Source organism: Enterobacter vonholyi (assembly GCF_008364555.1).
In the GTDB taxonomy this organism is placed as follows: Bacteria; Pseudomonadota; Gammaproteobacteria; order Enterobacterales; family Enterobacteriaceae; genus Enterobacter; species Enterobacter vonholyi.
In genome coordinates, this window is the sequence record NZ_VTUC01000015.1 from 1 (window position 1) to 56462 (window position 56462).

The window sequence follows — 56462 nt, forward strand, 5'->3', positions numbered from 1 at the left end:
GCGGGGTGGAGCAGCCTGGTAGCTCGTCGGGCTCATAACCCGAAGGTCGTCGGTTCAAATCCGGCCCCCGCAACCAACACTTCTAAAACAATAAACACCCTGAAGGGTGTTTTTTTGTATCTGTCGTTTGTGAATTTGCCGGGCGTCTACCCGGCTGAGAGCGTTATCCGCGCCGCGCCAGCGTCGCCCCGTCAGAGAAATACGCACGAATCCCTGCCAGAATCGACTCCGCAACCTCCTGCTGGAATTTTGCGGTCTTGAGCTTACGCTCCTCTTCCACGTTACTGATAAACGCGGTTTCAACCAGGATGGACGGAATATCCGGCGCCTTGAGTACCGCAAATCCGGCCTGTTCAACGCTGTTCTTATGCAGCTTATTGATGTTCCCCAGCTTGCCCAGCACCGCTTTACCAAACTTCAGGCTGTCGTTAATGGTCAGCGACTGCACCATATCGAACATGGTGTGGTCGACGTAGCGATCGCCGCTTTTGCTTACGCCACCAATCAGGTCCGAGGCGTTCTGGGTGTCCGCAAGGTATCTCGCGGCGGTACTGGTCGCGCCTTTGGTTGAGAGCGCAAACACCGACGAGCCGCTTGGCTGACGGCTGGTAAACGCATCCGCATGAATTGAGACGAACAAATCTGCGCGCTGCTTCTGCGCTTTCGCCACCCGGACCTTAAGCGGAATAAAGATATCTTCATTGCGCGTCATATAGGCGCGCATATTGCCTTCTTTATCAATCAACGCCTTCAGGCGACGGGCAATTTGCAGCACCACGTCTTTTTCACGCGTACGGTATTTTCCCACCGCGCCGGAGTCTTCGCCGCCATGGCCAGGATCGAGCATGATCACAATCGGACGATCGCGCCCTGCTTTCCCCGGCTGCGGACCACTTTGCGCGGGCGGCACCTGACGCTGAAGATCGCCTTTGTTGTAATCCTCCAGCAGGGCGAGAAGCGGATCCTGAATATCCGTCGCATTCGCCGGGTAAAGATCCATCACCAAACGCTCTTTAAACGTCGCGACGGGCGCCAGGGCGAACAGCTGCGGCTTCACGTTCTGCTTAAGCTCAAACACCATGCGCACGGTTTGCGGGTCGAACTGCCCGACGCGCGCCGATTTAATAAACGGATCGTCGCCGCGGATCTGCGCCGCCATCCCTTTTAGCACGGAGTTGAGGTTAACGCCTTCGAGATCCACCACCACGCGTTCCGGGTTGCTGAGGGCAAATTGCTTATATTTCAGCACGCGATTGGATTCGACCGTCACGCGCGTATAGGTCGACGATGGCCAGACGCGCACCGCTACCACCTGACTGGTTGCGGCAAGACCGACCTGACTGACGCTAAGCAACCACATTGCCCCGGCCCCTTTTAACAAACGGCGGCGGCTTATTGCTGAATTGGATCCCGACATGCTTCTCCCGAGCAAGAACACTGACTGATATACAAAATGTCCAGATTGACCGAAAACTTTAACGAATGACGCATAAACTGTCATCTATAAAAGGGTAAACAATCATACGCTAACGCACGGATTACTTACCAAATTCTGTGGGTCGTGGAAAATTTGCGCTTGCACACGCGGTCACAATCGAATAAAAATACATAAATTACGAATAAACATTCATTAAGGGTTGTGCCATGGTGAAGGAACGTAGAACCGAACTGGTCCAGGGATTCCGCCATTCTGTTCCCTATATCAACGCCCATCGGGGAAAAACGTTTGTCATCATGCTTGGCGGCGAAGCCATTGAGCATGAAAATTTTTCCAGCATCGTCAATGACATTGGCCTGCTGCACAGCCTCGGGATCCGCCTGGTGGTGGTTTATGGCGCCCGTCCGCAGATCGACGCCAACCTGGCCGCTCATCACCACGAGCCGATTTACCACAAACATACCCGCGTCACGGATGCTAAAACCCTTGAGCTGGTGAAACAGGCGGCAGGTCTGCTGCAGCTGGATATTACCGCTCGCCTGTCCATGAGCCTGAACAACACGCCGCTGCAGGGCGCGCATATCAACGTCGTGAGCGGCAACTTTATCATTGCCCAGCCGCTCGGCGTGGACGATGGCGTGGATTACTGCCACAGCGGTCGCATTCGTCGTATTGATGAAGAAGCTATTCACCGCCAGCTGGACAGCGGTGCCATCGTGCTGATGGGCCCGGTCGCCGTTTCCGTGACTGGCGAAAGCTTTAACCTGACGTCCGAGGAGATTGCCACGCAGCTGGCAATCAAGCTGAAGGCTGAAAAAATGATTGGGTTCTGCTCCTCCCAGGGCGTCGTGAACGATGAGGGAACGATCGTACCGGAACTCTTCCCGAATGAAGCCCAGGCCCGCGTGGAGGCGCTGGAAGCCGAAGGCGATTACTACTCCGGCACCGTCCGCTTCCTGCGTGGCGCCGTGAAGGCCTGCCGCAGCGGCGTGCGCCGCAGCCACCTGATCAGCTATCAGGAAGATGGCGCCCTGCTGCAGGAGTTGTTCTCCCGCGACGGTATTGGTACGCAGATTGTCATGGAGAGCGCGGAGCAGATCCGCCGCGCCACCATCAACGATATCGGCGGTATTCTGGAACTGATCCGCCCGCTGGAACAGCAGGGTATCCTGGTGCGTCGTTCACGCGAGCAGCTGGAGATGGAGATCGACAAATTCACCATTATTCAGCGCGATAACCTGACCATCGCCTGCGCCGCGCTCTATCCGTTCCCGGAAGAGAAGATCGGTGAAATGGCCTGCGTGGCGGTGCATCCTGATTACCGTAGCTCTTCACGCGGTGAAATGCTGCTTGAGCGCGTGGCGGCGCAGGCGCGCCAGATGGGGCTGAGCAAGCTGTTCGTCCTGACGACGCGCAGCATTCACTGGTTCCAGGAGCGCGGGTTCACGCCGGTGGATATCGATTCTCTGCCGGAAACAAAGAAAGAGATGTACAACTATCAGCGTCGTTCAAAGGTGCTGATGGCCGATCTGGGATAATACGACGCCCTCACCGTCCAGCGAGGGCTTTCGTTCAGAGGGACTCAAATATCGCGCTCAGCCCGCTTCGGCGTTCCGTACGGGTGGCGATCGCCTGCACCAGCACCCGTTCATCGGCATAAAGCGACAGGCGCTGACGCGCGCGCGTAATGGCGGTATAGATCAGCTCGCGGGTAATAACGGGTGAAAGCTGCGTAGGCAGGATCAGCGCAGCATGGTTAAATTCGGAGCCCTGGGATTTATGCACCGTCATCGCCCAGGCGGTTTCATGCTCGGGCAAACGGCTCGGCTGGAAGGACTTCACGCTCCCGTCCGGCATCTGGAACCAGACGCGCAGGCCCTGACCGCAGTCTAGCGCAATCCCGATATCACCGTTAAACAACCCCAGCGCGCTGTCGTTGCGGGAAATCATCACCGGTCGCCCTTCATACCAGCGCGAATGCGGGGTACGGTTAATTTTGCGTTTTTGCGCCAGCAGCTGTTCCAGCCTGTCGTTGAGACCCCTGACGCCAAAGGGGCCTTCCCTCAGCGCACAGAGCAGCTGGTATTCGCCAAACGCGGCAATGACCTGCTCCGGCGCACTTTGCTGTTGTACGCTTGTCAGAAAGTGCTGGTACCCCTGCAGGGCGTCGTCCAGCATCGCCTGATACTCTTCCCCGTTTTGCAGCGATTTTTTCTCAATATCCGTAAAGGTTCCGGCAAACACCGCTGAGGTAGCGTGTCTGTCTCCCCGGTTTACGGCCGCCGCAAGCTGGCCGATTCCGGAATCGCTGCCGAAACGGTAGCTTTTCTGCAGCAGACACAGGCTGTCGCGCAGCGCCCCTGCAAGAGAGTGGCTTTCAGAGGTGAGCGTACATCCGGTAAGACGGGCTAACTCCTGAGCGCGTTCAGCGGTATATCCCAGGCTGGCATAGGTGCAAATATCGCCCAGCACTGCCCCCGCCTCTACGGAGGCAAGCTGGTCACGATCGCCGAGGAAAATGACGCGCGCGTGCGGCGGTAGCGCATCAATCAAACGCGACATCATCGTCAGATCAATCATTGAGGCTTCATCCACCACCAGCACATCCAGGTGCAGCGGGTTACCGGCATGGTAGCGCAGACGCTGGCTGCCAGGCTGTGCGCCAAGCAAACGGTGCAGCGTGCTGGCTTCATTGGGAAAAAGCGCAAGCTGCTCCCCGGTAAGCGGCAGCTTTTGCAGCGCGCCGCCTAACGACTCCGTCAGACGCGCAGCGGCTTTACCGGTGGGGGCCGCCAGGCGAATACGGCACTTTTGCTCCCCCGATAATTGAATCAGCGCGGCGAGCAGTTTTGCCACGGTGGTCGTTTTCCCGGTGCCCGGACCGCCAGAAATGACCGAGATCCGACGCGTTAACGCCACGGCAGCTGCCACTTTCTGCCAGTCTGTCGCATCGTCAGATATAAACAGCGCATCCAGCGTTTGCCGGAGCTGCGTTTCATCGCAGGGAAGCGGCGCGTTGCTCTCGCTGAAGAAGCGCGCCACCGTCAGTTCGTTACGCCACAGCCGGTTAAGATACAAACGTTCGCCGACAAGGATCATCGGCGTCCCGGTATCGGCTCCGCTTACGGCAGGCGAGCCGAGTAATATCTCCTGCCAGTCCACGGCGTCACCAAGCTGCGCGAAACACGCCTGTAAAGCCGGAGGCATTTTCTCATCCACCGCCAGACGCGACAGCGGCAGGCACACGTGCCCCTCTCCCGCGTCTTTGCTAAGAATGGCTGCGGCAAGCATGACGGCAGGCTCCTCACCTGCCACCATCATGGCAAACTGCACGTCCAGGTGGCGCAGTAATCGTTGTTCAACCGCGTCCAGCAGTAGCGCCTGCATCGTCATGCCACCTCCTCCGTGCCTGCGGCAAACAGGTTATCCATTTTTTCAATCAGTTCCTCAGCCGGACGCGTGCTAAAGATGCCGGAACGCGGGTCGTTAGCATCCACGCCGCGCAGGAACAGGTAAATCACGCCGCCAAAATGCGCTTCGTAACGATAATTGGCCATGCGATGGCGCAGGTAACGGTGCAGCGCCAGAGTGTAAAGCTGGTACTGCAGATCGTAGCGATGCAGTTGCATTGCCGACGCCATCGCCTGTTGGGTATAGGCTTCGCTGCTGTCACCGAGCCAGTTCGATTTGTAATCCAGCAGGTAGTAGCGTCCTTCGTGGCGGAAAACCAGATCGATAAAGCCTTTGAGCATCCCCTGCACCTGGCGGAAATTCAGCGGCGGGCATCCGGCAGATAGCGGATCGTACTCGCGGATCAGCGCATCAAGCGCCTCAGCCCTGAGCGGGCTGGCGATGGGGAGATAAAACTCCATCTCCACCTGCTTATCTTTGGCGGTCAACTGATTCAGCGAAATCCCCTGCGTCGTGAGCGGCGCGTGCAGAACCGCGCGGATCCAGTCGGTGAGAACCGGCTGCCACTGTGCGTCGTAACCACCGCTCTGTAACATCTTCAGCACCCACTCTTCGGAAACCGGCTGGGTGAAATCCAGCTCTTCAAACAGGCTGTGCAAAAACGTGCCCGGCGAAGCGCCGCGCGGGAACTGGTGTGGCGTCAGCACAGGCTCAACGGGTATGCTACCGGCTCCTGCGGCATCCACGTCCAGTTTTGGCATCAGATCCTGCGCAATACTCTGCCCGTGCTGCTGTAAGCCGGAGTAGCTGGTAACGCGCCAGTCATCGGCAATGGTACGTACCACCTGACGGGCATGGAGATCTGACTCGTGCAGATCCGGCATGTGCCAGCGGCTGTTATCGGGCAGCGATGGAATATGCAGGGCAACATTCTCAGTGCAAAGCGATTCGATGCACTGGCGCAGGCCCGCCGCGTCTTTGGGCTCCCCCTGTTGAATAAGCCGCCCCAGCGCGCTCAGATGAAAATCGCTCTCCCCGGTCTTTTCGCCACGGCGACGGAACAGCGGCGCAACGCCCAGGCTGCAGTGCCATACCGAACGGGTCAGCGCCACGTAAAGCAGGCGCAGGTCTTCCGCCAGACGCTCGGCTTCGGCCAGCTCAACGCTGGACTCCGCGTTGCTGAGATCGAGCACCGCCTCAAAAGATTCGCGATCGTGGTAAAAAGCCTGATCCTGCACGCGGTAATTGGCGATAAACGGCAGCCAGACCAGCGGATATTCCAGGCCTTTCGACTTGTGAATGGTGACGATCTGCACCAGATGTTTATCACTCTCGAGGCGCATCTGCTGGCTGGATGAATTGCTGTTCGGATCGGCAATCTGCTGCGCCAGCCATCGCACCAGGGCGTGCTCGCTCTCCAGCTGCGTACCGGCTTCCTGCAAGAGTTCGCTGATGTGCAAAATATCGGTCAAACGACGCTCGCCGCCTGCGGTAGCCAGCATATTCTCGGCAATGTGGCGCTGTGCCATGAGCTCGCGCACCATCGCCATAACTCCACGCTTCTGCCATTTTTCGCGGTAGCGCACAAACTCCTCTACCACAGCATCCCACGCGGCTTCGTCATTGTTGAGCGCATCTATATCGCGCGCGTTCAGTCCGAGCATCGCGCTGGCTAATGCGCTACGCAATGTACTTTCCCGCTCCGGGGCCAGCACGGCCTGGAGCAGCCATAACATCTCCTGCGCCTCAAGCGTTTCAAAGACGCTGTCACGGTTCGAGAGATAGACGGAGGGGATATTCAGCAACGTCAGGGCGTCTCGGATTAATGCGGCCTCCTGACGGCTGCGCACCAGCACCGTAATATCAGACGCCTTTACCGGGGTAGGGTTATCCCCCTTCCACAGCAGCGCCTCGCCCCGCGCCCCGGCACTGAGCCAGTCACGGATTTGCGCAGCACAGTGCTGGGCCATGGCATTTTGATAGTCGGCAACGCCGCAGCCTTCCCCATCCAGCAGCCAGAAGTTCATGGCAGGCTGCGTCACGCCGTTAAACTCGAAGCGCAGCGAGGCATTTTTCGGGGCAAATTTTACCGGCTGAAACGGGATCTCCCGGAACATAAACGCCGTATCCATGCGGCTAAACAGCGCGTTGACGCTTTCCACCATGCCAGGAGAGGAGCGCCAGTTAGTATCGAGCGTGTAATGCGCATCAACCTCGCTGCGGGCTTTCATATAGGTGAAAATATCCGCGCCGCGGAAGGCGTAAATGGCCTGTTTCGGATCGCCGATTAACAGAAGCGCAGTGTCGGGCTGCTGGCGCCAGATACGGCGGAAAATGCGGTACTGCTGAGGGTCGGTGTCCTGAAATTCGTCTATCATCGCAACCGGGAAGCGGGTGCGAATCGCGGCGGCAAGCGCTTCGCCATTTTCACTGCACAGCGCCGCATCCAGGCGGCTCAGCATATCGTCGAAACCCAGTTCACCCCGGCAGCGTTTCTCGCGCGCCACGGCTTCGCGAATTTCGGTCATGGCGCGAGCGATCATCAGATCGTTGAGCGTAAGGTTATCCGCCAGCAGGGTTTCTATTGCCACAAACAGGGGATGCTCAGGCACAATGCCGTCGGCTTTGGTCCGCTCAGCCAGGAAACGCTGGGAGAATTTCTCCAGCGCGTCCGGGAGCTGATAGCCCCGCGTCTCTTCCTGCGCCCAGGCGCTGATCTTGTCGATCCATTTCCCCTGATTGCCGCGGTTGAACTTGCGACGATCGATGCCGGAATTTTCGATGATGGCGTCAATCTCGCCGACTGACTCCATCCATTTTTGCTTGATGTCCGCAATTTTCGCGATGATTTTTTCATGCCGCGAGGCCAGGGTTTCATCTGCCGGCGGCGGGGATTTGATTATCGGCGCTTCCCCCTGGAGATAACGATCGATCGCGCGCAGCAGCGCCTCCGGGCCTTTCCAGAGCGCGTGTACCGCTTCGGCAATATCACGCTGTAAGGGATAGCAGTGGCGACGCCAGAAATCCGCGCAGGCCTGATAGCGAAGCACGGATTCATCTTCAATGAGCTGCTGTTCGAACAGCATTCCGGACTCGAACGCATTCAGGCTCAGCATGCGCTGGCAAAAACCGTGAATGGTAAAGACGGACGCTTCATCCATCTGCCGTTCAGCGAGCAGCAGCCACTGGGCTGCCTGCTGCTTATCGGCAATCTCTTCCAGAAGGCTCGCGTAGAGAGGGTTATCCGTGCTCTGACGCAGACAGGCAATGCGTAGTTCGTGAATATTAGTACGAATACGGCCCCGCAGCTCCGCGGTAGCGGCCTCGGTGAAGGTGACCACCAGCAGCTCTTCCACGCTTAAAGGGCGTGGAAAAGCAGCGTTGCCGCCAAGCCCTAACAGCAGGCGCAGATAGAGGGCGGCAATGGTGAAGGTTTTTCCCGTTCCCGCTGAGGCTTCAATCAATCGTTCACCCTGCAGAGGTAAACGTAAGGGATCAAGGGACTCAGCGGTATCGGTCATTCTTTCTTACTCCAGGGCATAGATTGCTGCAGCGCGCTGACGCTCTTCCAGACTTTCCAGCCTTTAGGGTTCACGTACTCCGTTTTCCCGTTCTGGCTACCGGAAACCTGAGACAGGATGGTGATTCCCTGCGGCTTAATGACCGCCTGATGGAAGAAGTCGGCAACCTTCTGCGGCGTCAGCTGTTTTATCTCGGCCACTACTTTATCACGCGAATCAAATTTCAGATTACCGCGATCGAAATCTTTGCTCAGCTGAGAGGCTTCTTCACCCAGCGTCTGCGGCGGCTGCATCACCTGCGCGATGACGCCCTGCTGGATCTGAGCAAATTCCTCCGGCTTCATGGCACGCAGTTTTGCTTCCACCTGCGGGAAGAAGGCCTGATAACGCTTCCAGAGATACGCCGGTTGTTTGTCGCTGCTTTGCAGCAGGAAGCCCAGCCCCCACTGACGCCCGACATTCATGGAGAAGGCAAATACCGCGTAGCCAAGCTGCTCCTCGGTGCGTAACTGGTTATAGAACCAAGGCTGAATAATCTGCCCCAGCACGGCGCTCTGCGCCGAGCTGGCGAATTCATCATAGCCCGTTGGCACAAATACCGCGGCCAGCGCGGAATCCGTGCTGTTACCCGCCTTTTCAAAAATCACATTTTGCTTTTTCTCAACCAGCACGTCCTGGTTGCGGCACCACTCGTCGCCTTTAGAGCCGAGCTGAGTGCGAACATTCTGCGCCAGGGTTTTAGCCTGCTCCTCACTCATGTTGCCGACAATCAGGAACTCCGGACGCGTATTGGTTTTCAGCGCGTCGCGGTACGCCAGCACGTCTTTTAAGGAGATTGAAGGCAGCAGCGCGCGGCGCTCCTCTCGCTGGAAATAAGGAACCTGCGACAGCATTTGCGCCGGCATAAGCGCAAGATCGTAGGCCTTGCCCTTCTCGGCAGAATCCATCATCTGGGCATACCAGGATTTAGCCTGCTCAAGCTGCTCTTCCGTCGGCGTGTAGCTGAAGTAGCCCTCCAGCAAGGCCTGGAACAGCTGAGGCAAGCGCTGGGTATAGCCGTTTGCATTAAGCATCAAACCGTTATTGGCGTTGGTGGAGAAGCTGATCCCGCCCACGGCGGCCTGGTTGCTGAGCTGATCGAGAGCGATACCGGCGAGATAGTCATTGAGTGCGAACATCACCTGATTTTTGGCGCTGTTCATTGCTTTCGGGTTACGCAGCACCACGCTGACATCGGCTTTTGGCTCACTGGCAAAATAGCGGCTTGGAGTATACACAACGCGCAGCGTTGGCTCATCAATGATGAGTTCTGGATGCGGGTAATCTTTAGTCGTTTTGATCAGCGAGAAATCATCCGGAATATAGGGGTTCAGCTCCGGCAGCTTCAACGCAATCTCCCCGGCCTTCTTCTGCCAGTCGGCGAAGGTCTGGGCGCTGATTTTATCCACCTGATAAGGGGCATCGACAAAGTACGCCGTCTTGTTATGCGGTTCGTTCGGGCTGATGTACCAGATGCGGGCATTCTCCGGCGTCATCATCGCCAGGCGGGCTTTTACCGCCCCGGCATCATACTGGTCGGCAATATTTACCGCGTCGAGGGTATGTTCCACCGGCACGCGGATCATGGTATCCGCCAGCCACTCCACATAGTCCATGTCGCGGGTTATGGATGGGTAGCGGAAGTCGAGATCCAGCACGTGCGCGAGTTCATCAAAATAGCGCTTATCGACGCCTCTCTCGCGCAGCAAAGCGAGGTAGCTAAATATAGCCGCCACGACTTCATCGCGGTTGGCCAGCCCTTTGTCGGTCAGGGTGGCGGAGATCGCCAGTACGCCGCTATTACCGTTCACTACCGGATCGGAATCGGCGCGAATACCTTCCGCCAGCCCCTGCTTTTGCAGCCAGTCAGACAGCGTACCCGGGCTACGGTTACCTATCAGGTAGGTCACCAGCTCATCGGTTTTACTGCGAAACTGCGCCGTGTTGTTATCAATGCGGAATTCGACGCGCAGCACTTTGCGCGGCATGGCAGGAACGTAGTGGATCACAATACCTTTTTGCGCGTCCGTGACCACCGGAACGGTTATTTGCGGCAGGTCGATATTTTTATTCGGCACCCGGCCAAACGTTTTGGCCGCCATGTCTGCCAGCTCAGGCAACGGTTTATTGCTGTAGATGACCGCTTTCATCAGGTTGGCGGAGTAGTATTTATCGCGAAACGCGTGCAGGGCATCCAGCACCGGGCTATTCGGTTTGTCGCTCAAGGTTTCGAGGTTACCGCCGGAGAAGCGCGAACCCGGGTGTGCAGGGTTGATGGTTTCGGCGCTGACCTGCGCCATGCGCATACCGTCTCGCGTGCGGGCCATGGTCAGCTCGGCATTCACCGCATTGCGTTCACGATCGGCGTATTTTTTATCCAGCAACGGCGCGGCGATGGAATCAGCAAGACGATCGACTGCCCCTTCCAGCGCATCATTTTCGACTTCGAGATAAAAGGCCGTGCGGTACGGTGCCGTACTGGCATTGTGGCTACCGCCATGCATCTTGAGAAATTCGGACAGGCTATCTGGCTGTGGATATTTTTTTGACCCCATCAGCGTCATATGTTCCAGATAGTGTGCAAGTCCAGGATGAGCGTCAGGATCTTCCAGCGACCCAACCGGCACCACTAATGCCGACAGGGATTTCACCGCCTGCGGGTCGGAAACCAGCAGCACGGTCATGCCGTTATCAAGACGAATAGCCTGATATTGACGGGTATCTTTTTCGCTCTTACGGATAGTTTCCTGAACGGGTTGCCAACCGGAGTCTGCGTGAGTGACGGGCGCCCAAAGGGCAATAAACAAAACAAACGCTTTAATCAAGGTGCTGCCTGGCATTACGACCTCTTTATCACGGCTACATCATTAACAAACTGCGTGCTGGACACGCCAACATCTCTTTCTTTGGGTACATCAGTCCGTGATAAGAAGTGCATCATAAATGAACACCCTTAGCTGCGCAATTTTTATACAGCGCTCAGGACTGATTAAATTTAAACAACGGCAGCAGGTAGCGCTGCGCCTCTTCCGTGATAGCCTCCAGGTACTCTGGCTCAAGCGTTCGCCATAAGCGCTGATACCAGACATCTTCACCTTCGCCACGCACCATCATGTTACCTTCGTAGGCCTGCATAAACTTACTGCGGGCTTTCTGCAGCGAAGCCTCATCCGTTAACATCGCATCATTCGGCGCGTCATAACAGGCTTTTATCCAGGCGCCGCCACTTTCCGGCAGTAGCAGGAGGGGTTTGTTCATTCCCTGGCGGTAGCCATCAATGTACAAAGACAGATACCGTAACGCCTGATCAGACTCCATTGGCGGGAAGCGCCATTCGCCCTCTTTGCGCACGAAAATGCGGCTTTCGCCTTTATGCCCACCCGCACTGTAGACAAGATGTTCCAGCCAGAGTTGCAAACCCTGTGAAACGCTAAGCATTGAAGGCCGCCAGCGAAGCAGCCCATCCTGCTGAACCTGGGTTAACCAGCCTGTGAGCTGTACCCCGTTGCAGTTGAGATCGATTTCAATACTACTCCCTGGCTGTCGGCACGCTCTTACGCGCTCTGCCAGGGCGGTCATCTCCTGACACTGCGCCTCCCAGACGATCTCCCCGAACGCCCCATAAGGCAACTGTCCCGCAGCGCGGTAGCGGCGGTAAAGTTTTTCAGCATCTTCCTCTTCAACCAGCGCATTCAACAGCTGCAGGTTTAACTGGTAGCGCTCCAGACCTTCCAGCGTAAACGGCTCTGCATCAGGAATTTCACTCTCTTCAGAACGGAAATTGACCTGTAGTCGCTGCTGGAAGAAAGCGCGCACCGGATGCGCCCAAAACCGCTGAAGCTGCTCGAAGGTCAGGGTGTCGACAGGGCGAGGGTCGAGTTCCTGAATAAAATCGGTATGCGCATTCCCCTCTTTTTTCGCAGCTGGCAGCCACTCCTGCGCATAGCTCTGGCGCTCGCTGGCCGTATAGTTCACCGGGTCAAACGGCATGCGGCTGTGGAAACAGGTGATATGGTCTTTCACCCTCTTCTCGCTTTCATCGCAGTTGCGCTCTTCATCCCCCGGCAGGTAGTGGCTCTGACCGATATAATCCACCAGTTCCTGCACCAGAACGGAGGGGAAACGCTCGCTGTTGTCCTGAATCGAACGGCCGATATAGCTGATATAGAGCTTACTCTGGGCGGAAATAAGCGCCTCAAGGAAGAGATATCGGTCATCATCACGGCGGCTACGGTCGCCCCGTTTTGGATTTGCGCTCATCAAATCGAACCCCAACGGCGCGAGCGCGCGAGGATAAACGCCGTCGTTCATGCCAAGTAAACAGACCACTTTAAACGGGATAGAACGCATTGGCATCAGGGTGCAAATATTGATGGGGCCTGCCAGGAAACGCTGGCTGATTCGCTCCTGGTCAAGCCGCTGCGTCAACTCATCCCTCAACAGCGACAGCGGAATGGCCTCCTGATAGTGGGAATTGACGCCTTCGTCGATGATAGCCTGCCACTGCGTTTCAATGAGCGCCATCGCCGCTTCGGTGTCATTGTCCGGCAGGAAGAAATCATTAAGCAACGCTCTGCAAACCGGGAGCCATTCTTCAAGTGGACGCGGCTGTAGCAGCTCGTGTCGCCAGCGGTTAAGCTGCATCAGGAGCGATGCTAAATGCCCCACCAGTTCAGCAATTAACCCGCTGGACTCATCGTAAGGCAGCACCTCATTCCACTCGCCCTGACTGCTCTCCATGGCATAGCCCAGCAGCATACGCGTCAGGCCAAATCGCCAGGTGTGCTGCCCGGTTGGAGGAAGTTCGAACTCCTGAACGTTATCGTCATCGATCCCCCAGCGAACGCCAGACTCATTCACCCACTGGCGAAGGTAGCGAAGCCCCTCTTCATTGATGTTGAAGCGTGCAGACAGAACGGGAACATCCAGTAACGCCAGGACATCTTCGGAGATAAAGCGGCTATCCGGCAGTGAGAGTAAAGTGATAAACGCCTGCAATGCCGGATGCGACTGACGGGCACGACGGTCAGAAATAGCATAAGGAAGATATCGCTCGCCCGTCGCGCTGCCAAAGACGGCCTGAATAAAGGGACTGTAGCTGTCGATATCCGCCACCATTACCACGATATCACGTGGCGTCAGTTCGGGATCGTCCTGCAGCATCGCCAGCAGCTGGTCGTGAAGCACTTCGACCTCACGCTGAGGGCTATGGCAAACATGGATCGTGATGCTGCGATCGTCAGCGTCCAGCTTACGCTTGCTGTCGCTGCGTTCGAACTCGTTCGCCGTCACGCCCATGACGGCACGGTTTTCCAGATCCAGAATATCTAACTGAATATTATGCAGCAGGCTGTCCGGAGCGATCTCGACAAAGGCATCCACGTCACCTTCGCCTGAGGAAGTGATGTCTGAAAGCATGTGAATGTAGTCACGCCCCAGCTTCCCCCATGAGGCAAGCAGCGGATTGGGCAGGTTCTGGATACCATCTTCGTCAAAAAGCTGCCCGGCAGTCGAGCCGTCCTTAAACAGCGGGACGGACCGTTCTTCAAAAAGGCGCTTTCGTTGGCGAGTTACCAGACGCGCAAGCCAGCGTTCATCGAGGATATCCCCCCAATACTGTCGGCAAGGGTTGGTGAACAAAATATGAATATCAATATGTCTACCCAGCGCATTCAACGCCTTTAGATAGACAGGCGGTAAAGCGGAGATCCCGCAGATAAAAACGCGTGACGGTAGTCTTGCTGGACGCTCTGTCGCATTTTCGAGTATTGAAATAAACCGATCGTACAGGTTGGCACGGTGCCACTTAGGCTGCCCAAGTTTCTCCGTATGTTCTACCAGTGCTTTCCACAGCGGTGCCTGCCATATTTGCGCCTCCGGCAGACCTTCAACCAGCTCGCCCGCTTCCCAACGAATTAACCAGTCAGAACGGTAAACAAGGTATTGGTCGTAGAGATCGGCAGTACGCGACGCCAGCTGGAACAGCTTGCGCTTGTCGGTATCGTCATTGAGGTAGTGGCGCAGCATGGCGAATTCATCATGCTGCAGCATTTCCGGCAGCAGCGCCATGAGCTTCCAGCTCATGGCCTGCTTGTTGAAGGCGCTCTGCTCCGGGATGTCCGGCAACACGCGCACAAACATCTCCCAGATAAAGCTCGCGGGCAGCGGGAAATCAATATTTGCGGCTATGCCAAATTTACGGGAAAGCGACATTTGCAGCCACTGTGCCATACCGGTGCTCTGCACCAGCACCATTTCAGGCTCAAAAGGATCGTCAAGCCGCTCGCGCTCAACGATAAACTCCATCAGCGCTTCCAGCACATCCAGACGATTTGAGTGGTAGACCCTTAACATAGACGCTCCCGACTACTGGCTAACCGGGCAATGCAGACGCGTTAACTCACCGCGCCGTCCCAGAGGAGAAATAAGTGTAACCGTGATGCTGACACATCCTGCGTGCGTTGTCTGCCCCCGACTGGCCTGCCAGCCTGCAGGGAGAACATTTGTTGAGAGCTGAGACTGATTCCAGGCATGGTGCCAGAGCTGGCGATACTGGTTAAACAGGGTGAACCGCCCCGCCAGCGCCCGGTGATAACCCGACAAAGCCGTCACGACGATCACCAGCAGCAGCATCGCCAGCAGGACTTCCACCATGCTAAACCCTTTTTCTCTGCTCACGGCAGCTGGCATAACGCGCTCTCCTTAAGGGGACAAAAATCACTCCAGCCGTGAGGCGAAAAACGAACTTTCCCGTCGACAATCTCTGCTGCGCGCCAGAGCAACAGGCCACTATCTCCGGCAATCAGTAACGCGCGCCCCTCACTCAGCTGGCGCAGACACACTCGCCACGCAGGTGTCTTTTTGCACTGAACCTGGGGATCTGACGACCAGCTCTGAACACGTCCCCACTCAAGCGCTGACTGTACCGTCGCCTGCTGCTGAAGCGAGCGGCTCTCGCCGCCAACGAGCGCGCTAAACGTTATGATCTGCTGATTGAGACCCGTGAGGATCAGTGTCCCGAGCACCAGTAAAAGCAGAACCAGCGCCAGCGAAGATATGCCGCGTTGACGATTCACAGGTTGTATCCCGTGACCGTATACAACGCCTGCCAGGGCTCCCCCTTCTCGCCTTTGCGAATCGCCGCCATTTCGATATTCACCTCAGGCGCAAAACCGGCATGCTCCACTGTTCTTACCACAAAATGCGCGATCGTAAGCCTGCTCGGGTCAGTAAGCTTTTCCCATCCTTTTCCTTCACATGAGGTCGCTCCACGCAGGGTTTCCAGCGCCCCCGACTCCAGACGAAAACCGGTGCTGTCATTTTCTGATGCGCTGTTATCCCAGTTGCCGTTACTGTTGGCGTCCGACCGCACAATGACGCAACTTCCAAGCCTCGCGGTCACCAGCGCCTGCCCCTGACAGTTTCCCGCGCAGTACCCCGCACGCTGAAGCTGTTTGCCCACGGAAAACAGATGATGCCAGACCTCTTCCTCTAGTTCTCTCTGGCCGGATTGCACTAAGACCGCTCGCTGCAAGCCGGGTAAAAATCGCGATGCGCTTATCAGCAAAAGGCTGCTAATCGCCGTAGCAATCAGAACTTCAGTCAGCGAGAAACCACGCTGCCTCATCGACATGAACCTCCCCCAATAACCTTACACATCCTGATGCGTCCTCCATTTGAGACAATAATCAGCCACTCTCCTGCACGGCTTTGAACGCGTATCCGCCCTGCCCACGCCGTATCCCTTAATCCATAGAACGCGAGCGACGGCGTTACCTCGCCGATCGCGACTTCAGGCCAGAGTGGTATCAGCACAAAGGGACTGCCCTTCTCACAGCCTTGGGCGGCAGAGCTCACCAGACAGTCCCGGCCTCCCACCCGCTGATGGGTAATTTGATGGTCGCGGTTGTAGCGGTTGGCATGATTGCGTAGAAAAAGCAGGTAATCTCGCACCTGACTGGCGGTTTGCCACAGCCGCTGCTGCCGCTGCCAGCTGTCCCATCCGTACAGCCCTGAGGCGCTAAGAATAACGACAAGCGATATGGCGACCAGCGTTTCGATAAGCGTAAAACCGTTCTCTTTTTTCATACCGGGAGTGTGGCGAAGCGCCGTGAACATGACGAGCATCGAAATATCGTTTTACGAGGCGTTATCCGCAGAATTGGGAGGGTTGCAGCGTGTTGCACGCTTTCTGGATAGCGCTTCGGGAAACGGGATATAGGCGAAAAAAAACCGGCGCTAAACAGCACCGGTTGTGTCACGCTTTATCGCATCAGATAGCGACGGGCGCTTTGATGCCCGGATGTGGGTCGTAGCCCTCAATTTCGAAATCATCAAAGCGGTAATCGAAGATTGATGCCGGTTTGCGCTTGATAACCAGCTTCGGCAGCGCACGCGGTTCGCGCGTCAGCTGGAGATGCGTCTGTTCCATATGGTTGCTGTAGAGATGGGTATCCCCTCCGGTCCAGACAAAATCACCCACTTCCAGATCGCACTGCTGCGCCATCATGTGGACCAACAGCGCATAGCTGGCAATGTTAAACGGCAGGCCGAGGAACACGTCACAGGAGCGCTGGTAGAGCTGGCAGGAGAGCTTCCCATCCGCCACATAGAACTGGAAGAACGCATGGCACGGTGCCAGCGCCATTTTATCCAGCTCGCCGACGTTCCAGGCGGAAACGATGATGCGGCGCGAGTCCGGATCGTTTTTCAGCTGGTTCATCACGGTGGTGATCTGGTCAATATGGCGGCCATCAGGCGTTGGCCATGCGCGCCACTGCTTGCCGTAAACCGGGCCCAGGTTGCCATTTTCATCTGCCCATTCGTCCCAGATTGAGACGTTATTTTCGTGCAGATACGCTATGTTGGTATCGCCTTGCAGGAACCAGAGCAGTTCATGAATGATCGAGCGCAGGTGGCAGCGCTTTGTCGTCACCAGAGGGAAGCCTTCCTGCAGGTTGAAGCGCATCTGGTGGCCAAAAATGGAGAGCGTACCGGTGCCGGTTCGGTCGTTTTTCGGCGTGCCCTCGTCGAGCACTTTTTTCATCAATTCAAGATACTGTTTCATGGTTCCTCAGGAAATTTGTTGCTGTGGACGACGACGATACGCCCAAATCATCATAATGGCACCCGCGACAATCATCGGTATGGAGAGGATCTGCCCCATGCTGATGTACTGTACCCATTCGCCGGTAAACTGTGCGTCTGGCTGACGGAAGAACTCGACGATAATACGGAATGCGCCGTAGCCAATAAGGAACAGGCCGGAGACAGCGCCCATCGGACGCGGTTTGCGGATAAACAGGTTGAGAATGATAAACAGCACCACGCCTTCCAGCGCCAGCTCGTACAGCTGAGACATATGGCGCGGCAGAACGCCGTAGGTATCGAAAATGGACTGCCACTCCGGATGTGATGGCAGCAGCGCGATATCTTCCGCGCGGGAGCCCGGGAAGAGCATCGTGTAAGGCACGCTCGGGTCGACGCGGCCCCACAGCTCACCGTTGATAAAGTTACCCAGACGACCGGCGCCCAGACCAAACGGGATCAGCGGCGCGATAAAATCTGAAACCTGGAAGAAGTTGCGTTTGGTGCGTTTGGCAAAAATCACCATCACCAGGATCACCCCAATCAGGCCGCCGTGGAAGGACATGCCGCCGTCCCAGACACGGAACAGATAGAGGGGATCGTTCAGGAATACAGGGAAGTTATAGAACAGCACGTACCCAATACGGCCACCGAGGAACACGCCGAGGAAGCCCGCATAGAGCAGGTTTTCGACTTCGTTTTTCGTCCAGCCGCTGCCGGGACGACTGGCGCGACGGCCAGCGAGCCACATGGCAAAAATGAAGCCCACCAGGTACATCAGACCGTACCAGTGAAGCGAAACAGGTCCTACTGAGAAAATGACCGGATCAAATTCCGGAAAATGCAGATAACCACTGTTCATCTGTCACCACAAGATGTTGTTATTCCGCTGAAAGTGGACAGCGGTAGAAATGCGATTCTGCCGTAAGCAGAGGCTCCAAAGTTGCGAATCATAGCATAAGGCGGGCGCGGAGGATGCGCCCGAGATGTAAAAGATGTGTATAGGTTGTTATGCCCGCTGGTGCCCTCTCCCACCGGGAGAGGGAGAAAGACGATTAGCGGCCGCCGCGGATTAGGCCGCCCATACCGCGTCGTTCCATAAACGCCGCGACCTGGTGACGGACCTCAGCAGCCAGCTGCGCCTCAAGGCTGCGTTCTGCGAGTTCGCGAGCATCATTGATGTCGATATGTCGCAGCAGGTATTTCACGCGGGCGACAGCGCGACCGTTCATCGACAGATGGCGGTATCCCAGACCAATCAGGATCGCAACGCACATGGAATCCCCGGCCATTTCACCGCACAGGCGTAAATCAATGCCGTACTGCTCCGCTTCACGGGCAATCATCGCTAACGCGCGAATGATCGCCGGATGCAGGCTGTCGTAGATACTGGCGACGCGGGTATTGTTGCGGTCGACGGCCAGAATATATTGCGTCAGGTCGTTCGTGCCGACAGAGATAAAATCAACACGGCTTGCCAGCTGCGGCAGCATAAAGACCATAGACGGCACTTCAAGCATCACGCCGATCCGCGGTTTCGGGATCGCATAGCCGATCATCTCTTCCACTTCACGCCCGGCACGTTCGATCAGCCGCCGCGACTCGTCTATCTCATCAATGCTGGTGACCATCGGCAGCAGGATGCTGAGATTGCCCGTCGCCGCGTTGGCGCGCAGCATCGCGCGCACCTGGATCAGGAAGATCTCCGGCTGATCGAGCGTAATGCGGATCCCACGCCAGCCCAGGCACGGGTTTTCTTCGCTGATCGGCATATAGGGCAGCTGTTTATCCGCCCCGACATCCAGGGTTCGCAGGGTGACAGGTTTGTCGTTAAACATCTGCAGCATCCCCTGATACTGCGCCACCTGCTCCTCTTCGGAGGGGAAACCGCTCTGCAGCATGAACGGGATTTCAGTACGGTATAAGCCAATGCCGTCGATGCGGCTGCCAAGCTTTTCTTCATGCTCAGGGCTTAAACCGGCGTTGAGCATGACTTTGATACGCTCGCCGCTCTTAAGCTGTGCGGGCAGGTTAACGTCATCTTCCGCCAGCTTGCTTAATTCATTCTCTTCGCTGATAAGTCGCTGGTATTCCTGGAGAAGAACCGGCTCAGGATCGACCAGCAGCTCACCGCGATAGCCGTCGACCACCAGCGTACGTCGGTGCAGTACCGACGGCTGAATGTCCGCCCCCATAACGGTAGGGATACCCAGCGCGCGCACCATAATGGCGGCGTGTGAGTTGGCGGCACCATCGCGCACCACGACACCGGCCAGCCTGTCCTGCGGCAGTTCAGCCAGCGTGGTTGCCGACAGTTCATCGGCGACCAGAACAAACCGTTGAGGCCAGGCATTCGGCCCCTGAATGGTGTCATCAAGATGGAACAGCAGACGTTGCCCCAGGGCCCGGAGATCTCCAGCCCGCTCTTTCAGGTAACCGTCGGTCAATGCCGCAAATTGGTCGGCAAATTTCTCGATAACCTTCTTAACGGCCCACTCCGCGACCGAGCCTTTATCCACTTCAGCAAAAAGCTCACGACGCAGACGCGCATCGGAAAGCAGGTGCGAATAGAGGTCGAAAATGGCCGCCGTCTCTTTTTGCGCACCTGCGGCAAAACGTTTGCTGTAACGACGGAATTCATTCGCCGCCTCTTCCAGCGCGGCGGTAAGACGCTCGCGCTCAAGCGCTTCATCAAGCGTTGAGGCTTCGTAAACCTGCTCCATCAGCGGCAGCGTGGCATCCATCCAGCCTTCAGCAATCGCTACGCCTGGCGATGCCGGAAGGGCACGAATGCGCGTATGGCGATACTGGCCAAAGAGCGCGGCAAGCTGAGACTGGGAGAGGATCGCCGCCATCTGCGTGGCCAGCGTGACGAGGAAAGACTCCTCGCTTTCGTCATACTGACGTAGCTCACGCTGCTGGACGACCAGCACGCCGAGCAGCTGGCGACGCTGGATAATCGGTACGCCAAGGAAAGCGCGGAAGCGCTCTTCTTTTACGGAAGGGATGTATTTAAAGCTGGGGTGTTTTTGCGCGTCAGCAAGGTTGATGGGTTCAGCCAGCCGCCCAACAAGACCGACGATACCCTCATCAAATGCGAGCGTTACGGTGCGTCCACGTGGCTTCTTCAAACCACGGGTCGCCATCAGGTAATAGCAGCGCCGATCGTGGTCGGCCAGATACACCGAACAGACCTCGGTCTCCATCGCAAGACAGATGTCGGTGACCAGAATATTCAGCGCCTCGTTCAGACGCGGAGCGCTGGCCACCTTCTCGACTATTTCTCGCAAGCGGGTGAGCATGATTTGCGTAGCTTAACCTCTTTTACGTCGCCAGGCAGGTGCGCTCTGCGGCTTAGGCGGGATCTCCTGAAGCTGCATTACCACACTTGCAAACTCTTTCATCACCCTACGGTAAACATCGCGTTTAAATGACACGACCTGACGAACAGGATACCAATAGCTCACCCAGCGCCAGCCATCGAACTCCGGCGTACTGCTGGTTTGCATATTGATGTCTGAATCGTTGCCCACCAACTGCAACAGAAACCACTTCTGTTTCTGGCCGATACAAACCGGCTTTGTGTCCCAACGCACCAAACGTTTCGGTAACTTGTAACGCAACCAGTTGCGGGTCGAAGCCAGGATGCGAACATCTTTCCGGCTCAAACCGACCTCTTCAAAAAGCTCCCGGTACATCGCTTGTTCTGGGGACTCTCCCGGATTGATCCCGCCTTGCGGGAACTGCCAGGAGTGCTGACCATATCGCCGGGCCCACATTACCTGGCCCTGACGATTACAAATTACTATTCCTACGTTCGGGCGGTAGCCATCGTCATCAATCACCGGACTACCCCAAACTAAACCTTATATATGAATGATTGTTTCACACTACAGGGAGGCGGTAAACCACTCTCTTACAGGGCTGCAACCTAATAACATTTGAATAACTCACAAATAAGTGCTGAGTTATAAACAGATGAGAGCCATTAAAAGGAATTTTATTCACCTTTTCTGTGGATATAGTTGTGAAGAAGTGTCTAATTACCGATGAACAACCTCAAACAACGCCGTCCCCCCCTTTTTAGCGCAATTCAATAATGCAATTATTTTCATATAGTTAAATGTATTTTCATGAACACAAAACAGAATAGCGTGACGTTCGTCACATCAGAGATCGTCGTGCTGATGAAAGATCGAACAGCGTCGGTTTTATCCACAGATTGTGCCAATAAGTTAGTCACAATTTGTTTGAAATTTCGATTTTCCTCGCACGTCAAGGCTGTAAATTGAAACAGTAGTCAGGGTTATGCCCAGTTATCCCATTTTTCTGTGGATAACATGGTGTAAGATCCTGTTCATTGTCAGTGACCAGATTTGAACAACCCGTTTTCCGACTCTGGTGAAACGATTTCAAACCAGTAAAAAAACATATAAATCATGTACATGGAATATTCGTACAGAAATAGTTAAACTCTATCCACAGGGGACAATTTCTTCGTTTATTTTTTAATCAAAAGGTTACCATCATGCATCCGCTTACACCCTTGCTCTCACCGCCGTCCAGCGAGGGCCAGTTGCTACAGCAGGCACAGCGTCTTGCAGGCTTTTCGCTTGGCGAGCTGGCGGCAATGGCAGGGCTTCAGATCCCGAAGGATCTTAAGCGGGATAAAGGCTGGATCGGCATGCTGCTTGAACTATGGCTGGGTGCCAGCGCAGGGAGCAAACCTGAGCAGGATTTTGCTGCACTTGGCGTGGAGTTAAAAACTATCCCTGTAGACAGCCAGGGCAAGCCGCTTGAGACCACTTTTGTCTGCGTTGCGCCATTAACCGGCAATACCGGCGTGACGTGGGAAACCAGTCACGTTCGCCACAAGCTGAAGCGCGTATTATGGGTACCGGTTGAAGGTGAGCGTCAGATCCCCCTGGCTGACCGTCGCGTTGGCGCACCGCTGCTCTGGAGCCCGGACGAGGATGAAGAGCATCAGCTGCGCCTGGACTGGGAAGAGCTGATGGACATGATTGTGCTTGGGCAGGTAGAGCGCATCACCGCCCGACACGGAGAAGTGTTACAGCTGCGTCCGAAAGCGGCCAACAGTAAAGCACTTACCGAGGCAATCGGCGCGCAGGGTGAACCGATACTGACGTTGCCGCGCGGTTTTTATCTCAAAAAGAATTTCACCGGCGCGCTCCTGGCACGTCATTTCCTGTTAAAAACATAGTTTTTTACTTATTTTGCGAGCTCTCAAACATAATCGACTGCTTTTTAAGATTTTACCGCTTCCTCAAGTCGCCATATCGGGTTAATACTAGATTATGATTTGATACAAGCCAGATGAGGACGATAACGATGAAAAAATGGGCAGTATTAGTGTCAGCAGTCGGTTTAGCGTTTGCCGTATCGGGCTGTAGCAGCGATTACGTCATGGCGACAAAAGATGGTCGAATGATCCTGACCGATGGCAAACCCGAAGTCGACGATGATACCGGTCTGGTCAGCTACCGCGACCAGGAAGGCAATAAAATGCAGATCAATCGCGACGAAGTATCGCAAATTATCGAGCGATAATCAGAGAGAGGTCAGTCGCTTGCTGGCCTTTTTGATTTTTTTCTTCCCCTTTTGCTTCCCCTCTGCCATGTTTATATTCCTTTGTCGGGCACGCCCTGACGCGGTCTATAAGTCTACTGAGGAAGCCGGCTATGCATTATCACCGTATCCCCCACAGCGCTCTGGAAATAAGCCAACTGGGGTTGGGCACGATGACATTTGGTGAACAAAACAGCGAAGCCGATGCCCATGCACAACTCGATTACGCCGTCAGCCAGGGCATTAACCTGATTGATGTTGCAGAAATGTACCCAGTTCCGCCACGCCCTGAAACGCAGGGACTTACCGAAACTTACGTCGGTAACTGGCTGGCAAAGCGCGGCAACCGTGAAAAGCTGGTGATTGCCTCAAAAGTCAGTGGCCCCGCGCGCAATAACGATACCGGGATCCGTCCGAACCAGATCCTCGATCGCAAGAATATCCGCGCCGCTCTGGATGCCAGCCTGAAGCGCCTGCAAACCGACTATCTCGACCTCTACCAGGTGCACTGGCCGCAGCGACCAACCAACTGCTTTGGCAAGCTCGGATACAGCTGGAATGAGAGCGCCCCCACCGTGACGCTGCTGGAAACGCTGGAAGCGCTGACCGAGTGCCAGCGCGCGGGAAAAATCCGCTACATTGGCGTATCTAACGAAACGGCCTTTGGGGTCATGCGCTATCTGCACCTGGCGGATAAGCACGATCTGCCGCGTATTGTGACTATCCAGAACCCGTACAGCTTGCTTAACCGCAGCTATGAGGTGGGTCTGGCTGAAGTGACACAGTATGAAGAGGTAGAGCTGCTCGCCTATTCCTGTCTCGGCTTCGGCACGCTGACGGGGAAATACCTGAACGGCGCGAAGCCGGCGGGGGCGCGAAATACCCTCTTTAGCCGCTTCACCCGCTACAGCGGAGAGCAGACGCAGAAAGCCGTTGCTGCCTATGTGGATATCGCAAAGCGTCACGGTCTTGACCCTGCACAGATGGCGCTGGCCTTCGTGCGTCGTCAGCCGTTTGTTGCCAGCACCCTGCTGGGCGCGACCACGATGGAACAGCTGAAAACCAATATTGAGAGTTTCCACCTGAACCTGAGTGAAGACGTGTTAGCAGAGATTGAAGCGGTGCATCAGGTATACACTTACCCGGCACCTTAATAAAAGCAAAACGGCAACGCAGGTTGCCGTTTTAGAGGTTGCCCCCTCTCCCTGCGGGAGAGGTCGGGGTGAGGACATCAGGCCTCACTTATCAACGGCGACGCTGCCAAATCCACAAGCCCGCGATCGCAATCGCAAACAGCCCGCCAAACCCGACGCCGATCCCCACCACCGGCACACCCACTTTTACCGCCAGCGAGTAGAGCCCCAGCATTAACAGCATTGCCAGGTTTTCACCCAGGTTTTGTACCGCGATAGCATTTCCCGCCCCGACGGTCTGCTTACCCCGTTCCTGCAGCAACGCGTTCAGCGGCACCACGAAGAAGCCCCCCAGAATACCAATCAGGATGAGGAGGACATACGCGGGCAATAACGCATGCTGCAGCGAGAAGATAAGCACCACGACGCCAATCAGGATCCCTGCGGGCATGCAGCGCGCTACCGTCTCGAGCGTCACCAGCTTCGCCGCCGCACCCGCCCCAACCACAATGCCGATGGCCACCATCGCATTAAGATAGGTCGGCGTCGCATTGTCCGTAATGCCCAGCGCCACCGGCACCCACAGGACCAGCAGGAAGCGCAGCGTGACGCCCGCCCCCCAGAACATACTGGTCCCCATCAGGGAGAAACGCGTTTCCCCGTTACGCCACAGCACGCGGCACGCGTTGAAGAAACTGCCGGTCATCGGTTTGAAGCGCCAGGATTGTCCCGGGCGAGCCACTGGCAGCTTCGGAATAAAGAGGTTTGCCACAACTGCCCCGCCATACACCACCGCGCAGATGCCCAGTGCCGCCAGGACATGCCAGTCGGCCAGTACGCCGCCCGCGACGGATCCGAGCAGAATAGCGGCAATGGTTGACGACTCCATCAGGCCGTTGGCTTTCACCAGCTTATCGCCCGTGGTCAGCTCGCCGAGGATTCCATACTTTGCCGGGGAGTAGGCGGCAGCGCCAATGCCCACCAGCGTGTAGCCAATAAACGGATTGAAGCCAAAGCAAATGCTGGCGGCACCCAGCAGCTTGAGACCGTTGGCAAACATCATCACCCGGCCTTTCGGGAAGCTGTCCGCTACCTGCCCGACGAACGGAGCAAAGATAATGTAAGCGCCCACAAACACCATCTGCAGGATCGGCTGGCTCCAGTCGGGGTAAAACTCGGCTTTCAGCAGCGCCAGCGTGGCGAACAACAGCGCATTATCACCGAACGCAGAGAGGAACTGCGCGGCAATGACCGCCATCATGCCTTTTGAACGCAGTGAGGTGTTAGTGTGTACTGACTCACGCATTTTGCTGTTCCGCCTCTTCAACCATGCCTTTCAGGGTCACGAAATCGGGCTTCCCGCTACCCAGCACCGGGAGCTGCTTCAGGTAGCGAATGTCGCGCGGCACGGCCAGTTCAGGGATACCGTGTTCACGCGCATAGCTTAGTAACCTGTCGCGCTTAAGTTCAGCGTCGGTCGTAAACAGCACCAGCGCCTCGCCTTTGCTGACATCACTCTTCACCACCGTAGCATGCATCTTATCCGCAGACACGGCCGTTGCCAGCTGTTCGACCATTTCCAGAGAGACCATTTCACCGGCGATTTTGGCGAAGCGTTTCGCGCGTCCCTGAATCTGTACAAAGCCCTGCTCATCGAAACGGACGATATCCCCGGTGTCGTACCAGCCGGTTTCAACCTCGCCGTTGACGTTTTCCGCTGTCGGCGCTTCCAGCACGCCCGGATTTTCCACGCGCAGATAACCGTTCATCACGTTTGGCCCTTTCAGCTGCAGACGGCCACCGTCCTCAATGCCCGGCACCGCCAGCAGACGCGCATCCATTCCCGGCAGGATTCGGCCAACCGTACCTGGTTTCGCCGCCATGGGCACGTTAATCGAGACCACGGGCGCACACTCGGTAACGCCATAGCCTTCAAGAATGCGCAGGCCAAACTTGTCCTGCCAGATCTGACGCGTGCTCTCCTGCAGTTTTTCCGCACCGGCCACCACATACCGCACGCGATAGAAGTCATACGGATTGGCGAAACGCGCATAGTTGCCCAGGAAGGTTGAGGTTCCGAACAGGACGGTGCAGTTACGGTCATAGACCAGCTCCGGCACAATGCGGTAATGCAGCGGGCTCGGGTAGAGGAACACTTCTGCGCCGGTCAGGAGCGGCGTGAATAGCCCCACCGTCAGGCCAAAGGAATGGAAAAGCGGCAGCGCCGACATAAAGCGGTCATTCGCGGTAAAGTCGGCAATGCTTTTGATCTGCTCAACGTTCGCCAGAATGCTCTTGTGGCTGTGGACGACGCCTTTCGGGTTGCCCTCCGATCCCGACGTGAAGAGGATAATCGCGTCATCTTCCGGCTGCTGTTTGACCTGGGCCAGACGCGGCATCAGCAGATGCGCAAAAATCCACAGCTTGTCGCCGCTGGTCACGTCCGCTTTCAGATCCTCCAGGAAGACCCAGCGCACCTGGGTGAGCTGCTCGGGAAGGTGCCAGAGCTTGCCTTTGTCCAGGAACTGTCGGGAGGTAAAGACGGTATTAATCTGGGCTGCGGTGATGGCGCTGGTCAACCCCTTCACGCCCGCCGTGTAGTTCATCATTGCCGGGATACGGCCCCGGGAAACCGCACCGAAAATCACCGCCGCGCTGATGCCCGCGTTAGGCAGCATCAGGCCAATCTTTTCGCCTTTTCTGCTGTACTTCTCCAGAATACGGCCCACAAACAGGGTTTTGGTCAGCAGTTTGCGATAGGTGTCCGGGGTAAAGTTGATGTCTTCGATACAGTTTTTCTTCGCGCCATAGCGGTACTGCGCGGATAGCAGAGATTCATACAGCGTTTCGCGCGGGCGCACGGCCATGCGCGCTTCCATCATAATCTGGTGCAGCATTTCCCCGGCGATTTTACGGCGATCGCGGGCACGCGGCGCTTCTGGTATCGGTAACGACGTTGGCGGCAGAATATGCAGGGTTATTTTAGGGAACAGACGCTGCTTCACCAGCCCCTTCAGGCGGCTGAAATGGGTTAGCTCTGCGCCTTCAATGCGCAGCGGTACCACGGTCGCTTTTGACTTCGCCGCGACAAACCCCGCGCCGTCGTAGATTTTCATCAGCGAACCGGTCACTGAAATACGCCCTTCAGGGAAAATAACCACCGGACGCCCTTGCTCAACCAGACGCACCAGATGCTTAATCATCATCGGTTTGGTCGGGTCGAGCGGCACAAAATCAATCAGCGGCGTCAGCCAGCGCATGTACCACTGCTGGCTGATAGAGGTATAGACCGCAAACACCGGGCGCACGGGTAAAAACAGCGCCAGCAGGATGCCATCTATAAAGGAAACATGATTTGGTGTGATAAGAACGCGTTCGCCGCGAAGCGCCAGGGCATCGCCAGTGACGTGGATGCGAAAAAGAATACGGAACAGTGTACGGAAGAACCCAAATAGCATCTCAACTCCCTTTGCCAGCCAGTGTGGAGGGTTGATAGTAAATGGTGGCAGATTACACGAGAAGTGATACGGGAGCGACAGCAAAAGTGGAGGCGAAAAAAAACCTGCGCATCCGCGCAGGTTGGTGCAAGAGATGAGTACGAAACCGTACTAAGAATTCTCACCAATCAATACCTCTGGGATCTCAACTGTATCAATCTCATTAACATCCTCGCCATCGGACAATCGCAACAGCCTGAGGCAAAGTGTAACCAAAGGTTCAGATTGACATTCTTCAGACATGACTGTGCGTGTAACGATTACACTACCAGGGTTGTCCTGCGTCACGTTTGTGGAGAGCGGAAATCCGCTCCCCTTGAATGCGCGCCGCTTTTCCGCAACACTATTTGGTGTGTAAACGCTTACCCCCAATAAGAAGGTAATGAATGGCGACAATAAAGGATGTGGCCCGTCTGGCAGGCGTGTCTGTGGCAACCGTCTCCCGCGTGATTAACGACTCCCCAAAAGCCAGTGACGCATCGCGCCAGGCGGTACAAAACGCCATGGAATCCCTGAACTATCATCCCAATGCCAATGCCCGCGCGCTCGCCCAGCAGTCCACCGAAACCATTGGGCTGGTGGTGGGTGATGTTTCCGATCCCTTTTTCGGCGCCATGGTTAAAGCGGTTGAACAGGTTTCTTATCAGACAGGTAATTTTTTGCTGATCGGCAATGGCTATCATAATGAACAAAAAGAACGCCAGGCCATTGAACAGCTGATCCGCCACCGCTGCGCGGCGCTGGTGGTTCACGCCAAAATGATCCCGGACGCCGAGCTGATTCACCTGATGAAGCAGATGCCCGGAATGGTGATCATCAACCGCATTATTCCCGGATTTGAAAAACGCTGCGTGGCCCTCGATGACCGCTACGGTGCCTGGCTTGCAACGCGGCACCTTATTCAGCAGGGCCATACCCGAATTGGCTATCTCTGTTCAAATCATCCGATTTCTGATGCAGAGGACCGCCTGCAGGGCTACTACGATGCCCTTCGTGAAAACGGGCTGCCGTGTAATGACCGCCTGGTGGCCTACGGTGAACCGGATGAGAGCGGCGGTGAACAGGCAATGACCGAGCTGCTGGGTCGCGGACGGAATTTCACGGCGGTTGCCAGCTATAACGACTCAATGGCAGCAGGGGCGATGGGGGTGTTGAATGACAACGGAATTGAGGTACCGGCAGAAATTTCGCTGATTGGCTTCGACGACGTGCTGGTCTCCCGCTACGTTCGCCCGCGTCTGACCACCGTGCGCTACCCAATCATCACCATGGCAACGCAGGCCGCCGAGCTGGCACTCGCGCTGGCTGAACAGCGCCAGCCGCCGGAAATTACGCATCTGTTTAGCCCGACGCTGGTCCGTCGTCACTCCGTTGCGTCGCCTGCAGAAGCGCAGAGCGAATAACGGTAGAGGTGAACCAGCGTGTTGGGGTATTCCAGCCCATCACCGATGTACTGCCAGCCGTAACGTTCGTAGAAGTCGCGGCAGGCAGACCAGAGATGGAGCTCCTCATACCCGGACTGCGCTGCGTAAGCGATAACATGCTGCTGAAGTTGTCCCGCCAGCCCCTTACCTCGCGCCGCCTCATCAACGTACAGCGCCGCCAGCCATGGAAAGAGATCCTGTCGGGTGATCAAATCGCAGCGCCAGAGCCCTACCGTGCCAAGAAGCTGTTCGCCTTCAAGGGCAATAAACGTTAACGGTAGTGCCCCCGGGGTCTGGCTGTGCTCAACGATGCTGTGGAAAAATTCCCGAGGAAGCCCTTCGCCAAAGGCCTGCCAGATCCAGTCGGTAACCTGCTCTGCGAAGTGTGGAGCCTTGTAAAGCGGGAGGATGACAGCCTTATTCATGTTTCACCTGCATTTTCTCATGTATTTACTGGCCTGATGCTCCAGCCCGGTTCGGTGATTATCTTACCAGAGTCAGGCTATTGAGTTTGACTTCAGGCTGGCCGGACGAATCGTTACCAAAAAGCGTGATCGTGGCAGAGTTTTTGCGCTTCCCGCATCGCTTATACGGCATAAGCTCTGTGGTAAACTGCAGATCGTTACGTGGAAGCAGGAATGTAGAATGGCAACAATGCTGGATGTATCACTGCGCGCGGGCGTGTCGAAGGCCACGGTATCGCGCGTGCTGAACGGCACAGGTCAGGTCAAAGAGAGTACGCGTCAGCAGGTGTTTGCTGCGATGGAAGAGCTGGGCTATCGCCCGAACTTTCTCGCGCGCTCGCTGGCTAACCAGACCAGCAACAGCATTGGTCTGGTCGTCTCGACCTTTGACGGCTTTTATTTTGGCCGCCTTCTCCAGCAGGCGTCGCGGCAAACTGAAACTCACGGAAAACAGCTGATCGTCACCGACGGTCACGACGCGCCGGAACAGGAAGAACAGGCGGTGCAGATGCTGGCCGATCGCCAGTGCGATGCCATCGTGCTTTACACGCGCTACATGAGCGAAAAAGCGATCGTCAAACTGATGAACACCGTGAAAACGCCGCTGGTGGTCATTAACCGTGAAGTGAGCCAGGCGCCGGATCGCTGCGTGTTCTTCGAACAGCAGGATGCCGCATTCAAGGCCGTGGATTACCTGATCGGCCAGGGTCATCGGGAGATCGCCTGTATCACCGTCCCGATCCACACTCCCACGGGTAAAGCGCGGCTGATGGGCTATCGCAAGGCGCTGGAAAAGCATGGTATCCGTCTGGACGAGCGTCGGATAAAGTACGGCGATGCGGGAATGACGCGGGGATACGAGCTTTGCAAGGAATTGATTGCCGACGGAGTACCGTTTAGCGCCCTGTTTGCCTGTAACGACGATATGGCGCTGGGTGCGTCCAAAGCGTTGCACCAGGCGGGGCTTAAAATCCCGCAGGATATTTCACTGTTCGGCTTTGACGATGCCCCAAGCGCGAAATGGCTGGAGCCTGCGCTCTCATCGGTTTATCTGCCCATCGACAATATGATTGTCACGGCCATCGATCAGGCGATCCGGCTGGCAAAAAACCAGCCGGTCGATGCCATCCCGCCGTTTACCGGCACGCTGGTCTTACGCGATTCGGTCACAACGGGGCCGTACTTTCATCAGATGAGTTCTAAAGCCAGCAGTTCCTGAATGGTCTGGCGACGGCGGATCAGCCGCGCTTTACCGTTATCAAATAGCACTTCCGGCAGCAGCGGGCGGCTGTTGTAGTTAGATGACATAGACGCCCCGTAGGCACCGGTGTCGTGCAGCACAAGATAATCGCCCGGTTTGACCTCTGGCAGCGCTCGGGTCTCCACTTTGCCGCCCTCCTGCTGGGTGAACACGTCGCCCGATTCGCACAGCGGCCCCGCAACGACCGTCTCAACGCGCGGCCCCTGCGTTAAATCACGGCCGTCAGCAGCCAGGGCGGTAATGTGGTGATAGCTGCCGTACATGGACGGACGCATCAAATCGTTAAAGCCTGCGTCAATCAAGACGAAGTGGCGAGAGCCCATCTCTTTCACGCTGCGTACCTGCGAAACCAGCACGCCGGCTTCCGCCACCAGGAAACGACCCGGCTCAATTTCCAGCTTCACCGCATGGCCCAGATGCGCGGCGATTTGGTCACGCGCGGCGCTCCACAGACCGTAATAGTGATCGGTATCGATCGCCTCTTCCCCTTCGCGATAAGGAATAGAGAGACCGCCGCCCGCAGAGATCGCCTCCAGATCCTGACCGAAGTCGACAACCTGGCGCACCATCGCGCCGCACACCTGTTCCAGGTGGCCGTAATCCACGCCAGAGCCAATATGCATATGAATACCCACCAGCTTCAGGCCGTAGCGCTGTAATACCTCCAGCGCGGCAGGCATATCGGCATACCAGATCCCGTGCTTGCTATTTTCGCCGCCGGTATTGGTTTTTTGGCTGTGGCCGTGACCAAAGCCCGGATTCACCCGCAGCCAGACGCGATGGCCGGGAGATACCTGACCCAGCTGCTCCAGCATATCCACAGAACCGGCATTCACCGGGATCTGCAGCTCGTGAACGCGCGCCAGCGTCGCGTCGTCGATCACATCGGCGGTAAAGACGATCGCGTCGCCGTCAGCTTTCGGATCGTATCCGGCCGCCAGCGCGCGTTCGATTTCGCCAAGCGAGACGGAGTCGACCTTCACGCCCTGCTCACGCATCAGGCGCAGAATATGAATATTGGAGCAGGCCTTCTGGGCAAAACGCACCACGTCAAACTGATGCAGGGCGGCGATCTTCTCGCGGACAATCTGCGCGTCGTAGACCCACACCGGACAGCCAAATTCGGCAGGCAGGCGCAGCAGGTTGTCGGCGTTCAAATCGGTATCAGTCTGGTTCAGCGGGCGTGGCATGGTCTTCTCCGGATAAATGCGTTTTGATGATTACGCCACAGCGCAAAGAGAATAAAAAATATCGTTTTATCGCGAGTCTATGCAAAAATGATATGGACAGTTCTCTGCTTTCAGGTGCCCTATGCCCGCCGTCAATTTACGCCACATCGAGATTTTTCACGCCGTGATGACCACCGGCAATCTCACCGAAGCCGCACAGATGCTGCATACCTCGCAGCCGACGGTGAGCCGCGAGCTGGCCCGCTTCGAGAAAGTGCTGGGGCTGAAGCTGTTCGAACGCACCCGGGGCAGGCTTCACCCTACGGTGCAGGGATTACGCCTGTTCGAGGAAGTACAGCGCTCCTGGTACGGGCTGGACAGAATAGTGAGTGCTGCGGAAAGCCTGCGCGAATTTCGCCAGGGCGAGCTATCGATCGTCTGCCTGCCCGTCTTCTCGCAATCTTTTTTACCGATGCTGCTGCAGCCCTTTCTGGCGCGATACCCGGAGGTCAGCCTCACCATCGTGCCTCAGGAATCTCCCCTGCTTGAAGAGTGGCTTTCGGCTCAGCGCCATGATTTAGGCCTAACCGAAAACCTCTCAACGCCAGCAGGCACGGCGCGCACGGAGTTACTTTCGTTAGATGAAGTGTGCGTTCTGCCCGCCGGGCATCGGCTTGCCGGTAAGGCGGTGCTCACGCCAGAGGACTTCCACGGGGAAAACTACATTAGCCTGTCGCAGACCGACAGCTACAGACAGCTGCTGGATACCCTGTTTGCCGAGCATCAGGTCAAACGGCGAATGGTGGTGGAAACGCACAGCGCGGCTTCAATTTGCGCGATGGTGCGAGCGGGCATCGGCGTCGCGGTGGTGAATCCGCTTACGGCGCTGGATTATGCGGAAAGTGGAATTGTTGTGCGTCGGTTTAGCGTCTCAGTTCCTTTTACCGTTAGCCTAATCCGCCCATTGCATCGTCCGGCGTCGGCGCTGGTGGAGGCGTTTAGCGAACATATGCAGGGAGGGCTAAGTATGTTGGCGGGCCAGCTAAATAAGATGTTGAATCAGACGCCCCGCTAAACAGCGGGCGTCTGAAAACTCAGTTGAAACGTTTCGCAATGGCCGCAACACGCTCGCCGAATTTAACCGCGGTTTGCAGATCGCCACTGGCAATGGCGCCAGCATCAGCATCTGATGGAGACTGCACCAGCAAACCTACTGAACCGCCCAGATTATTAATGTCCTGACGGGTTGCCGCGAGAGTATTTGACGGCGGCAGCCCCAGGCTCACCCAGATCCCACCGTGCTGAGAGGCTAGCGTTTGCAGATATTGCAACGATACTTGCTTATCACCGTTCAGGCTGGCGCTGTTGCTGAAGCCCGCGAACACTTTGTCCTGCCAGCTACGCACGAACCAGGCTTTAGAGGTCGCGTCAGCGAATTTCTTAAACTGCCACGGTACGCTTCCCATGTAGGTTGGCGCGCCAAAAATAATCGCTTTGGCATCGTTGAGTTTTTGCCAGTCGCTTTCCTGAATATCGCCATTACTGTCAATGGCGATAAGCTCAGCCTGCGCGCCCTCGGCGACAGTTTCAGCAACGCGTTTGGTATGGCCGTAGCCAGAATAATAGATAACTACAACGCTCATTGATAGATCTCCTGATGCAATATTGCCTTGTGAGTCAAACGATTAAGACGACTTTAAAATTGCTCTGCGAGCCCGTTGCCATTTTCGGTTCCCTGGTATCAAATAGAAACCTTACGTCGTTTTATACACGCAAACATTCACGGGCGTAAGAAGGCACCTTTACCTCACCTGGTTACCTCGAGGGAACCACCATGACCCATACAGCAGTTCTGAAAAAGGAGATGCCTCCTTACAACGTGTTCGATGAGCGCTGCCCGACCCGCGGCGTGCTGACGCGTATCGCCGATAAGTGGGCACTGTTAATCCTTGCGCGTCTGGAGAAGGGACCGATGCGCTTTAGTCATCTTCAACGTGATATTCAGCGAATCACCAAAAAGGTGCTGACCCAGTCTTTACGCAAGCTGGAACGTGATGGGCTGGTGTCGCGAAAGATATTCGCCACGGTACCTGTAACAGTCGAGTACAGCCTGACACCGCTTGGCCAGACATTAACTGAAACGGTGACGGTGCTTGCGCACTGGGTGGAAAATAATATTGATGCCATTGTGGCGGCGCAATCCGCCTATGACGCCGCCAACACGTAAACCAGAACGGGTGCTCAGGACAACATAAACGCCACGGCATCCGCAGCATGGATAGCGGTGGTATCAAATACCGGAAGAGGGCTTCGCTCAACCGGTACCAGCAAACCGATCTCCGTGCAGCCGAAGATCACCCCTTCGGCCCCCTGCTGCGCGAGTTTATCGATAACGCTGACGTAATACGCGCGGGAAGATTCGCTGAAGGTACCGAGGCAGAGCTCGTCAAAGATAATCTGATTGATGCGCGCCCGATCGTCTTCATCCGGGATCAGGCTCTCGATCCCAAATTCACTGTGCAAACGTCCGCGATAAAAATCCTGCTCCATAGTGTAGCGTGTACCCAAAAGCGCTACGCGGCGCATCCCGGATGCCGCAATCACACGCCCGGTCGCGTCCGCGATATGCAGAAACGGCAGCGAGCAGCGGTCTTCAATATGCGACGCCACTTTGTGCATGGTATTGGTACAAAGCACTATACCCTCGGCGCCAGCACGCTCCAGCCCAAGCGCCGCCTGGGCCAGGATCTCCCCGGCTTTATCCCACTCGCCGCTCGACTGGCAGGCTTCGATTTCATGAAAGTCAACGCTGTGCAGCAGCAGGCTTGCGGAGTGCAAACCACCCAGACGCAGTTTCACCCCTCCGTTAATCAGGCGATAATAAGGGATTGTCGATTCCCAGCTCATTCCACCTAACAGGCCGATCGTTTTCATCATCCCTCCTTTTCGTTGGTTTCTTTTTTTAACACATCCGATGCGAATAAAAAAAGGCGCTGCATTCAGCGCCTTTTAAACAAACATTGGTTATCCCCTGCATACGTTGGGCCAGGTAAACAGGCAATACGATCACACGCCGATGTTTCGCAGTTTCTCTCCGGCCATCAGCTTGCGCTCGATGTGTTCCAGCGTCACGCCTTTGGTTTCCGGGATCAGCCAGAACGTGACGCCAATAAACGCCACGTTCAGCACGGTATAGAGCCAGAACGTTCCCGCTGCGCCAATCGCGTCCAGCAGCGTCAGGAACGTCGCGCCGATGATCATGTTCGATACCCAGTTGGTGGTCGTGGAACAGGTGATGCCAAAGTCACGGCATTTGAGCGGCTGAATTTCGGAGCATAGGATCCAGACCACCGGCGCGGCGCTCATCGCGTACCCTGCGATACACATCATGGTCATCCCGACAGAAAGCCAGGAAAGCCCGCTTGAGGCCGTACCGTTATCAAACTGCATCAGGCAGTAGCCCAGGATCAGCGTGCCGAGCGCCATCACGCTGAAGCCAATTTTCAGCGCAGGTTTACGGCCCGCCTTGTCCACGGTGAACACGGCAATAAAGGTGGCGAACATGAAGGTCAGCCCGACCACCAGGGTGGCGATCATCTGCTGTTCCGTGGTGGTAAACCCGGCCATTTTGAAAATCCGCGGCGCGTAGTACATGATGATGTTCATGCCGGTGAACTGCTGCATCGCCTGCAGAAGCATGCCGAGGAATACCGCCCTGCGCACGTTGCGATTGATTTTAAACAGCGCCCAGCCTCCCTGCTTCAGCTTCAGGCTTTCGCGGATCTCGTTCAGCTCTTCGCGGGCTTTTTCTGAGGTATCGCGCAGCATGCGCAGCACCTCTTCCGCCTCCACGTGGCGCCCTTTTTGCGCCAGCCAGCGCGGGCTGTTTGGCAGGAAAATCACCAGGACGATCAGCACCAGCGCCGGTAAGGCCAGCACGCCCAGCATCGCGCGCCAGTTGCCGCTGTAGCTGAAGTAGGTGTCAGACAGAAACGCCAGCACAATACCCAGCGTGACCATCAGCTGATACATGCTGATCATCTTGCCGCGCACGTTTTCGCTCGCCATTTCGGAGAGATAAAGCGGCGCGGTGTAGGACGCAATCCCCACCGCCACGCCCAGCAGCACGCGGGAAAGCAGCAGGATTTCAACGTTAGCGGCAAACGCCGAGCCAATGGAGCCGGCAACGAACAGAATTGCCCCGACCATCAGGCTGTATTTGCGCCCCAGACGAAACGACAGCCAGCCGTTGAACAGCGCGCCGATGGCCGCACCGAGCATCATGCTGCTCACCACCCACTCCTGCAGGCGACTGCTGAGGGTAAAGTGATCGCTAATAAACGGTAATGCGCCGGCAATAACGCCAATATCCAGTCCAAATAACAGGCCAGCCACGGCGGCGGCAATGGAGACAAACTGGTTCATGCGGCGAGTATCACGCAGCGCAGCGGGCATTAGGGTAGAGTCATTTATAGATGTCATATTTTTCCTGCCTCAACAGCAAAATTCGTTAAATGAAATTACGAGAAAGCGAGGAAAAGTGTCAGGTGGGAAAAGGTGAAGATATGGATTATTTAGCTGCGACATAGCGATCTGTGATGGACATTACAATTTCAACTAACGCTTAATAATCACGTTATTTTACTAATGCATTAATTTTTCAGAATTAAAAGTGTGACGGATGTCGTTCATGATTTTCTAGTATGGATTTTTCGTGTTTACCCATATGGACTGTGACAATTTTTGAGCAAAAAAAACCTCCGCCCGAAAGCAGAGGTCCAGACCCGATGCGGGTTATCGCGCCAGCCAGCCGCCATCAACCGCCACGGTGTAGCCGTTGATATAGTCCGATGCCGACGAGGCCAGAAACACTACCGGCCCCATCAGATCGCCCGGCAGACCCCAGCGCCCCGCCGGAATACGGTCAAGTATTTCCGCGCTGCGCTGCTTGTCAGCGCGCAGCTGCTGCGTGTTGTTGGTCGCCATGTAACCCGGCGCAATGGCATTCACATTGATATTGTGTTTCGCCCACTCGTTTGCCAGCAGGCGGGTCACGCCCATTACGGCGCTTTTGGACGCGGTGTAAGACGGCACGCGGATTCCCCCCTGGAACGAGAGCATAGAGGCAATATTCACGATCTTGCCGCCGTTCCCCTGCGCAATAAAATGCTTCGCCGCCGCCTGGGACATGAAAAATACGCTCTTGATGTTAAGGTCCATCACGTCGTCCCAGTCGCGTTCGCTGAAGTTGATCGCATCTTCACGGCGAATCAGCCCGGCGTTGTTGACCAGAATGTCGATATGACCGAATTCCGCTACCGCGCGATCCAGCAGTTCAGGAATGGTATCGATTTTACGCAGGTCGGCGGTCAGGCTCAGGAAACGGCGTCCCAGAGCCGTCACGCGCTCGATGGTTTCTGTAGGCTCAACGATATTAATCCCGACGATATCGCAGCCCGCTTCCGCCAGGCCTAACGCCATCCCCTGACCCAGCCCGGTATCACATCCGGAAACCACCGCCACTTTCCCCTGCAGGGAGAATGCATCCAGAATCATGTTTATTCCTTACTCTTTCAGAGCCTGTCACTCACAGGCAGGTTTATGCTTCACTGCCTGCGACTACCGCAGATCGCTGACCGCAACATGGTCCATATCATCAAAGACCTGGTTTTCGCCCACCATTCCCCAGATAAAGGTGTAGGCTTTTGTCCCAACGCCGGAGTGAATAGACCAGCTCGGTGAAATCACCGCCTGCTCGTTGTGCATCACGATATGGCGCGTTTCCTGCGGCTGCCCCATCATGTGGAACACGCAGGCGTCCTCATCCATATTGAAGTAGAAGTAGACTTCCATGCGGCGCTCGTGGGTATGGCATGGCATGGTGTTCCACAGGTTGCCTGGCGCAAGCTCGGTCAATCCCATACTCAGCTGGCACGTCTCCAGCACGTCCGGCACGAAGTACTTATTGATGGTGCGGCGGTTGCTGGTGAGGTTGTCGCCCAGCGTCACGGGCGCGACGTCTGCCGGGGTCACTTTTTTGGTTGGACAGGTGGCGTGAGCCGGCGCACAGTTGTAGTAAAACTTCGCAGGCCTGCTGGCGTCGATGCTGGCAAAGACCACATCTTTCGCCCCTTTACCCACGTACAGCGCCTCGCGATGGCCAATCTCATAGCACTGTCCGTCTACGGTGATGGTGCCCGGCCCGCCGATGTTAATCACACCCAGCTCGCGACGTTCGAGGAAATAATTTACGCCCAGCTGTTTACCGACCTCGCCGCCAACGGAGACGGTTTTCGTGACGGGCATAATTCCGCCCACAATAATGCGGTCGATATGGCTGTAAACCATAGTGTACCTGTCGGCCTCGAATACCTGCTCGACTAAAAACGCATTGCGCAGCCCCTGAGTATCCAGCGTTTTGGCGTGCGCACTGTGGATGCTTTCTCTGACGTCCACGGTAACCTCCAGATGTGGTCATGCCCGAAGGCGGAAATAAACGAAACAGTGTTCCGTTTTTCATAATGAGCACATACTATCGGCATAAAGTGGGCTTTTCAATGAAATTTAAAACAACGTTTCATTTTTATTTTTGTTTATAACGGAAATGGTGTTCGGATCACAATTAAGCCGCCAGGAGAAAAAGGGCGCGAAAAAAAACCTCCCGGAGGAGGTTTTTTTAATGAGAAGAGGTTAGCGTTCGATGGCCAGCGCCACCCCTTGCCCGCCGCCTATACAAAGCGTGGCAATTCCTTTGCGGGCATTGCGCTTTTTCATTTCGTGGACCAGAGAAACCAGGATCCGGCAGCCGGACGCACCGATAGGATGACCCAGCGCGATCGCCCCACCGTTAACGTTGACTCGCAGCGGATCCCACTCCAGCATTTTTCCGACGGAGATCGCCTGAGCGGCATAAGCTTCGTTCACTTCAATCAGATCCACATCCGAAAGCTGCCACCCCGCACGCTCCAGGCAGCGGCGGGTCGCGTAGACCGGTGCGATCCCCATTAACGCAGGATCAACCCCCACGCTCGCGAACGCCTTAATGCGGGCCAGGACGGGGAGATCGAGCTCAAGAGCTTTGCTTTCGCTCATCATCATAACGGCGGCAGCGCCGTCGTTAATGGAAGAGGCATTTCCCGCAGTCACTGAGCCCTGCATTTCAAACGCGGGGTTCAGCCTGGCCAGGCCTTCAGCACTGGCGTCAGTGCGCGGCTGTTCATCGGTATCTACGACGACATGCTCGCCGCTCTGACGCTGCGTGCTGACCGGGACAATTTCGTCGCGAAAACGACCGGAATCGATCGCCGCACGCGCTTTTTGCTGCGAGCTTAGCGCATAGGCATCCTGCACCTCACGGCTGATGCCGTACTCGCGCGCCAGGTTTTCAGCCGTCACGCCCATGTGATAATCGTTGAATGCGTCCCACAGCCCGTCATGCACCAGGCTGTCGAGCAGCTGACTGTTGCCCAGCTGTGCGCCGGTCCGGCTGTCGGTCAACACGTGCGGCGCGCGGCTCATATTCTCTTGTCCGCCCGCAATGATCACGTCCGCCTCACCACACTGAATGGCCTGCGTCGCGAGATGCAGCGCTTTCAATCCTGAACCACAGACGTCGTTGATGGTGATGGCGGAGACGGTATTGGGCAGCCCGCCCTTCAGCGCCGCCTGACGCGCAGGGTTTTGCCCGGCACCGGCCGTGAGAACCTGTCCCAGGATCACCTCATCAACTTCATGTGCTGCGATCCCGCTACGTTCCACCAGCGCTTTCACCACCACGCTGCCCAGGTCAACCGCGGAGTGACGCGCGAGCGATCCCTGAAAACAGCCGATAGCTGTACGCAACGCACCCACTATAACGACATCTTTCATCACGACCTCTGTGTTAAATGACATGACGATAGTAGAGGATTGTTACTGGCAATTATCTTAATTGTTTAAAAATAGTGAGATTAATCACAAGGATCAGCGCGCATCCTGCAGATACTGCCGCAGCCAGCTTCCGGCAATGCCGGGAGGGGATCGTTTATTCCACAGTAGATCGATGCCGATCGCCCGCGGCCAGCCGGGAACATTGAGCTGTACCAGGGATTTCGCGGCGGCAAATTCATCCACCAGCGCGCACGGCAACACGCACCAGCCAAATCCCTGTACCGCCATACTCAAGAGTAACAGGTAATTCGGGGCTGACCAGACGGGCCCGCGCGCGATCTCCGCCTCGCGCTCAAGATAGGTGCTCAGCCGCAGCTCTCGCCAGCCGTGCAGCTCGTCACGCTGAACGTCATGTTGTCCGGCCAGCGGATGCGTGGTGGCGACATAGATCGCCATGCGGGTCTGCATCGGCAGCCGGATGGCGCCGATATCCGTAGGGTAACCGTCTCGCGCTTCGGTGAGGCCAACCTGCGCGCGCTCCTTTTGCAGCAGATCGATCACATCCTCCTCCTCGCCAATCAGACATTCGAATTCCGTATGGGGAAAGCGCGCGTCAAACTGTTTCATCATCTCTTCCAGCACGTCCGGGTTAAGGGTATCGGAAAGGACAAACGTCAGACGCGCCTCCGTTTGCGCCGATAGCGACACCGCCAGCTCATCCAGCCGCGTGCTGGCGGCGAGAATCGCCTGCACGTAGCCCAGCACCTGTTCCCCCTGGGCCGTCAACACCGGCTGGCGCGCAGAGCGGTCAAACAGCTCGAAGCCCAGATCGGCTTCAAGATTGGCAATGGACGTGCTGATCGTCGACTGGCTTTTGCGCAGCCGGCGTGCGGCTGCAGAGAAAGAGCCTGCCGCAACGGTCTCGACAAACGCGTTAAGAGCTTCGGGTGAATAGCGCATAACCTATCTACTTTAGCGATGGATACTATCTTTAATATATCAGCTTTAGCGATGAAAATAGGCCACATCAACGCCCATACCGGCGAATTAACGAGGTCTATCGCTATGCAACATCAGGATGCACTCCAACGTAAACTGCCGGAGCGGATCTTTCATGCTGTCTGTTTTGAAGGGATTGCGACGGCGATCCTCGCCCCTACCGCGGCGTGGCTTATGCAGCGTTCCGTGGTGGAAATGGGCGGGTTGACCATTGTTCTGGCGACCACCGCCATGCTGTGGAACATTATTTATAACTTCGGCTTCGACCGCTTCTGGCCCGTTCAGCACGTCAAACGTACGGCAAAAGTGCGTGCGCTGCATGCGCTTGGGTTTGAATGCGGGTTTATTGTGATTGGCGTGTCGATTGTCGCCGCCGTGCTGGGCGTTACCCTGCTGCAGGCATTCACACTGGAAATAGGTTTCTTCCTGTTCTTCCTGCCGTACACCATGTTCTATAACTGGGCGTACGATTGCCTTCGCGAGAAATTTCTTAAGCGTCGCCAGCAACGGCGCGCCCTGGCAGGCTAAACACCTTCTGGCCGGACGCCCGCTCCGGCCATTCACCTTCGAAGCAACTGCGCTCTCGGTGCATAACTATGGTAAATTGCACTCCATTCCGATGGTTTGATAGTTGAAACGTTGCTCTAATGTCGAAAATTTGGTCAAAAGATGAGACTCTCTGGAGTTTCGCTCTCTACGGCACGGCCGTGGGCGCAGGAACGCTGTTCCTGCCCATTCAGCTGGGCTCCGCAGGCGCAATTGTCCTGTTTATTACCGCCCTCGTGGCCTATCCCTTAACCTACTGGCCGCACAGAGCGCTGGCGCAATTTATTCTGTCGTCGAAAACGAAAGGCAACGAAGGGATCACCGGCGCCGTTTCGCACTATTACGGCCGGAAGATCGGCAACCTGATCACCACGCTCTATTTCATCGCCTTCTTTGTGGTGGTGCAGATTTATGCGGTGGCCATCACCAACTCGCTCACGGAGCAGCTGGCGAAACACCTGACGGTAGACACCACCGTTCGCGTGCTGGTTAGCCTGGGCGTGGTGCTGGTCCTGAATCTGATCTTCCTGATGGGACGGCATATCACGATAAAAGTGATGGGCTTCCTGGTGTTTCCGCTGATCGCCTATTTCCTGTTTGTCTCGCTCTACCTGATCGGCAGCTGGCAACCCTCGCTGCTGACCAGCCAGATGGCCGTCGATCGCCACACGCTGCACCAGGTCTGGATTTCGATCCCGGTGATGGTGTTTGCGTTCAGCCATACCCCGATTATCTCCACGTTTGCCGTTGACCGTCGCGAGAAGTTTGCCGATGGCGCCATGGATAAATGTAAAAAGATCATGAAGGTGGCGTACCTGATCATCTGCCTGAGCGTGCTGTTCTTTGTCTTCAGCTGCCTGCTCTCAATTCCGCCGTCGTACATTGTGGCCGCCAAAGAGCAAGGGGTGACTATCCTGTCCGCGCTGTCGATGATGCCTTCATCACCGGCATGGCTGGGCATCTCCGGGATTGTCGTGGCGATAATTGCGATGTCGAAATCGTTCCTCGGCACCTATTTTGGGGTGATTGAAGGGGCGACGGAGATCGTGAAGTCGTCGCTCAGTCAGGTGGGGGTGAAAAAGAGCCGCGCCTTTAACCGCGCGATTTCCATTATGGGGGTGTCGTTAATCACCTTTGCCGTCTGCTGCATTAACCCGAACGCCATTTCGATGATTTACGCCATCAGCGGCCCGCTTATCGCCATGATCCTGTTTATCATGCCGACGCTGTCGACGTATCTAATCCCCTCCCTGAAACAGTACCGTTCCATTGGCAACCTGCTGACGCTGATCGTCGGGGTGCTGTGCGTGTCGGTGATGTTTGTCGGCTAACGCCCTGCATGCCCGGCGTTCTACCGGGCATGCCCCTCAGTCTCGCCCAGCTGATTCCAGCGGAAAAGGCCTGTCCTGCACCACCGTTTTCATGACAAGCGTAGAGCGAAGGTGCTGCACGCCGGGCATGGCGGAGAGCTTCTCGTCGTAGAGCTTCTGGAAAGCGGACAGGTCGCGGGTCACGACGTGCATTAGATAATCGGGATCGCCAAACAGGCGCTGCGCCAGCACGATCTGCGGGATCTCCTCCACCGCCGCTTCAAACGCGCTAACCGCCTTTCTGTCACCCTCCTTCAGCGTCGCAAACACTATCGCCAGGAAGTTGAATCCCATTTTGGCGGGGTCGAGGCTGGCACGGTATCCCGTTATCGCCCCGCTTTGCTCCAGCGCCCGCACGCGACGATGGCACGGCGATAGGCTCAGATTCACTCTTTCCGCCAGCTCGGTCAGGGATAAGCGGCCATCAGACTGTAGCTCAGCAAGAATTTTTCGATCGATGCTATCCATGTGGAAGATTTTCTCAATTTCACCGTGTTGCGAGCATAACATTGAAAGCCTATTTCGCAGAGTTAGCGATATTCTTTTTCTCAACGTTTGACGCACTGCGGGAGTCTTCAGGAAGATGGAAATGAGTATTGTGGCCGGCTTTTGGGTGGTTTCTTTTCTGCTTATCATGACGCCGGGTGCCGACTGGGCCTACGCCATTAGCGCCGGGATTAACGGGCGACGCGTGGTACCGGCAGTGGTGGGGTTAATGTCCGGGCATCTGTTAGCCACGCTGGTTGTGGTGGCTGGCGTGGGGGTCGTGATTGCTCAACATCCGCTGGCGTTAACCGGGCTGACCGTCGCGGGAGCCGCGTATCTCCTGTGGCTTGGCATCGGACTGTTGCGTCACCCTGCCGCACCGGAAAAGGCCACCCACCATGCGGGAAACTGGAGGCAGTGGGCGGTGAAAGGGCTCTGCATTAGCGGCCTAAACCCAAAAGTGTTTTTACTGTTCCTGGCGCTGCTTCCTCAGTTTACGGACCCGACCGGAAGCTGGTCGATAGCGATGCAGATGTCCGCGCTTGGTATGATGCACCTTATCACCTGTACGCTGGTCTATCTGCTGGTGGGGTATGGTTCGAAAGCGGTGCTGGCGACCCGACCACAGGCGGCGCGTCTGGTAAGCATGGCATCGGGAGGGATAATGGTGCTGATCGCGATGGTATTGCTTTTTGAGCAGGTGAGATAAAAAAACACCGGCCATCGCCGGTGTTATTTACGCCCGAATATCGTCATATTCCCGCGTTTTATCAAACTCATGTTTCGCGAACGGGCACAGCGGGATAATTTTACGGTTCTCACCGCGCATCTTCTCCACCACTTTCGCTACCAGCTGTTTACCGACGCCCTGCCCTTTCAGGCTCTCATCCACGTCGGTGTGCTCGATAATGCTCAGGTGCTCGCCGGTCGGTACGAAGACAATCTCCGCGACCTGGTTGCCGTTCGCATCATTGACGTAAAACTTGTTATGGCCTTCCAGAATATCCATGGTTCCTCGCTTATTTTTGGCGATACTTCAGCGCACCGCTCGGGCAGGTATCAATCACGCGGACAACCGTTTCAACGTCCACTTCATCGGGAATGATCCACGGTTTACGTTTGAGATTAAACAGCTTTGCGCTGCCACGCACGCAGTTACCAGAGTGTTTGCAAATCCCGGTGTTGAAGTAAACGTCAATTTTCTCGCCGGTATAGGCCCGGTAACCCGCATCCAGTAGCTCTTTATCCATGACATTGCCTCTGTAATTATTATCGTGCTGAATGAAGAATAGCCTGACGGGATCCTGCTGGCTATATCGTTGAAAACGAAAAGCCAGGTCACAACTCTTTTCTTGTTAGATTGCGTCCGCTAGTGGCGCATGTCAGGCTCGGAAAATGTCACTTTTGCATAACTTGCGCAGGTTGAATGAAACGCAGACTCTCTTTTCAGGTAAAGCTATTTTTAGCGCTGGTGTGCTTCTCCTGCCTGCTGTTAGTTCTGCTGGGAACGATCCTGTTTCATTTTATTGACCGGCAGCTCCATCACGATCTCGGTCAGCGCGCCCGGGTTCAGGCCAGCCAGATCGCGCTGATGCCGGGTCTGGCGGCAATGGTTGCGGCCCGGGATATCCCCGGCATCGCCCGGTTAATTCAGCCGCTGCGCGCCGAAAGCGATGCCAGCTATATTGTGATTGGCGATACCGAGGAACAGCACCTTTATCATTCTGAATCCCCGGAGCGTATAAATTTACCGATGATCGGCGGGGATAACGCGGAGGTATTAAAGGGCAAAACTATTATTTCCGTGCGTCAGGGCGGGATTGGCGTGTCGCTACGCAGCAAAGCGCCCATCTTCAACGCGCAGCATCAGGTGATTGGTATTGTCTCGGTCGGCTATCTGACCTCCTATATTGCCAATATTAACGCCCGTATTCTCTGGCAGTCCGGGCTGTACGGCGCGGCTCTTCTGCTGCTGCTGTTTATGTTCTCCTGGCTGTTTACCCGCAATCTCAAAAAACAGATGTTCCGACTGGAGCCGAAAGATATCGCTCAGCTGGTTTTGCAGCAGCGCGCGCTATTAGAAGCCATGTATGAGGGGGTATTTGCCGTCAATGAAGAGAAGCAGCTGATTTTAATTAACCGCGCCGCACGAGAAATGCTGGATATTCGGCAAAGTGAGAAAGAACTTATCGGTAAACCGCTGGAAGACGTTCTGCAGACGTCGCCGGGCTTTTTATCCCAGCGCTACGCCTCGGTCAGCGCTGGCAGCCACGACCAGATTGCGGTGCTGAACCAGCGCGAGGTGATCGTCAACCGCGTGGCGATTGAGGTCGAACCGGGCGTTGAAAGCGGCTGGGTCTACAGCTTTCGCGACAAAAACGACATCAACACCCTCAGCAGCCAGCTCAGTCAGATCAAGCGCTATGCGGATAACCTGCGCATTATGCGCCACGAGCAGCTGAACTGGACCGCCACGCTGGTGGGCTTGCTGCAGATGAAACACTATGACGAGGCGATCCGTTACATTCAGGTGCAGTCCGAAGGCGCGCAGCGGGTGCTGGACTTTGTCTCCGCCCGTTTTTCCTCTCCCGCGCTGTGTGGGCTGCTGTTAGGCAAATACGTTAGCGCGCGCGAAAAAGGCATCGAGCTGCTGTTTGATCCCGCCTGCCAGCTCACCCGCATGCCCGCCACGCTCAACGAAACGGAGCTGATGTCGGTTATTGGAAATCTGCTGGATAACGCGGTGGACGCAACCCTTAAAGCACCGGTCCCCGCGCCGGTAGAGCTTTACATTTCAGACCGCAACCAGGAGCTGCTGATCGAGGTGGCTGACCGGGGCTGCGGGGTGGACGATGCGTTGAAGCCGCACATTTTCCGCCAGGGATTCAGCAGCAAGCCGGACAGCGAAAACGACATTGTGGGCACCGAGCACGGTATTGGCCTGTATCTGGTGGCAGGATATATCGACAAGGCTGGCGGCACTATTGAGATTGCCGACAACACGCCACAAGGGACTATTTTTTCTGTGTTTATTCCGAATGGGCAAAAGCATGACCCGAGCAATTGACGTTGTGATCGTTGAAGATGAGCCGCACCTGGCGGAGCTGCATCGCGAGTATATCGAGCAGAATTTTCATTTGCGCGTGGTGGGCATCGCCGCGTCGATTGAGCAGGCATGCCGCCTGATTCGTCAGCATCAGCCGCGGCTTATCCTGCTGGACAACTATCTCCCGGACGGTAAAGGCGTGGAGTTAATTGATAATCCGCTACTGAAAAGCTATGAGTGTTCGGTGATCTTCATCACCGCCGCCAGCGATATGCAGACCTGCAGCCACGCCATGCGCAGCGGCGCGTTTGACTACCTGATTAAGCCCGTCTTTTTCCAGCGCCTGCACGCCTCTCTGGAACGGTTTATGCGTTTCATCCACACCGTGCAGCAGGTGAAGGTGGTCGACCAGCATGCGCTGGATCGCCTGTTTAATCTTCCCGCAGCGGAAGCCTCCATTACGCCGTCGACGAAGGGCATTGAACCCCAGACGCTGGAACGGATTAAAAACCTGTTCGCCGAGCATCCCGATACCGCGATGTCGGTTGAAGAGGTGGTGGAAAAGGTGGGGATCAGTAAAACCACGGGGCGTCGCTACCTTGAATACTGCGTGGAGAGCGGGTTAATCAGCGTCGAAATGCTGTATGGCAATATTGGTCATCCGCGAAGGTTATACCGCAAAGCGCCCGATAAACCGTAATCCAGAACTGTTCACAGGCTAACGTTCGTGGATTTTATGGTGTTAATTGCTGAAACGACGGCGACAATCACACTTCGGAATCATTGCCCGCTTCACCCTCTTGTGGGTGGAGCCCGATACGCTATGTTGACAATTAGTTCCTCAAATGTAACTAAAAGGTTAACTATAATGTCGAACACGTTCCGAATTTCTCTGCTTACCGCTACCGTACTGTTCTCTGCTTCTGCACTATCTGCCCTGCCGCAGGGCTATCCTGCTGAGTATCAAAAAGTTGTTGATGCCGCAACGAAAGAGGGCAAGGTTGTTATTTACTCCACCACCGACATCAAAGCTGCCGGACCGCTGATCCAGGGCTTCGAAAAAACCTATCCGGGCATTAAAGTCGAATACAACGACATGAACAGCACCGAGCTGTACAACCGTTTCATCAGCGAACAGGCTTCCGGCGGCGTGAGCGGCGACGTGGTCTGGAGCTCCTCTATGGACACCGGCCTGAAGCTCGCCACAGACTACGCCATGGAGTATAAATCGCCGGAGCAAAGCCAGCTGCCGAAATGGGCGGTCTGGAAGGATAAGGCTTATGGCACTACCTATGAGCCGGTGGTCTTTATCTACAACAAGCGCCTGATCCCAGCCGGCGACGTGCCGGATTCTCACGCCGCGCTGGCGAAGCTGATTGCCAGCCAGACGGACAAATTCAAGGGCAAAGTCACCACCTACGACATCGAAAAATCGGGTTTGGGCTTTATGCTTTCGGTGCAGGATCACAACGCCGATCCTAATTACTTCAAAACCCTGGCCGACGTCGCCAAAGGTGGCTTATCGGTGCAGTCGTCTACCGGCACCATGATGGAGCGCGTCTCCTCCGGTGAAAACCTGATCGGCTTCAACATCCTCGGTTCCTACGCGGAAGCGCGTGCGAAGAACGATCCTTCGCTCGGCATTGCCTATCCAAAAGATTACACCCTGGTGCTGTCGCGCGTATCGTTCATCAGCCAGCAATCGCAAAACAGCAATGCCGCGAAGCTGTGGCTGGACTACGTGCTGTCTGAACAAGGGCAAAACATTCTGGCCAATCAGGCGGACATCCCCTCCATTCGTAACGATATCGAAGGGAAAAATGATATCGACGGCCTGACCAAAATCCTCGGCAACGCGCTGAAGCCAATTCCGGTTGATGAAACGCTGCTGGAATACCTGCAGCCGAAAAAACGCCTGGAGTACATCAAAGAGTGGCGTACCGCCGCCGGTAAATAAGCGTCTGAGCGCGGCGCAGGCCGCCGCGCTCCCTTATCGACTGAGTTCGTTTTTCTGGGCCGCAACACCAGGGATACCCCATGAATACATTACGCAGAAAGTGGCAAAGCCTGCCGCGAGGCATCGTCGTGCTGATAACCGCCCTGGTTATCTACACCCCGCTGTCGTTTATCGTGATACAGAGCTTCCTGTCCGCCCCGTTCTTTTCGCCGTCAAAAGAGTGGAGCTTTGAATCATTTGAATTTATTTTCACCGACCCTGATTTTTATAAGGCCCTGAAAAGCGGCTTTATTCTTGCTTTCGGGCTGGTCTTTATCTCCATCCCGCTGGGCGGCGTGCTGGCGTTTCTGATGGTGCGTACCGACCTGCCCGGTCGCCGGTTGATTGAGCCGCTGATCCTGGTCCCGATCTTCGTTTCACCGATGGTGCTGGGCTTCGGCTACGTGGTGGCCGCCGGTCCGGTGGGCTTTCTCTCCCAGTGGGCTCAGGCGCTGATTGGCTTTGTGCCGTGGAACATCTACGACATGTCGAGCATTGTGGTCATCGCCGGCCTGACGCACGTCCCGCACGCCTATCTGTATATCTCGTCAGCGCTGCGCAGCGTGGGCTCCGACGTGGAAGAAGCCGCGCGCACCGCGGGCGCGTCGCCCTGGCAGGTGATGACCTCCGTCAGCCTGCCGATGGTGCGCCCGTCCATTCTGTACGCCACCGTGCTGCTGTTCTTCCTGGGGCTGGAAGTGTTTGGCCTGATGCTGGTCCTCGGCGACCCGGAAGGCAACATGGTGCTGGCGACCTATCTCTATAAGCTGACGAACAAGATGGGCACCCCATCCTATAACCTGATGGCGGCGGTTGCCGTGGTGCTGATCTGCATCACCATCCCGCTGGTGATGCTCCAGCGTCGCCTGATGCGCACCGCCAACCGCTTCGTCACCATGAAGGGCAAGGCCTCGCAGGCCCGCGCGCTACCGCTGGGTAAATGGCGCTGGGTGGCTGGCGCGGTGATTGCCTTCTGGCTCACCGTCACTATCGGCGTTCCGCTGCTCGGCGTGGTGCTGCGCGCGTTTATCTCCAACTGGGGCGTGGGCGTTTCGCTGTGGGACGAGCTTTCTCTGAACACCTTCCGCACCATCTGGGCGCAGCCCAACCTGCTGCGCGCCATCGTTAACTCCATGGCGATTGGCGTGATTGGCGGCGCGCTGGCCGTGGCGTGCTACCTGTTTGTCGGCATTGCCATGCACCGCAAGCCGGACAACACCACGCGTTTCCTGGACTACAGCGTGCTGGTGCCGCGCGCCGTGCCTGGCCTGCTGGCGGGTCTGGCGTTCCTGTGGGTGTTCCTGTTCCTGCCGATGTGGCTGGATAACTCGCTGAAATCCGGCTGGCTTTCCGGGTTCGCCTGGACCGACTGGATGCGTGAAAACGTCATCGTCTGGCTGCGTTCGCTGCGCAGCACCATTTTCAGCGTCTGGCTGGCCTATACCGTGGTGTGGATGGCTTACGGGCTGAGGCTTATCTCTTCCACGCTGCTGCAGGTAGGGCCGGAGCTTGAAGAGGCGGCGCGCAGTACCGGGGCGACGCGCGGGCAGATCACCCGCCACGTCACCATCCCGCTCTCCCGCTACGGTCTTATCGGTTCGTGGCTGCTGATGTTCCTGATCTTTGAGCGCGAATACTCAACGGGTGTGTACCTGCTTTCACCCGGCACGGAGACCATCGGCTCGATGCTGGTTTCCCTCTGGGCCGCGGGTGCCATTGATATCGTGGCGGCGCTCTCTTTCATTAACATCCTGCTGGTCGTGGTAGGTCTGGGCATTGCCCTTCGTTTCGGAGTGAAAATACATGATTGAATTAGCGGTTGACGATCTGCACTTAACCTACGGCGACAATCCTGTTTTAAAAGGTGTCTCCATGAACCTGAAGCGCGGCGAAGTGGTCTCCCTGTTAGGCCCCTCCGGCAGCGGCAAAACCACCCTGCTCCGCGCAGTCGCGGGTCTGGAAAAACCGACCCAGGGGTCGATTGTGATTGGCAACAATAAAGTTTACGACGGCACGCCGCGCAGCGAGGTCCCGGCGGAAGAGCGTAACCTGGGGCTGGTGTTCCAGTCCTATGCCCTGTGGCCGCACAAAACCGTGTTTGAGAACGTGGCCTATCCGCTCAAGCTGCGCAAAGTCCCGGCCAAAGAGATCCAGCAGCGCGTGCAGGACGTGCTGGACCAGCTTGGTCTGGGCCATCTTGGCAAACGGCACCCGCACCAGCTCTCCGGTGGCCAGCAGCAGCGCGTGGCGATCGGCCGTGCGCTGGTGTACAACCCGCCGGTGATTTTGCTGGACGAACCGCTTTCCAACCTCGACGCCAAGCTGCGCGAAGAGGCCCGCGTGTTCCTGCGCGAGCTGATTATCAAGCTCGGGTTATCCGCGCTGATGGTGACGCACGACCAGAACGAAGCTATGTCCATATCCGACCGCATCCTGCTGCTCAACAACGGCAAAATTGAGCAACAGGGCACGCCGCAGGAGATGTACGGCTCGCCGAAAACGCTGTTTACCGCCGAGTTTATGGGCAGCAACAACCGCCTGCACGGCAAGGTCACCGAAGTGCGCGACGGCAGAGCGCGTATCGAAGGCAAAGGCTGGGTGCTGTGGGGTCAGGCCGGTGAAGGGGTGCAGAGCGGTGATGAAGCCACGGCGGTGATCCGCGTCGAGCGCGTGGCGGTAGTCGAGGGGCCAGGGGAAAATCAGCTTGAGCTGCCGCTGCTTACCAGCATGTATCTCGGCGACCGCTGGGAATACCTGTTCCGCACGGTGGGAGATGATTTTGTCATTCGTGCGTATGGGCATGAGGTTCGGGATCCGCAGCACTGCCATCTTTCGCTGCCGGAGAAGCATGTTTGGGTGTTCCCGAAAGGGTGATGAGTCAATAATTAATCTGCCATGGCCCGGTAGCGATTCGCTTACCGGGTCTACAAAACAAAGAAATGCGCAGATGCCAGGATAGATGGCGCTAGCCATTATTGTTAAGGCATTCGGACTAAAATAGCCACCTGACACTTTTTTCCGTCCGTACTTATAACGGTTTAAGACTTCATATCAAAATGTTATTACAGAGCATATAAAGAAAATTTATGCGCCATATCCAGCATTTTTGAAAACTAATTGAACATGCTCCGTCAGTCCAACAAGATCTTCATAGGCGATTGGGCCAAAATCAGGATAATGGTTTTCAATATACTCGTTAACATCTTCCATACCTTCACTCGCTCTGAGATTTTTAACAAATGTAGGCAAAATACGATGATTAACACCAGTACCATACTCTTTCGGATGATGGGTCATACACCACTCAACTTTACCTTTATACGATTGAATCGCATCTTCCAGTAAGGTGATAACTTCTGGAACCTCTTTTTCAAAACGAAAACTGGTATAAGGAGGGTACTTAGAGCGATCAATTTTTTCAAAATGGTCATTTATCCATTCATCTTCAATACGGCTCTGATAATGTAACCACTCCAGTTTTCCAAGAGAACCAATGAAGTCCAACAAGATTGTTTCTTTCTTACCTATCGGAAACATTATTTTAACCCCTGTAATTTATCAGAGATCGTAACACTTCCCTGATTTATAGATTTGATATGTTTTTCCCAATCTCCCTTAGGAATCGGTTTTAAGGACACTCTTGGATCGTAAACATACTGACCATCGGTATAAACCTGATGGAAAGCTTGTTCATGTACAATTTTTCCATTTTCATACACATTTAAGTTGTACGGAGTCGTCGGCCTTGCTTCAATAATTTTTCCGTGCCCGCCAGCTGCATCGAGAAGCTTAGGTGCGATATCTGAGCAATCCGTACAATCTGTATTGCCTATCCAGGCAATAAACTTAGGTTCGTTCATTTTTTCAATAACACTCTGATTGGCTGGATAACCGGGATTTTCAGGGCGAACATTTTCAAGGCCGGGGATCTTCTCGTTCTGATAGAAAAGATCATCCAGTGAAGGAGAATCCGGAACAGGCGTAGTTGTCGTCCAGCCATTATTGTTTGACGCTCCATCACCGTTGGTATTACCAGTATGATTTATCCCTCCGGTTGCTACACTATTATTCCCTGTGTTGGAGGGCGTATTTCCGGTTACAGTCTGGTCTCCACCAGTATTTGATGGTCCCGGGTTGATGACCTGCGTACCACCAGTACTGGTGATTGTCTTACCTGTCAGGGACTCATAGGCCGCTTTCTGAGCATCATTTAACTGACTGAGCTGGGAAGGATCATTGAGCGAGGCCACATAGATCAGATGCAACTGCTCATCTTGTGACAATGTATCCATTGCTGATGTGGATGCACCAATCCCAAGTAAAGCACCCAGACCACTGGCAACCAGGCGATCACGGCAAGCAGAAATTTTCAGACATCCCTGTGCAGCCAGTTTACCGCCCTGTATAACGACACCCAGCGAGTTATTCTCAACCTCCACCTTCGCCGTTTCTGACGCCGTCGCCGCCATGGAGACGCTGCCATCCGTCACCGCAGCGCCCGCCAGACCACCCGCGATACTCACGAGGCTACTGACCAGCCGTTTTTCCTCTGGCGTCAGGTCACTGGATTTTTTATCTCCATACAGCGCACTGACCAGATGGTCGGTCATCGCCGAGGCCGTAATGGCTCCTATGGCGCCGGCCTTCAGGCCATCAGCACTGCTCCCGCCACTCAGCTGCGTCAGCGCCGCCGCCACAATACCGTGCAGCGCGGCACGGGCTGTCGGGTCTTTCTGCTCCTTGACCAGGGTCGCCAGAAGGGGGGCTGCACCCGCTGCCGCGCCTGCCTTAAGGTTACCGCCAAGCGCACCTGCCAGTAATCCCGCCGCTGCGCTACCCTTCGTCCAGAAGGCACTCCCCGGACCGTACTCGGTATTCTGATATCCGGGCTGCGTCTTCAGGAACGCTTCCTGCTCCTGCGGGGTATCGCCCTGCAGTTTTCCTTCTGACGCCAGCTTCGCGCCCAGCGCCGCATTGGATTCCCGCGCTTTCTGCTCCGCATACTTGCCGTAAGCATCCAGCGCAGAGGTGGCCAGCGCCGAGCCTTCGCTCTGGACCGCCAGGTTATCCCTGACCTTTTGCACATCACCGCTCACGTCCACGCCGTGGTGGGCGTCAGCCGTATCACGGCTCAGGTCAGCAATATCCTGTTTCTGTCCCGCCGGGTTGCGAATGACAATGCTACCGCCACTCACCGCTGATGAGGTCGTGCCTGTGTGGCTCTCTTCTGCCTGGCCCGTACCGATGGCTGGTGCCAGGTTGCGGTTTTCACCGTTTCCGCTGCCGCCCGCGCTGCCGGAAAGCGCCACCGTGTAGCCGTTGCCGCTGGTCTGGCTCTCGTTGTGGAGATTACTGAAACCCAGCGTACCCGTGTCGAGGCTATTTTTATCTGCAGACGCCGTGGATGCAATCACCGCGCCGTCAAGCTGGGTATGATTTCCGGTGGTGACGGCAAAGCCGCCCTTGCCTGCGAATATCCCGCTCTGTTCAGCAACGCTCTTACCATTTTGGGTGATATTCTCACCCGATGCACTGACGCTACCGGAAGAGGCACCATAACACAGTGGCGGTATGCACAGACTAAGGGACGCGCCTGACGAAGACTGCTTGCTGTCATAACTGGCCGTATCCTGCACGCTGCTGATGGTGAGATCGCGTCCGGTGTTGACCACTACACGGTTACCTTCCAGCTCCGCACCTTTCAGGATGGTGTCGCGTCCGCTGTTCACCGTAAGCTGTTCATCAGCATGGACAACGCTGTTCGTATTGCGCTGCGACTGGCTGTTTTCCTTACCCTTATGCTGTGACGCTCCCAGCTCCACCGAGATGCCGTTTTGCGCACCAATCAGGCTCACACCGACACCGACGCTGAACTGGCTGCCGCTGTTTTTACTCTCAGAGTGGGTTGTGTTCTGGGAGGAAGACAGCAGAATATCCCGCCCCGCATCCAGCGCCACGTGTTTACCCGCGATCTGTACCCCCATACCGGCAATGTCATTTCCGGCACGAACAGAGACATTCTCGCCGGCATTAATGGTGGTGCCCTGCGTGTCGGTACTGTGGTAATGACTGTCCTGAGAGGACGTCCCCACCGTTAAAGACACTTTAGCCTTGATGAGCGACGAGTCCGACATAGCGCCCTGCGCCGCGGTTGCCGCCGACTGACCTGTTCTGATGGCGGTCAGCCGTGGATCATCGCCGTTTTCTGCGCTGCGGGCTGCCGTCTCAGCGGCTTTTGCAGCCTCAACTGCCCAGCCGCCAGCAGATGCCGTCACACCATACTGGGCGCTGCTGCTGTGGTTTTCACCGTCACGGGTATCCCGGCTCACCCCCATGAGGATATTTTCGCCACTGAGTGAGACCGATTTACCGGCACGGATATCCGTACCTGACAGGGAGAGATCGTTACCGGCCTGCGCGACAACGTTACCGTTTTTGCTGCTTAGCTGGCTGCGCAATCCGTTTTCGAGGCTGCTATCTTCCCGACTGCTGTTTTTTTCATGGCGGTAGCCTGCCGTGGCGCTGTAACCATCGCCTCCCAGCGTTCCCAGCAATTTGCTGCTGCCGTTGCTCTCACTGCGCGATGTATCGCGTCCGGCAGAAACGGAGATATCCCCATTTGTGGCTGACAGCAGAAGATCGTCCATGGCGTTCATCAGGCTGCCGCTGATATTCACGCTGCCGTCACGACTGTTAACGTAAATATCTGAGCCCTGAATAACCGACGCGTTTTGTGTGGTCCGGGTGCCGCTACTGTTGCTCTCCGCCTTGCTCATCCCGCCCGGGAGAAGCTGATTGCCGTGGGAACCCCCACCCAAGATGGCGCGAACAGCACTTCCGGCGCTCAGGGCGCTCGAGAGATTCCAGCCGCTATTTTTAGTGCTGTTGCTGTATTTTTCGCTGTCTGTGGATGTGGTGATATCAACGTCACGTTTCGCATCGAGGATCACCGTTTCACCGGCCTTAGCCTGGCTCCCGGCAATCAGTATATTGCCGCTGTTGCTGCCTCCCTGTTTACCGGTGGCAGTCATCTGGATATTGCCTGCGGCGGCAAGATGGCTGCCGCTGTTAAACTCGCCCTCGTAGTGCGACTCAGAGGAAGACCGGGTGCGTCCTGCGGAAATGGCCATCATCTGCCCTGGTCCGTCAAGCGCGAGCGCACCGCCTTCGGCCCCCAGCCCCTTCACTTTATCGACGGTGCTGTTGCCACTATTGCCCTTACCGCGCACGATATCGCGCACGTTACGCACAGTGTCTTCAAATGGCGCTTTCACACTGACGGTGACGCCAGACGATTTGGACTCCTGCTTCATGGACTCAGTGGCCGTATCCCGTCCAGGAAGGATGGCGATGCTGTCGCCAGTGATATCGATATGGCCGGTTTTGCGGGAGGAATCATCCTTCGCTCTTCCGGCAACCACGTCTGCCGCGCTCAACTGGACGTCATTTCCGGCGCTGATAATGACATTACCGCCAGCAGTGCCCACCGTGCTGCGGGCATCGCTCTGCGTCGTATTTGCCCCCTGTCGGGTGCTTTTTGAAGACTGTGACCCGATGGTGATACCCAATCCTGACCCGCTGGAGAAAACGCCGGATTTCTTCGTCTTCTTCATGTCGTAGAACGTGTCGGTGTTGGTTGCTGCCTCCACGGTCAGATTATTTCCAGCCTTCAGAGCCACATCACGCTCAGCGGCAACTGACGAGCCCTGCACCGTCAGGTTGTTACCAGCCCGGAGAGCAACGTTGTCACCGGAAAGCTGCGTACCTTTCTCACGCGTATGCGTTTCTTCGTGGATGGTGTGAGTGGTTTTCTTGCTGAGGAACCCACCGGATGTCTTTTTCTTCTCCCGGTACGCATAGTCACTTTCCGTCGCAGTGGAAAGGGTGATATCCCGCCCGGCGGCCACGGCTGTATCGCCTGCGGCATAGACATCTGCTGCCTGTGCCGTCACATCCCGTCCGGCGACAACGGTCACATTCCCGCCCGCAGTGATGTCGGTTCCCGACTGGCGAACCGACTCGTTAATCACTTTTTTATTGCCCGACCTATAGCTGTCGCCCTGCGTGGTCTCTTCTGCAGCCAGATTCACGTCGCGACCCGCCTGCAGTCCGACGCTTTT

The 56462-nt window shown here is 56.0% G+C and carries 45 protein-coding genes; 16 read left to right on the forward strand and 29 right to left on the reverse strand.

Annotated elements, in window-relative coordinates; all coding sequences use genetic code 11:
* Window positions 1-163: 163 nt before the first annotated feature.
* Window positions 164-1417 (reverse strand): N-acetylmuramoyl-L-alanine amidase AmiC, encoded by a 1254-nt coding sequence (gene amiC / locus F0319_RS17555; protein ID WP_023309036.1) that lies wholly within the window; start codon window positions 1415-1417, stop codon window positions 164-166.
* A 227-nt stretch (window positions 1418-1644) separates the two neighbouring features.
* Between amiC and argA the strand changes: the two genes are divergently transcribed.
* Window positions 1645-2976 (forward strand): amino-acid N-acetyltransferase, encoded by a 1332-nt coding sequence (argA, locus tag F0319_RS17560; RefSeq protein WP_023294467.1) that lies wholly within the window; start codon window positions 1645-1647, stop codon window positions 2974-2976.
* 34 nt (window positions 2977-3010) lie between these two features.
* Here argA and recD read toward each other — a convergent pair whose 3' ends face one another.
* The 12 genes from recD to rppH form a co-directional block, all read right to left on the reverse strand.
* A complete protein-coding gene (recD, locus tag F0319_RS17565) occupies window positions 3011-4831 on the reverse strand; it encodes an exodeoxyribonuclease V subunit alpha (RefSeq protein WP_149367460.1) in 1821 nt (606 codons plus the stop codon).
* Window positions 4828-8370 (reverse strand): exodeoxyribonuclease V subunit beta, encoded by a 3543-nt coding sequence (gene recB / locus F0319_RS17570; protein WP_149367461.1) that lies wholly within the window; start codon window positions 8368-8370, stop codon window positions 4828-4830. The genes recD and recB overlap by 4 nt, the downstream gene beginning before the upstream one ends.
* The gene (ptrA, locus tag F0319_RS17575; RefSeq protein WP_149367462.1) at window positions 8367-11249 is read right to left on the reverse strand and encodes a pitrilysin; all 2883 of its coding nucleotides are present in this window, start codon (window positions 11247-11249) and stop codon (window positions 8367-8369) included. The genes recB and ptrA overlap by 4 nt, the downstream gene beginning before the upstream one ends.
* A 139-nt stretch (window positions 11250-11388) precedes the next feature.
* On the reverse strand, window positions 11389-14763 hold the full coding sequence (recC, locus tag F0319_RS17580; protein WP_149367463.1) for an exodeoxyribonuclease V subunit gamma: 3375 nt from the start codon (window positions 14761-14763) through the stop codon (window positions 11389-11391).
* A gap of 12 nt (window positions 14764-14775) precedes the next feature.
* On the reverse strand, window positions 14776-15099 hold the full coding sequence (locus F0319_RS17585) for a prepilin-type N-terminal cleavage/methylation domain-containing protein (RefSeq protein WP_149367464.1): 324 nt from the start codon (window positions 15097-15099) through the stop codon (window positions 14776-14778).
* The gene (locus F0319_RS17590) at window positions 15084-15485 is read right to left on the reverse strand and encodes a DUF2509 family protein (protein WP_149367465.1); all 402 of its coding nucleotides are present in this window, start codon (window positions 15483-15485) and stop codon (window positions 15084-15086) included. The genes F0319_RS17585 and F0319_RS17590 overlap by 16 nt, the downstream gene beginning before the upstream one ends.
* Window positions 15482-16042 carry a prepilin peptidase-dependent protein gene (locus F0319_RS17595; RefSeq protein ID WP_133295082.1) on the reverse strand — a complete coding sequence of 187 codons (561 nt, stop codon included), beginning with the start codon at window positions 16040-16042 and terminating at the stop codon, window positions 15482-15484. Before F0319_RS17595 ends, F0319_RS17590 begins: the two co-directional genes overlap by 4 nt.
* A complete protein-coding gene (locus F0319_RS17600; protein ID WP_111966104.1) occupies window positions 16033-16497 on the reverse strand; it encodes a prepilin peptidase-dependent protein in 465 nt (154 codons plus the stop codon). Before F0319_RS17600 ends, F0319_RS17595 begins: the two co-directional genes overlap by 10 nt.
* A gap of 184 nt (window positions 16498-16681) precedes the next feature.
* Complete coding sequence (thyA, locus tag F0319_RS17605) at window positions 16682-17476, reverse strand: thymidylate synthase (protein WP_111966081.1); 795 nt, start codon at window positions 17474-17476, stop codon at window positions 16682-16684.
* 6 nt (window positions 17477-17482) lie between these two features.
* Entirely contained in the window at window positions 17483-18358 is an 876-nt protein-coding gene (lgt, locus tag F0319_RS17610) for a prolipoprotein diacylglyceryl transferase (protein WP_023309046.1), read from the reverse strand.
* Window positions 18359-18551: 193 nt separating this feature from the next.
* The gene (gene ptsP, locus F0319_RS17615) at window positions 18552-20798 is read right to left on the reverse strand and encodes a phosphoenolpyruvate--protein phosphotransferase (RefSeq protein WP_111966082.1); all 2247 of its coding nucleotides are present in this window, start codon (window positions 20796-20798) and stop codon (window positions 18552-18554) included.
* A gap of 12 nt (window positions 20799-20810) precedes the next feature.
* Window positions 20811-21341 carry an RNA pyrophosphohydrolase gene (rppH, locus tag F0319_RS17620; protein ID WP_013098553.1) on the reverse strand — a complete coding sequence of 177 codons (531 nt, stop codon included), beginning with the start codon at window positions 21339-21341 and terminating at the stop codon, window positions 20811-20813.
* A 683-nt stretch (window positions 21342-22024) separates the two neighbouring features.
* Here rppH and mutH point away from each other — a divergent pair.
* From mutH to F0319_RS17635, 3 genes are all read left to right on the forward strand, one after another.
* A complete protein-coding gene (mutH, locus tag F0319_RS17625; RefSeq protein ID WP_111966083.1) occupies window positions 22025-22717 on the forward strand; it encodes a DNA mismatch repair endonuclease MutH in 693 nt (230 codons plus the stop codon).
* A gap of 128 nt (window positions 22718-22845) precedes the next feature.
* Window positions 22846-23064 (forward strand): YgdI/YgdR family lipoprotein, encoded by a 219-nt coding sequence (locus tag F0319_RS17630; RefSeq protein WP_008499668.1) that lies wholly within the window; start codon window positions 22846-22848, stop codon window positions 23062-23064.
* A gap of 131 nt (window positions 23065-23195) precedes the next feature.
* Entirely contained in the window at window positions 23196-24236 is a 1041-nt protein-coding gene (locus tag F0319_RS17635; RefSeq protein WP_111966084.1) for an NADP(H)-dependent aldo-keto reductase, read from the forward strand.
* 91 nt (window positions 24237-24327) lie between these two features.
* Here F0319_RS17635 and lplT read toward each other — a convergent pair whose 3' ends face one another.
* Both lplT and aas read right to left on the reverse strand, forming a co-directional pair.
* Window positions 24328-25521, reverse strand: a complete 1194-nt coding sequence (gene lplT / locus F0319_RS17640; RefSeq protein WP_111966085.1) for a lysophospholipid transporter LplT — start codon at window positions 25519-25521, stop codon at window positions 24328-24330.
* Window positions 25514-27673 (reverse strand): bifunctional acyl-ACP--phospholipid O-acyltransferase/long-chain-fatty-acid--ACP ligase, encoded by a 2160-nt coding sequence (aas, locus tag F0319_RS17645; RefSeq protein ID WP_149367466.1) that lies wholly within the window; start codon window positions 27671-27673, stop codon window positions 25514-25516. Before aas ends, lplT begins: the two co-directional genes overlap by 8 nt.
* A 425-nt stretch (window positions 27674-28098) precedes the next feature.
* On the opposite strand from aas, the gene galR reads away from it, so the two are divergent.
* On the forward strand, window positions 28099-29115 hold the full coding sequence (gene galR, locus F0319_RS17650; RefSeq protein ID WP_127732218.1) for an HTH-type transcriptional regulator GalR: 1017 nt from the start codon (window positions 28099-28101) through the stop codon (window positions 29113-29115).
* Here galR and F0319_RS17655 read toward each other — a convergent pair.
* Window positions 29076-29561 carry a GNAT family N-acetyltransferase gene (locus F0319_RS17655; protein ID WP_149367467.1) on the reverse strand — a complete coding sequence of 162 codons (486 nt, stop codon included), beginning with the start codon at window positions 29559-29561 and terminating at the stop codon, window positions 29076-29078. The genes galR and F0319_RS17655 overlap by 40 nt on opposite strands.
* Before the next feature lie 220 nt (window positions 29562-29781).
* On the opposite strand from F0319_RS17655, the gene F0319_RS17660 reads away from it, so the two are divergent.
* Window positions 29782-30819: a LacI family DNA-binding transcriptional regulator gene (locus tag F0319_RS17660; RefSeq protein WP_127732220.1), complete on the forward strand. Its 1038-nt coding sequence runs from the start codon at window positions 29782-29784 to the stop codon at window positions 30817-30819.
* Here F0319_RS17660 and lysA read toward each other — a convergent pair.
* Window positions 30789-32051 carry a diaminopimelate decarboxylase gene (gene lysA / locus F0319_RS17665; protein WP_111966090.1) on the reverse strand — a complete coding sequence of 421 codons (1263 nt, stop codon included), beginning with the start codon at window positions 32049-32051 and terminating at the stop codon, window positions 30789-30791. The genes F0319_RS17660 and lysA overlap by 31 nt on opposite strands.
* 121 nt (window positions 32052-32172) lie before the next feature.
* Between lysA and F0319_RS17670 the strand changes: the two genes are divergently transcribed.
* On the forward strand, window positions 32173-33105 hold the full coding sequence (locus F0319_RS17670) for a LysR family transcriptional regulator (RefSeq protein ID WP_149367468.1): 933 nt from the start codon (window positions 32173-32175) through the stop codon (window positions 33103-33105).
* Window positions 33106-33124: 19 nt separating this feature from the next.
* Here the strand turns inward: F0319_RS17670 and F0319_RS17675 are convergent, their stop codons facing one another.
* Window positions 33125-33673 (reverse strand): flavodoxin family protein, encoded by a 549-nt coding sequence (locus F0319_RS17675; RefSeq protein WP_045909897.1) that lies wholly within the window; start codon window positions 33671-33673, stop codon window positions 33125-33127.
* Between the two features lie 191 nt (window positions 33674-33864).
* Between F0319_RS17675 and F0319_RS17680 the strand changes: the two genes are divergently transcribed.
* The gene (locus F0319_RS17680) at window positions 33865-34257 is read left to right on the forward strand and encodes a winged helix-turn-helix transcriptional regulator (protein WP_111966092.1); all 393 of its coding nucleotides are present in this window, start codon (window positions 33865-33867) and stop codon (window positions 34255-34257) included.
* 14 nt (window positions 34258-34271) lie between these two features.
* Here the strand turns inward: F0319_RS17680 and F0319_RS17685 are convergent, their stop codons facing one another.
* From F0319_RS17685 to F0319_RS17710, 6 genes are all read right to left on the reverse strand, one after another.
* Entirely contained in the window at window positions 34272-34964 is a 693-nt protein-coding gene (locus tag F0319_RS17685; protein ID WP_149367475.1) for an aspartate/glutamate racemase, read from the reverse strand.
* 132 nt (window positions 34965-35096) lie between these two features.
* Window positions 35097-36512, reverse strand: coding sequence for an arabinose-proton symporter AraE (gene araE, locus F0319_RS17690; protein ID WP_149367469.1), 1416 nt, complete (start codon window positions 36510-36512; stop codon window positions 35097-35099).
* Window positions 36513-36824: 312 nt separating this feature from the next.
* Window positions 36825-37586 carry a 2-dehydro-3-deoxy-D-gluconate 5-dehydrogenase KduD gene (kduD, locus tag F0319_RS17695; RefSeq protein WP_149367470.1) on the reverse strand — a complete coding sequence of 254 codons (762 nt, stop codon included), beginning with the start codon at window positions 37584-37586 and terminating at the stop codon, window positions 36825-36827.
* 63 nt (window positions 37587-37649) lie between these two features.
* On the reverse strand, window positions 37650-38486 hold the full coding sequence (kduI, locus tag F0319_RS17700; RefSeq protein ID WP_115876212.1) for a 5-dehydro-4-deoxy-D-glucuronate isomerase: 837 nt from the start codon (window positions 38484-38486) through the stop codon (window positions 37650-37652).
* 234 nt (window positions 38487-38720) lie between these two features.
* Window positions 38721-39899 carry an acetyl-CoA C-acetyltransferase gene (locus F0319_RS17705; protein WP_111966096.1) on the reverse strand — a complete coding sequence of 393 codons (1179 nt, stop codon included), beginning with the start codon at window positions 39897-39899 and terminating at the stop codon, window positions 38721-38723.
* 93 nt (window positions 39900-39992) lie between these two features.
* Window positions 39993-40859: a LysR family transcriptional regulator gene (locus F0319_RS17710; RefSeq protein WP_111966097.1), complete on the reverse strand. Its 867-nt coding sequence runs from the start codon at window positions 40857-40859 to the stop codon at window positions 39993-39995.
* A gap of 105 nt (window positions 40860-40964) precedes the next feature.
* Between F0319_RS17710 and F0319_RS17715 the strand changes: the two genes are divergently transcribed.
* Both F0319_RS17715 and F0319_RS17720 read left to right on the forward strand, forming a co-directional pair.
* Window positions 40965-41426, forward strand: coding sequence for a multidrug/biocide efflux PACE transporter (locus F0319_RS17715; protein ID WP_149367471.1), 462 nt, complete (start codon window positions 40965-40967; stop codon window positions 41424-41426).
* A gap of 119 nt (window positions 41427-41545) precedes the next feature.
* Entirely contained in the window at window positions 41546-42775 is a 1230-nt protein-coding gene (locus F0319_RS17720) for an amino acid permease (RefSeq protein ID WP_149367472.1), read from the forward strand.
* 36 nt (window positions 42776-42811) lie between these two features.
* Here the strand turns inward: F0319_RS17720 and F0319_RS17725 are convergent, their stop codons facing one another.
* Entirely contained in the window at window positions 42812-43282 is a 471-nt protein-coding gene (locus F0319_RS17725) for an Lrp/AsnC family transcriptional regulator (protein WP_023309067.1), read from the reverse strand.
* A gap of 115 nt (window positions 43283-43397) precedes the next feature.
* Between F0319_RS17725 and F0319_RS17730 the strand changes: the two genes are divergently transcribed.
* A complete protein-coding gene (locus tag F0319_RS17730) occupies window positions 43398-44009 on the forward strand; it encodes a LysE family translocator (protein WP_149367473.1) in 612 nt (203 codons plus the stop codon).
* A gap of 27 nt (window positions 44010-44036) precedes the next feature.
* On the opposite strand, the gene F0319_RS17735 is transcribed toward F0319_RS17730, so the two are convergent.
* Both F0319_RS17735 and yjdI read right to left on the reverse strand, forming a co-directional pair.
* Entirely contained in the window at window positions 44037-44309 is a 273-nt protein-coding gene (locus F0319_RS17735) for a GNAT family N-acetyltransferase (RefSeq protein WP_008499687.1), read from the reverse strand.
* Window positions 44310-44319: 10 nt separating this feature from the next.
* The gene (yjdI, locus tag F0319_RS17740; RefSeq protein WP_008499689.1) at window positions 44320-44550 is read right to left on the reverse strand and encodes a 4Fe-4S mono-cluster protein YjdI; all 231 of its coding nucleotides are present in this window, start codon (window positions 44548-44550) and stop codon (window positions 44320-44322) included.
* Between the two features lie 176 nt (window positions 44551-44726).
* Between yjdI and F0319_RS17745 the strand changes: the two genes are divergently transcribed.
* The 5 genes from F0319_RS17745 (at window position 44727) to F0319_RS17765 (ending at window position 51216) form a co-directional block, all read left to right on the forward strand.
* Window positions 44727-46367 carry an ATP-binding protein gene (locus tag F0319_RS17745; RefSeq protein WP_111966102.1) on the forward strand — a complete coding sequence of 547 codons (1641 nt, stop codon included), beginning with the start codon at window positions 44727-44729 and terminating at the stop codon, window positions 46365-46367.
* The gene (locus F0319_RS17750; RefSeq protein ID WP_111966105.1) at window positions 46351-47046 is read left to right on the forward strand and encodes a response regulator; all 696 of its coding nucleotides are present in this window, start codon (window positions 46351-46353) and stop codon (window positions 47044-47046) included. The genes F0319_RS17745 and F0319_RS17750 overlap by 17 nt, the downstream gene beginning before the upstream one ends.
* Before the next feature lie 168 nt (window positions 47047-47214).
* Window positions 47215-48303, forward strand: coding sequence for an ABC transporter substrate-binding protein (locus F0319_RS17755; RefSeq protein ID WP_127732238.1), 1089 nt, complete (start codon window positions 47215-47217; stop codon window positions 48301-48303).
* Window positions 48304-48383: 80 nt separating this feature from the next.
* Window positions 48384-50153, forward strand: coding sequence for an ABC transporter permease (locus F0319_RS17760; RefSeq protein ID WP_149367474.1), 1770 nt, complete (start codon window positions 48384-48386; stop codon window positions 50151-50153).
* The gene (locus F0319_RS17765) at window positions 50146-51216 is read left to right on the forward strand and encodes an ABC transporter ATP-binding protein (RefSeq protein ID WP_023326018.1); all 1071 of its coding nucleotides are present in this window, start codon (window positions 50146-50148) and stop codon (window positions 51214-51216) included. The genes F0319_RS17760 and F0319_RS17765 overlap by 8 nt, the downstream gene beginning before the upstream one ends.
* A gap of 210 nt (window positions 51217-51426) precedes the next feature.
* Here F0319_RS17765 and F0319_RS17770 read toward each other — a convergent pair whose 3' ends face one another.
* Window positions 51427-51879, reverse strand: a complete 453-nt coding sequence (locus tag F0319_RS17770; protein ID WP_136195108.1) for a hypothetical protein — start codon at window positions 51877-51879, stop codon at window positions 51427-51429.
* Window positions 51879-56462, reverse strand: a 4584-nt coding sequence (locus F0319_RS17775) for a hemagglutinin repeat-containing protein (RefSeq protein ID WP_188035110.1), incomplete at its 5' end; no start/stop codon positions are given. The genes F0319_RS17770 and F0319_RS17775, both read right to left, overlap by 1 nt.

What these genes read in the sequence shown, in the direction of transcription:
- amiC (WP_023309036.1), bottom strand. Translation starts at nt 1,417, where the DNA reads ATGTCGGGATCCAATTCAGCAATAAGCCGCCGCCGTTTGTTAAAAGGG.
- argA (WP_023294467.1), top strand. Translation starts at nt 1,645, where the DNA reads ATGGTGAAGGAACGTAGAACCGAACTGGTCCAGGGATTCCGCCATTCT.
- recD (WP_149367460.1), bottom strand. Translation starts at nt 4,831, where the DNA reads ATGACGATGCAGGCGCTACTGCTGGACGCGGTTGAACAACGATTACTG.
- recB (WP_149367461.1), bottom strand. Translation starts at nt 8,370, where the DNA reads ATGACCGATACCGCTGAGTCCCTTGATCCCTTACGTTTACCTCTGCAG.
- ptrA (WP_149367462.1), bottom strand. Translation starts at nt 11,249, where the DNA reads ATGCCAGGCAGCACCTTGATTAAAGCGTTTGTTTTGTTTATTGCCCTT.
- recC (WP_149367463.1), bottom strand. Translation starts at nt 14,763, where the DNA reads ATGTTAAGGGTCTACCACTCAAATCGTCTGGATGTGCTGGAAGCGCTG.
- F0319_RS17585 (WP_149367464.1), bottom strand. Translation starts at nt 15,099, where the DNA reads ATGCCAGCTGCCGTGAGCAGAGAAAAAGGGTTTAGCATGGTGGAAGTC.
- F0319_RS17595 (WP_133295082.1), bottom strand. Translation starts at nt 16,042, where the DNA reads ATGTCGATGAGGCAGCGTGGTTTCTCGCTGACTGAAGTTCTGATTGCT.
- F0319_RS17600 (WP_111966104.1), bottom strand. Translation starts at nt 16,497, where the DNA reads ATGAAAAAAGAGAACGGTTTTACGCTTATCGAAACGCTGGTCGCCATA.
- thyA (WP_111966081.1), bottom strand. Translation starts at nt 17,476, where the DNA reads ATGAAACAGTATCTTGAATTGATGAAAAAAGTGCTCGACGAGGGCACG.
- lgt (WP_023309046.1), bottom strand. Translation starts at nt 18,358, where the DNA reads ATGAACAGTGGTTATCTGCATTTTCCGGAATTTGATCCGGTCATTTTC.
- ptsP (WP_111966082.1), bottom strand. Translation starts at nt 20,798, where the DNA reads ATGCTCACCCGCTTGCGAGAAATAGTCGAGAAGGTGGCCAGCGCTCCG.
- mutH (WP_111966083.1), top strand. Translation starts at nt 22,025, where the DNA reads ATGCATCCGCTTACACCCTTGCTCTCACCGCCGTCCAGCGAGGGCCAG.
- F0319_RS17630 (WP_008499668.1), top strand. Translation starts at nt 22,846, where the DNA reads ATGAAAAAATGGGCAGTATTAGTGTCAGCAGTCGGTTTAGCGTTTGCC.
- F0319_RS17635 (WP_111966084.1), top strand. Translation starts at nt 23,196, where the DNA reads ATGCATTATCACCGTATCCCCCACAGCGCTCTGGAAATAAGCCAACTG.
- lplT (WP_111966085.1), bottom strand. Translation starts at nt 25,521, where the DNA reads ATGCGTGAGTCAGTACACACTAACACCTCACTGCGTTCAAAAGGCATG.
- aas (WP_149367466.1), bottom strand. Translation starts at nt 27,673, where the DNA reads ATGCTATTTGGGTTCTTCCGTACACTGTTCCGTATTCTTTTTCGCATC.
- galR (WP_127732218.1), top strand. Translation starts at nt 28,099, where the DNA reads ATGGCGACAATAAAGGATGTGGCCCGTCTGGCAGGCGTGTCTGTGGCA.
- F0319_RS17655 (WP_149367467.1), bottom strand. Translation starts at nt 29,561, where the DNA reads ATGAATAAGGCTGTCATCCTCCCGCTTTACAAGGCTCCACACTTCGCA.
- F0319_RS17660 (WP_127732220.1), top strand. Translation starts at nt 29,782, where the DNA reads ATGGCAACAATGCTGGATGTATCACTGCGCGCGGGCGTGTCGAAGGCC.
- lysA (WP_111966090.1), bottom strand. Translation starts at nt 32,051, where the DNA reads ATGCCACGCCCGCTGAACCAGACTGATACCGATTTGAACGCCGACAAC.
- F0319_RS17670 (WP_149367468.1), top strand. Translation starts at nt 32,173, where the DNA reads ATGCCCGCCGTCAATTTACGCCACATCGAGATTTTTCACGCCGTGATG.
- F0319_RS17675 (WP_045909897.1), bottom strand. Translation starts at nt 33,673, where the DNA reads ATGAGCGTTGTAGTTATCTATTATTCTGGCTACGGCCATACCAAACGC.
- F0319_RS17680 (WP_111966092.1), top strand. Translation starts at nt 33,865, where the DNA reads ATGACCCATACAGCAGTTCTGAAAAAGGAGATGCCTCCTTACAACGTG.
- F0319_RS17685 (WP_149367475.1), bottom strand. Translation starts at nt 34,964, where the DNA reads ATGAAAACGATCGGCCTGTTAGGTGGAATGAGCTGGGAATCGACAATC.
- araE (WP_149367469.1), bottom strand. Translation starts at nt 36,512, where the DNA reads ATGACATCTATAAATGACTCTACCCTAATGCCCGCTGCGCTGCGTGAT.
- kduD (WP_149367470.1), bottom strand. Translation starts at nt 37,586, where the DNA reads ATGATTCTGGATGCATTCTCCCTGCAGGGGAAAGTGGCGGTGGTTTCC.
- F0319_RS17705 (WP_111966096.1), bottom strand. Translation starts at nt 39,899, where the DNA reads ATGAAAGATGTCGTTATAGTGGGTGCGTTGCGTACAGCTATCGGCTGT.
- F0319_RS17710 (WP_111966097.1), bottom strand. Translation starts at nt 40,859, where the DNA reads ATGCGCTATTCACCCGAAGCTCTTAACGCGTTTGTCGAGACCGTTGCG.
- F0319_RS17715 (WP_149367471.1), top strand. Translation starts at nt 40,965, where the DNA reads ATGCAACATCAGGATGCACTCCAACGTAAACTGCCGGAGCGGATCTTT.
- F0319_RS17720 (WP_149367472.1), top strand. Translation starts at nt 41,546, where the DNA reads ATGTCGAAAATTTGGTCAAAAGATGAGACTCTCTGGAGTTTCGCTCTC.
- F0319_RS17725 (WP_023309067.1), bottom strand. Translation starts at nt 43,282, where the DNA reads ATGGATAGCATCGATCGAAAAATTCTTGCTGAGCTACAGTCTGATGGC.
- F0319_RS17730 (WP_149367473.1), top strand. Translation starts at nt 43,398, where the DNA reads ATGGAAATGAGTATTGTGGCCGGCTTTTGGGTGGTTTCTTTTCTGCTT.
- F0319_RS17735 (WP_008499687.1), bottom strand. Translation starts at nt 44,309, where the DNA reads ATGGATATTCTGGAAGGCCATAACAAGTTTTACGTCAATGATGCGAAC.
- yjdI (WP_008499689.1), bottom strand. Translation starts at nt 44,550, where the DNA reads ATGGATAAAGAGCTACTGGATGCGGGTTACCGGGCCTATACCGGCGAG.
- F0319_RS17745 (WP_111966102.1), top strand. Translation starts at nt 44,727, where the DNA reads ATGAAACGCAGACTCTCTTTTCAGGTAAAGCTATTTTTAGCGCTGGTG.
- F0319_RS17750 (WP_111966105.1), top strand. Translation starts at nt 46,351, where the DNA reads ATGACCCGAGCAATTGACGTTGTGATCGTTGAAGATGAGCCGCACCTG.
- F0319_RS17755 (WP_127732238.1), top strand. Translation starts at nt 47,215, where the DNA reads ATGTCGAACACGTTCCGAATTTCTCTGCTTACCGCTACCGTACTGTTC.
- F0319_RS17760 (WP_149367474.1), top strand. Translation starts at nt 48,384, where the DNA reads ATGAATACATTACGCAGAAAGTGGCAAAGCCTGCCGCGAGGCATCGTC.
- F0319_RS17765 (WP_023326018.1), top strand. Translation starts at nt 50,146, where the DNA reads ATGATTGAATTAGCGGTTGACGATCTGCACTTAACCTACGGCGACAAT.
- F0319_RS17770 (WP_136195108.1), bottom strand. Translation starts at nt 51,879, where the DNA reads ATGTTTCCGATAGGTAAGAAAGAAACAATCTTGTTGGACTTCATTGGT.